Source organism: Streptococcus troglodytae (genome assembly GCF_002355215.1).
In the GTDB taxonomy this organism is placed as follows: Bacteria; Bacillota; Bacilli; order Lactobacillales; family Streptococcaceae; genus Streptococcus; species Streptococcus troglodytae.
The window spans coordinates 346,028-403,698 of sequence record NZ_AP014612.1 but is presented as its reverse complement, the minus strand read 5'-3'; the positions used below and the strand labels follow the sequence as shown (position 1 = coordinate 403,698).

Annotated in this window: 43 protein-coding genes, 18 tRNA genes, 6 rRNA genes and 13 pseudogenes (2 of these 80 running past the window's edge); 9 read left to right on the top strand and 71 right to left on the bottom strand. The window is 40.1% G+C overall.

Annotated features, from left to right (window positions below; all coding sequences use genetic code 11):
* From accC to SRT_RS02095, 12 genes and pseudogenes are all read right to left on the bottom strand, one after another.
* Nucleotides 1-806: the 5' portion of an acetyl-CoA carboxylase biotin carboxylase subunit gene (gene accC / locus SRT_RS02150; RefSeq protein ID WP_128832872.1), read on the bottom strand. The gene continues 565 nt to the left of window position 1, outside the view; only the first 806 of its 1,371 coding nucleotides appear in the window; the start codon lies at nucleotides 804-806; the stop codon falls past the left edge of the window.
* A 166-nt stretch (nucleotides 807-972) separates the two neighbouring features.
* Nucleotides 973-1,393, bottom strand: a pseudogene (gene fabZ / locus SRT_RS02145) (3-hydroxyacyl-ACP dehydratase FabZ).
* Nucleotides 1,390-1,878: an acetyl-CoA carboxylase biotin carboxyl carrier protein gene (gene accB / locus SRT_RS02140; protein WP_128832871.1), complete on the bottom strand. Its 489-nt coding sequence runs from the start codon at nucleotides 1,876-1,878 to the stop codon at nucleotides 1,390-1,392. The pseudogene fabZ and the gene accB overlap by 4 nt, the downstream one beginning before the upstream one ends.
* 2 nt (nucleotides 1,879-1,880) lie before the next feature.
* Nucleotides 1,881-3,113, bottom strand: a complete 1,233-nt coding sequence (fabF, locus tag SRT_RS02135) for a beta-ketoacyl-ACP synthase II (RefSeq protein ID WP_128832870.1) — start codon at nucleotides 3,111-3,113, stop codon at nucleotides 1,881-1,883.
* Nucleotides 3,114-3,161: 48 nt separating this feature from the next.
* Nucleotides 3,162-3,869 (bottom strand): 3-oxoacyl-[acyl-carrier-protein] reductase, encoded by a 708-nt coding sequence (gene fabG, locus SRT_RS02130; RefSeq protein WP_128832869.1) that lies wholly within the window; start codon nucleotides 3,867-3,869, stop codon nucleotides 3,162-3,164.
* Between the two features lie 39 nt (nucleotides 3,870-3,908).
* A complete protein-coding gene (gene fabD / locus SRT_RS02125; protein WP_128832868.1) occupies nucleotides 3,909-4,829 on the bottom strand; it encodes an ACP S-malonyltransferase in 921 nt (306 codons plus the stop codon).
* A gap of 2 nt (nucleotides 4,830-4,831) precedes the next feature.
* The gene (fabK, locus tag SRT_RS02120) at nucleotides 4,832-5,797 is read right to left on the bottom strand and encodes an enoyl-[acyl-carrier-protein] reductase FabK (RefSeq protein ID WP_128832867.1); all 966 of its coding nucleotides are present in this window, start codon (nucleotides 5,795-5,797) and stop codon (nucleotides 4,832-4,834) included.
* Nucleotides 5,798-5,899: 102 nt separating this feature from the next.
* Nucleotides 5,900-6,124, bottom strand: a complete 225-nt coding sequence (locus tag SRT_RS02115; RefSeq protein ID WP_002262533.1) for an acyl carrier protein — start codon at nucleotides 6,122-6,124, stop codon at nucleotides 5,900-5,902.
* Between the two features lie 59 nt (nucleotides 6,125-6,183).
* Nucleotides 6,184-7,160 (bottom strand): annotated as a pseudogene (locus tag SRT_RS02110) (beta-ketoacyl-ACP synthase III).
* Nucleotides 7,160-7,594 (bottom strand): fatty acid biosynthesis transcriptional regulator FabT, encoded by a 435-nt coding sequence (gene fabT, locus SRT_RS02105; protein WP_002262531.1) that lies wholly within the window; start codon nucleotides 7,592-7,594, stop codon nucleotides 7,160-7,162. The pseudogene SRT_RS02110 and the gene fabT overlap by 1 nt, the downstream one beginning before the upstream one ends.
* 329 nt (nucleotides 7,595-7,923) lie before the next feature.
* The gene (gene fabM, locus SRT_RS02100) at nucleotides 7,924-8,715 is read right to left on the bottom strand and encodes a trans-2-decenoyl-ACP isomerase (protein WP_128832866.1); all 792 of its coding nucleotides are present in this window, start codon (nucleotides 8,713-8,715) and stop codon (nucleotides 7,924-7,926) included.
* 158 nt (nucleotides 8,716-8,873) lie between these two features.
* Entirely contained in the window at nucleotides 8,874-9,518 is a 645-nt protein-coding gene (locus SRT_RS02095; protein WP_128832865.1) for an HAD family hydrolase, read from the bottom strand.
* Between the two features lie 98 nt (nucleotides 9,519-9,616).
* Here SRT_RS02095 and SRT_RS02090 point away from each other — a divergent pair.
* Nucleotides 9,617-10,974: pseudogene (locus tag SRT_RS02090) on the top strand (aspartate kinase).
* A gap of 386 nt (nucleotides 10,975-11,360) precedes the next feature.
* Here SRT_RS02090 and SRT_RS02085 read toward each other — a convergent pair.
* From SRT_RS02085 to SRT_RS01980, 24 genes and pseudogenes are all read right to left on the bottom strand, one after another.
* Nucleotides 11,361-11,434: transfer RNA gene (locus SRT_RS02085), tRNA-Pro, on the bottom strand.
* A gap of 53 nt (nucleotides 11,435-11,487) precedes the next feature.
* Nucleotides 11,488-11,561, bottom strand: a tRNA-Arg gene (locus tag SRT_RS02080).
* 13 nt (nucleotides 11,562-11,574) lie between these two features.
* A tRNA-Leu gene (locus tag SRT_RS02075) sits at nucleotides 11,575-11,660 on the bottom strand.
* A gap of 7 nt (nucleotides 11,661-11,667) precedes the next feature.
* Nucleotides 11,668-11,740: transfer RNA gene (locus SRT_RS02070), tRNA-Gly, on the bottom strand.
* A 2-nt stretch (nucleotides 11,741-11,742) separates the two neighbouring features.
* Nucleotides 11,743-11,815 (bottom strand) — tRNA-Thr (locus tag SRT_RS02065).
* 14 nt (nucleotides 11,816-11,829) lie between these two features.
* Nucleotides 11,830-11,911: transfer RNA gene (locus tag SRT_RS02060), tRNA-Leu, on the bottom strand.
* 9 nt (nucleotides 11,912-11,920) lie between these two features.
* Nucleotides 11,921-11,993 (bottom strand) — tRNA-Lys (locus SRT_RS02055).
* 26 nt (nucleotides 11,994-12,019) lie between these two features.
* A tRNA-Asp gene (locus tag SRT_RS02050) sits at nucleotides 12,020-12,092 on the bottom strand.
* Between the two features lie 9 nt (nucleotides 12,093-12,101).
* A tRNA-Val gene (locus SRT_RS02045) sits at nucleotides 12,102-12,174 on the bottom strand.
* 4 nt (nucleotides 12,175-12,178) lie between these two features.
* A 5S ribosomal RNA gene (gene rrf / locus SRT_RS02040) occupies nucleotides 12,179-12,294 on the bottom strand.
* A 186-nt stretch (nucleotides 12,295-12,480) separates the two neighbouring features.
* A 23S ribosomal RNA gene (locus tag SRT_RS02035) occupies nucleotides 12,481-15,381 on the bottom strand.
* Nucleotides 15,382-15,564: 183 nt separating this feature from the next.
* Nucleotides 15,565-15,637, bottom strand: a tRNA-Ala gene (locus SRT_RS02030).
* Between the two features lie 59 nt (nucleotides 15,638-15,696).
* A 16S ribosomal RNA gene (locus SRT_RS02025) occupies nucleotides 15,697-17,252 on the bottom strand.
* Together the 16S, 23S and 5S rRNA genes with 10 tRNA genes alongside form the textbook arrangement of a ribosomal RNA operon.
* Before the next feature lie 581 nt (nucleotides 17,253-17,833).
* A complete protein-coding gene (locus SRT_RS10315) occupies nucleotides 17,834-18,013 on the bottom strand; it encodes a PBECR3 domain-containing polyvalent protein (protein WP_256376018.1) in 180 nt (59 codons plus the stop codon).
* 424 nt (nucleotides 18,014-18,437) lie between these two features.
* Nucleotides 18,438-18,706, bottom strand: a pseudogene (locus SRT_RS11360) (hypothetical protein); the annotation flags it as partial.
* A gap of 60 nt (nucleotides 18,707-18,766) precedes the next feature.
* Complete coding sequence (locus SRT_RS10570; protein ID WP_223213967.1) at nucleotides 18,767-19,525, bottom strand: hypothetical protein; 759 nt, start codon at nucleotides 19,523-19,525, stop codon at nucleotides 18,767-18,769.
* A 27-nt stretch (nucleotides 19,526-19,552) separates the two neighbouring features.
* Nucleotides 19,553-22,210 (bottom strand): valine--tRNA ligase, encoded by a 2,658-nt coding sequence (locus tag SRT_RS02010; protein ID WP_128832864.1) that lies wholly within the window; start codon nucleotides 22,208-22,210, stop codon nucleotides 19,553-19,555.
* 23 nt (nucleotides 22,211-22,233) lie between these two features.
* On the bottom strand, nucleotides 22,234-22,404 hold the full coding sequence (locus tag SRT_RS10565; RefSeq protein ID WP_223213966.1) for a hypothetical protein: 171 nt from the start codon (nucleotides 22,402-22,404) through the stop codon (nucleotides 22,234-22,236).
* A gap of 208 nt (nucleotides 22,405-22,612) precedes the next feature.
* Nucleotides 22,613-22,969, bottom strand: coding sequence for a hypothetical protein (locus SRT_RS10560; RefSeq protein WP_223213965.1), 357 nt, complete (start codon nucleotides 22,967-22,969; stop codon nucleotides 22,613-22,615).
* A 41-nt stretch (nucleotides 22,970-23,010) separates the two neighbouring features.
* A complete protein-coding gene (locus SRT_RS10555) occupies nucleotides 23,011-23,895 on the bottom strand; it encodes a hypothetical protein (protein WP_223213964.1) in 885 nt (294 codons plus the stop codon).
* Nucleotides 23,888-24,268 (bottom strand): annotated as a pseudogene (gene rhuM / locus SRT_RS02000) (RhuM family protein); the annotation flags it as partial. The pseudogene rhuM and the gene SRT_RS10555, both read right to left, overlap by 8 nt.
* A 69-nt stretch (nucleotides 24,269-24,337) precedes the next feature.
* On the bottom strand, nucleotides 24,338-24,913 hold the full coding sequence (locus SRT_RS01995; RefSeq protein WP_128832863.1) for a GNAT family N-acetyltransferase: 576 nt from the start codon (nucleotides 24,911-24,913) through the stop codon (nucleotides 24,338-24,340).
* Nucleotides 24,906-25,478, bottom strand: a complete 573-nt coding sequence (locus SRT_RS01990) for a flavin reductase family protein (protein ID WP_128832862.1) — start codon at nucleotides 25,476-25,478, stop codon at nucleotides 24,906-24,908. The genes SRT_RS01995 and SRT_RS01990 overlap by 8 nt, the downstream gene beginning before the upstream one ends.
* A 250-nt stretch (nucleotides 25,479-25,728) precedes the next feature.
* Nucleotides 25,729-25,983, bottom strand: a complete 255-nt coding sequence (locus SRT_RS01980) for a DUF1912 family protein (RefSeq protein ID WP_128832861.1) — start codon at nucleotides 25,981-25,983, stop codon at nucleotides 25,729-25,731.
* 154 nt (nucleotides 25,984-26,137) lie between these two features.
* On the opposite strand from SRT_RS01980, the gene SRT_RS01975 reads away from it, so the two are divergent.
* Nucleotides 26,138-26,208, top strand: a tRNA-Thr gene (locus SRT_RS01975).
* A 284-nt stretch (nucleotides 26,209-26,492) separates the two neighbouring features.
* On the opposite strand, the pseudogene SRT_RS01970 reads toward SRT_RS01975, so the two are convergent.
* From SRT_RS01970 to rlmD, 4 genes and pseudogenes are all read right to left on the bottom strand, one after another.
* Nucleotides 26,493-26,680 (bottom strand): annotated as a pseudogene (locus SRT_RS01970) (hypothetical protein).
* 307 nt (nucleotides 26,681-26,987) lie between these two features.
* Nucleotides 26,988-27,293 carry a type II toxin-antitoxin system RelB/DinJ family antitoxin gene (locus SRT_RS01960; RefSeq protein ID WP_128832860.1) on the bottom strand — a complete coding sequence of 102 codons (306 nt, stop codon included), beginning with the start codon at nucleotides 27,291-27,293 and terminating at the stop codon, nucleotides 26,988-26,990.
* Between the two features lie 270 nt (nucleotides 27,294-27,563).
* The gene (gene nrdI / locus SRT_RS01955) at nucleotides 27,564-28,025 is read right to left on the bottom strand and encodes a class Ib ribonucleoside-diphosphate reductase assembly flavoprotein NrdI (protein ID WP_128832859.1); all 462 of its coding nucleotides are present in this window, start codon (nucleotides 28,023-28,025) and stop codon (nucleotides 27,564-27,566) included.
* Between the two features lies 1 nt (nucleotide 28,026).
* Nucleotides 28,027-29,415, bottom strand: a complete 1,389-nt coding sequence (rlmD, locus tag SRT_RS01950; RefSeq protein ID WP_128832858.1) for a 23S rRNA (uracil(1939)-C(5))-methyltransferase RlmD — start codon at nucleotides 29,413-29,415, stop codon at nucleotides 28,027-28,029.
* Between the two features lie 35 nt (nucleotides 29,416-29,450).
* On the opposite strand from rlmD, the pseudogene recX reads away from it, so the two are divergent.
* The 3 genes and pseudogenes from recX to SRT_RS01935 all read left to right on the top strand — a co-directional run bounded on the left by recX (nucleotide 29,451) and on the right by SRT_RS01935 (nucleotide 31,225).
* Nucleotides 29,451-30,226 (top strand): annotated as a pseudogene (recX, locus tag SRT_RS01945) (recombination regulator RecX).
* An 85-nt stretch (nucleotides 30,227-30,311) separates the two neighbouring features.
* A complete protein-coding gene (gene ntdP / locus SRT_RS01940) occupies nucleotides 30,312-30,845 on the top strand; it encodes a nucleoside tri-diphosphate phosphatase (RefSeq protein ID WP_002263684.1) in 534 nt (177 codons plus the stop codon).
* A 59-nt stretch (nucleotides 30,846-30,904) separates the two neighbouring features.
* Complete coding sequence (locus tag SRT_RS01935) at nucleotides 30,905-31,225, top strand: DUF960 domain-containing protein (protein WP_002277610.1); 321 nt, start codon at nucleotides 30,905-30,907, stop codon at nucleotides 31,223-31,225.
* A gap of 593 nt (nucleotides 31,226-31,818) precedes the next feature.
* Here SRT_RS01935 and SRT_RS10265 read toward each other — a convergent pair.
* From SRT_RS10265 to uppS, 14 genes and pseudogenes are all read right to left on the bottom strand, one after another.
* Nucleotides 31,819-31,883, bottom strand: a tRNA-Gly gene (locus tag SRT_RS10265).
* A 6-nt stretch (nucleotides 31,884-31,889) separates the two neighbouring features.
* Nucleotides 31,890-31,962 (bottom strand) — tRNA-Thr (locus SRT_RS01930).
* Nucleotides 31,963-31,976: 14 nt separating this feature from the next.
* Nucleotides 31,977-32,058, bottom strand: a tRNA-Leu gene (locus tag SRT_RS01925).
* A 9-nt stretch (nucleotides 32,059-32,067) separates the two neighbouring features.
* Nucleotides 32,068-32,140: transfer RNA gene (locus SRT_RS01920), tRNA-Lys, on the bottom strand.
* A 26-nt stretch (nucleotides 32,141-32,166) separates the two neighbouring features.
* Nucleotides 32,167-32,239: transfer RNA gene (locus SRT_RS01915), tRNA-Asp, on the bottom strand.
* A gap of 9 nt (nucleotides 32,240-32,248) precedes the next feature.
* A tRNA-Val gene (locus SRT_RS01910) sits at nucleotides 32,249-32,321 on the bottom strand.
* 4 nt (nucleotides 32,322-32,325) lie between these two features.
* Nucleotides 32,326-32,441 (bottom strand): 5S ribosomal RNA (gene rrf / locus SRT_RS01905).
* 186 nt (nucleotides 32,442-32,627) lie between these two features.
* A 23S ribosomal RNA gene (locus SRT_RS01900) occupies nucleotides 32,628-35,530 on the bottom strand.
* Nucleotides 35,531-35,713: 183 nt separating this feature from the next.
* Nucleotides 35,714-35,786 (bottom strand) — tRNA-Ala (locus SRT_RS01895).
* A 58-nt stretch (nucleotides 35,787-35,844) separates the two neighbouring features.
* A 16S ribosomal RNA gene (locus SRT_RS01890) occupies nucleotides 35,845-37,400 on the bottom strand.
* A 322-nt stretch (nucleotides 37,401-37,722) separates the two neighbouring features.
* Nucleotides 37,723-39,573, bottom strand: coding sequence for a proline--tRNA ligase (locus tag SRT_RS01885; protein ID WP_128832857.1), 1,851 nt, complete (start codon nucleotides 39,571-39,573; stop codon nucleotides 37,723-37,725).
* Nucleotides 39,574-39,599: 26 nt separating this feature from the next.
* Nucleotides 39,600-40,857: pseudogene (rseP, locus tag SRT_RS01880) on the bottom strand (RIP metalloprotease RseP).
* Nucleotides 40,858-40,873: 16 nt separating this feature from the next.
* Complete coding sequence (locus SRT_RS01875) at nucleotides 40,874-41,668, bottom strand: phosphatidate cytidylyltransferase (RefSeq protein WP_128832856.1); 795 nt, start codon at nucleotides 41,666-41,668, stop codon at nucleotides 40,874-40,876.
* A gap of 14 nt (nucleotides 41,669-41,682) precedes the next feature.
* Nucleotides 41,683-42,363: an undecaprenyl pyrophosphate synthase gene (gene uppS, locus SRT_RS01870; RefSeq protein ID WP_230401485.1), complete on the bottom strand. Its 681-nt coding sequence runs from the start codon at nucleotides 42,361-42,363 to the stop codon at nucleotides 41,683-41,685.
* Between the two features lie 253 nt (nucleotides 42,364-42,616).
* Here uppS and SRT_RS01865 point away from each other — a divergent pair.
* Nucleotides 42,617-43,569: pseudogene (locus tag SRT_RS01865) on the top strand (DDE-type integrase/transposase/recombinase).
* A gap of 109 nt (nucleotides 43,570-43,678) precedes the next feature.
* On the opposite strand, the gene yajC reads toward SRT_RS01865, so the two are convergent.
* From yajC to SRT_RS01845, 4 genes are all read right to left on the bottom strand, one after another.
* On the bottom strand, nucleotides 43,679-44,062 hold the full coding sequence (gene yajC, locus SRT_RS01860) for a preprotein translocase subunit YajC (protein WP_128832854.1): 384 nt from the start codon (nucleotides 44,060-44,062) through the stop codon (nucleotides 43,679-43,681).
* A gap of 176 nt (nucleotides 44,063-44,238) precedes the next feature.
* On the bottom strand, nucleotides 44,239-44,586 hold the full coding sequence (locus SRT_RS01855; protein ID WP_128832853.1) for a DUF6568 family protein: 348 nt from the start codon (nucleotides 44,584-44,586) through the stop codon (nucleotides 44,239-44,241).
* Nucleotides 44,587-44,967: 381 nt separating this feature from the next.
* On the bottom strand, nucleotides 44,968-45,684 hold the full coding sequence (locus tag SRT_RS01850; RefSeq protein WP_128832852.1) for a YebC/PmpR family DNA-binding transcriptional regulator: 717 nt from the start codon (nucleotides 45,682-45,684) through the stop codon (nucleotides 44,968-44,970).
* A gap of 140 nt (nucleotides 45,685-45,824) precedes the next feature.
* Nucleotides 45,825-46,541 carry a MerR family transcriptional regulator gene (locus SRT_RS01845; protein WP_161940009.1) on the bottom strand — a complete coding sequence of 239 codons (717 nt, stop codon included), beginning with the start codon at nucleotides 46,539-46,541 and terminating at the stop codon, nucleotides 45,825-45,827.
* A 388-nt stretch (nucleotides 46,542-46,929) separates the two neighbouring features.
* On the opposite strand from SRT_RS01845, the pseudogene SRT_RS01840 reads away from it, so the two are divergent.
* Nucleotides 46,930-47,788: pseudogene (locus tag SRT_RS01840) on the top strand (IS982 family transposase).
* Nucleotides 47,789-47,946: 158 nt separating this feature from the next.
* Here the strand turns inward: SRT_RS01840 and SRT_RS10550 are convergent.
* From SRT_RS10550 to SRT_RS01780, 13 genes and pseudogenes are all read right to left on the bottom strand, one after another.
* Nucleotides 47,947-48,444, bottom strand: coding sequence for a DUF8612 domain-containing protein (locus SRT_RS10550; RefSeq protein ID WP_223213985.1), 498 nt, complete (start codon nucleotides 48,442-48,444; stop codon nucleotides 47,947-47,949).
* Nucleotides 48,441-49,127: an ATP-binding protein gene (locus SRT_RS10545; protein ID WP_223213963.1), complete on the bottom strand. Its 687-nt coding sequence runs from the start codon at nucleotides 49,125-49,127 to the stop codon at nucleotides 48,441-48,443. Before SRT_RS10545 ends, SRT_RS10550 begins: the two co-directional genes overlap by 4 nt.
* 130 nt (nucleotides 49,128-49,257) lie before the next feature.
* Nucleotides 49,258-50,361 (bottom strand): nucleotidyltransferase, encoded by a 1,104-nt coding sequence (locus SRT_RS01830; RefSeq protein ID WP_128832850.1) that lies wholly within the window; start codon nucleotides 50,359-50,361, stop codon nucleotides 49,258-49,260.
* A gap of 42 nt (nucleotides 50,362-50,403) precedes the next feature.
* Nucleotides 50,404-50,760, bottom strand: a pseudogene (locus SRT_RS10310) (hypothetical protein).
* A gap of 21 nt (nucleotides 50,761-50,781) precedes the next feature.
* Nucleotides 50,782-50,991, bottom strand: a pseudogene (locus tag SRT_RS11355) (hypothetical protein); the annotation flags it as partial.
* A gap of 60 nt (nucleotides 50,992-51,051) precedes the next feature.
* Nucleotides 51,052-51,798, bottom strand: a complete 747-nt coding sequence (locus tag SRT_RS01815) for a class I SAM-dependent DNA methyltransferase (protein ID WP_128832849.1) — start codon at nucleotides 51,796-51,798, stop codon at nucleotides 51,052-51,054.
* Between the two features lie 273 nt (nucleotides 51,799-52,071).
* Nucleotides 52,072-52,407, bottom strand: a complete 336-nt coding sequence (gene rsfS / locus SRT_RS01810; RefSeq protein WP_128832848.1) for a ribosome silencing factor — start codon at nucleotides 52,405-52,407, stop codon at nucleotides 52,072-52,074.
* A gap of 17 nt (nucleotides 52,408-52,424) precedes the next feature.
* A complete protein-coding gene (gene yqeK / locus SRT_RS01805; protein ID WP_128832847.1) occupies nucleotides 52,425-53,018 on the bottom strand; it encodes a bis(5'-nucleosyl)-tetraphosphatase (symmetrical) YqeK in 594 nt (197 codons plus the stop codon).
* Nucleotides 53,015-53,647 carry a nicotinate-nucleotide adenylyltransferase gene (locus SRT_RS01800; protein WP_128832846.1) on the bottom strand — a complete coding sequence of 211 codons (633 nt, stop codon included), beginning with the start codon at nucleotides 53,645-53,647 and terminating at the stop codon, nucleotides 53,015-53,017. Before SRT_RS01800 ends, yqeK begins: the two co-directional genes overlap by 4 nt.
* A 26-nt stretch (nucleotides 53,648-53,673) precedes the next feature.
* The gene (gene yhbY, locus SRT_RS01795) at nucleotides 53,674-53,982 is read right to left on the bottom strand and encodes a ribosome assembly RNA-binding protein YhbY (protein WP_128832845.1); all 309 of its coding nucleotides are present in this window, start codon (nucleotides 53,980-53,982) and stop codon (nucleotides 53,674-53,676) included.
* A gap of 55 nt (nucleotides 53,983-54,037) precedes the next feature.
* Nucleotides 54,038-55,144, bottom strand: a complete 1,107-nt coding sequence (gene yqeH, locus SRT_RS01790; RefSeq protein ID WP_128832844.1) for a ribosome biogenesis GTPase YqeH — start codon at nucleotides 55,142-55,144, stop codon at nucleotides 54,038-54,040.
* Nucleotides 55,145-55,672: a YqeG family HAD IIIA-type phosphatase gene (locus SRT_RS01785; protein ID WP_128832843.1), complete on the bottom strand. Its 528-nt coding sequence runs from the start codon at nucleotides 55,670-55,672 to the stop codon at nucleotides 55,145-55,147. It abuts the gene before it with no gap.
* Between the two features lie 104 nt (nucleotides 55,673-55,776).
* A pseudogene (locus SRT_RS01780) lies at nucleotides 55,777-56,393 on the bottom strand (DUF4230 domain-containing protein).
* 354 nt (nucleotides 56,394-56,747) lie between these two features.
* On the opposite strand from SRT_RS01780, the gene SRT_RS01770 reads away from it, so the two are divergent.
* Both SRT_RS01770 and SRT_RS01765 read left to right on the top strand, forming a co-directional pair.
* A complete protein-coding gene (locus SRT_RS01770) occupies nucleotides 56,748-57,398 on the top strand; it encodes a TetR/AcrR family transcriptional regulator (RefSeq protein WP_161940008.1) in 651 nt (216 codons plus the stop codon).
* Nucleotides 57,376-57,671: the 5' end (the start) of a macrolide family glycosyltransferase gene (locus SRT_RS01765; protein ID WP_128832841.1), read on the top strand. 874 nt of this gene lie beyond the right edge of the window; 296 of the gene's 1,170 nt are visible here — the first part of the coding sequence; its start codon is at nucleotides 57,376-57,378; its stop codon lies beyond the right edge, outside the window. Before SRT_RS01770 ends, SRT_RS01765 begins: the two co-directional genes overlap by 23 nt.

The window sequence follows — 57,671 nt, the reverse complement described above, 5'->3', positions numbered from 1 at the left end:
TCATAAGCAACTGCTTTAGCGGCGCGAACTGCCGCATCACCCATTTTACCACGAAGTGTTTTTCCAATAGCTACAGAAGGGCTTTCTTCTAAGACCTTTTGATTATTACGTTGCAGTGAACAATCACGTTCACCAAGGTGAATAATATTGCCAAAAGAGTCCCCCAGTATTTGAACTTCTATGTGGCGAGCGGGATAAATGACTTTTTCCAAATACATAGCGCCATTGCCAAAAGCTGATAGGGCCTCTTGAGAGGCTGACTCAAATGCTGCTGTCAGATCTTCTTTTTTATCAACCTTACGGATGCCTTTTCCACCACCACCAGCAGAAGCTTTCAGCATAACGGGATAGCCAATATCTTGGGCGATTTTTAATGCTTCTTGGGCAGTAAAAACTTCCCCATCTGACCCAGGAATAACAGGAACCTTGGCTTTAAGCATTTCAGAACGTGCATTAATTTTATCACCCATTTTGTCCATAACAGATGCAGATGGGCCAATAAACTTAATACGCATCTCTTCACACATAGTTGCAAATTTAGAATTTTCACTTAAAAAACCAAAACCTGGATGAATAGCTTCAGCCCCAGTTACAATAGCTGCTGATAAAATAGCATTCATATCGAGATAAGAATCCGTTGACTTGGCAGGTCCAATGCACACGGCCTCATCCGCTAAGAGAGTATGAAGCGATTCTTTATCTGCTTCTGAATAAACTGCAACAGTCACAATTCCTAATTCTCTGGCTGCTCGAATAATACGCACAGCGATTTCACCACGATTGGCAATCAAAATTTTCTTAAACATAAAATAAGATACCAAAGGCTTTAAAAACAAACGAAAATAGAAAATCTGCAGAAATCTCTCTAATGATACAAGCAAATTAGCCTTTTCACACTGTCTTTAGCCCGGGTTCAATTCCTTTCCGTGTATTTGTGGGAACAAACTCTTAAAAACTAACAGTTATAGCATTTCAATTTCCAATGGCAAAAGTTAAGGTACCACTTGCAGCCAATTTCCCATCTACTTCTGCCTTAGCTTCAACTACTGCAATTGTTCCACGACGCTTAACAAACTTAGCCGTCATAACAAGTTGATCTCCAGGAACAACTTGTTTTTAAATTTCACTTTATCCATACCTGCATAAAAGACAAGTTTTCCTTTTTCTCTTCTTTTGATAATTCCAGAACACCTGCTGTTTGTGCCAATGCTTCCATAATCAGAACACCCGGCATAACAGGATATTTAGGAAAATGACCATTAAAAAAAGGTTCATTAATGGTTACATTCTTAATAGCAATAATTTCATCATCACTAACTTCAAGAACGCGATCAACCAATAACATTGGATAACGATGAGGAAGGGCCTCACGAATTTTATTAATGTCAATCATTTGATACGTACCAATCCCTTTCCAAATTCAACGACTTCTTCATTGTCCACTAAGATCTCAGTGACAACGCCATCTTTTGGTGCTGGGACTTCATTCATAACCTTCATAGCTTCAATGATAAGTAAGGTTTGTCCTTTTTTAACACTGTCGCCAACTGAAATAAAAGCTGGCTTATCAGGAGCTGAAGCTAAATAAGCTACACCAACAAGCGGACTTTCAACGATTTCCCCTTCAGCTGTTTCAGCTACTGGAGTTGCTGCTGTGCTTTCTTCATTTTTAGAGATAGCTGGTGCCGCTTCAGCGTCTACTGATACAACGTTCGGAACTGAATCGGAAGTAGAAACGGGGACTGTTTGGACTGAACTGACAGAGCTCTGCTTATTTTTTGAAAAAGACAATTCATCTGTCCCACTTTTATAAGAAAATTCTCTCAGACTTGACGTATCAAATTGTACCATCAAATCTTTAATTTCTGAAATATTCAAAATTAATCCTCCCAACGCTTAAAGGCAAGAACAGCATTATGTCCGCCAAATCCAAAAGTATTTGAAATAGCATACTTAATATCTGCTTCTTGACCTTGACCATACACAACATTCGCTTCAATATCTTCTGAAAGTTCTTTAGTACCAGCTGTCATAGGTACAAAATGATGACGGATTGCTTCAATAGTGGCAATAGCTTCAACACCACCGGCAGCACCAAGAAGATGACCTGTGAATGATTTTGTAGAAGAGACAGGTACATCCTTACCTAAAACAGCAACGATTGCCTTGCTTTCTCCTTTTTCATTGGCCTGCGTTGATGTACCGTGAGCATTGACATAATTGACTTCCTCTGGTGAGATACCTGCTTCATTAATCGCTAATTTTATAGCCTTGGCAGCACCCGAACCATCAGGAGTCGGTGTTGTCATATGGTAGGCATCACAATTACTTCCATAACCAACAACCTCTGCCAAAATCGTAGCCCCACGTTTTTGAGCATGTTCAAGACTCTCCAAAATAAGAACGGCAGCACCTTCACCCATGACAAAACCATTGCGTTCTTTATCAAATGGAATAGCTGAACGCGCTGGATCTTCTGTTGTAGAAAGAGCAGTCAAAGCGTTGAAACCACCAATACCAATCTTAGTAATGGATGCTTCTGAACCACCTGCAAGAATCACATCATGAAAACCGTATTTAATTTCACGGAAAGCTTCACCGATAGCATCATTAGCTGAGGCACAAGCTGTAGTGATAGATTTGCAGACTCCTTGTGCGCCAATCTTGAGGGCAATATTTCCAGCTCCCATGTTAGACAGAGCTTTAGGAATAAACATTGGTTTAATACGCTTCATGCCACGCTCATGCATACGAATGATTTGATCTTCTAATTCTTGTAAACCACCAATACCTGAGGATACAATAACACCAACACGATCACGAATTTCTTGCGCCATGTCAAGTGCAGCATTTTCAAGAGCTTCCATGGCTGCATAAATGGCATAAAGAGAGTAAGTATCCATACGATTTTTATCTTTTTTAACAAAGTATTTATCAAATGGAAAATCTTGAATTTCACCTGCATTGAAAACAGGAATTTCTGAAGCATCAAACTTAGTAATTGGTTTAATACCGATTTTACCATCATGAAGACTATTCCAAAAATCTTCTGGTGTATGTCCGATTGGCGATGTTACACCATAACCTGTCACTACAACTCTTTTTAATGTCATACCTTTTCTCCTTTTATTGGGGGAATATATTCTAAATTTAAAAATGTATTATTGCATGGTCATGCCGCCATCAATAGCAATAACTTGACCTGTCAGATAATCTTGTTGGGCTAAAAACATAGCAACTTCAGCAACATTTTCAGTCTTTCCAAATGCTTTCATTGGAATTTGATTTAACATAGCGTCTTTCATCTTATCTGGAATACGTTCAGTCATCTCAGATTCGATAAAACCTGGTGCAATAGCGTTAACACGTACATTTCTAGCCGCGACTTCACGAGCAACTGCCTTGGTAAAGCCAATCAAACCAGCCTTAGAAGCTGCGTAATTAGCCTGACCAACGTTTCCAGTAAGTCCGACAACGCTAGACATATTAATGATAGCACCTTGACGAGCTTTGGTCATTGGTTTCAAAACGGCTTTAGTCATGTTAAAACTACCTGTCAAATTGATCTTAAGAACCCTTTCAAAGTCCTCTTCTGTCATTTTCAACATCAGCTTATCATTAGTAATTCCAGCATTATTAACCAAGATATCAATACTCCCCAATGCTTCAGTAGCTTCATCAACCATACGTTTAGCATCTTCAAAATGAGAGACATCACCTGAAATTTTCGCGACTTTGACATCATAATCTTTAAATTCAGCTACTAGGTCCTGAGAAATTTCTGAGCGACCATTTAATACAATATTAGCTCCTGCCTGAGCAAATTTATGAGCAATAGCTAGACCAATACCACGAGTTGAACCTGTGATAAAAACATTTTCTTTTGATTTCCATCTAAAATACCTCTTCTAGTTATCTAAGAAAGCCTGCAGACTAGCTAAGTCTTCAACAGCTGAAATCTTAACAGATTTGTCGATCTTTTTCACAAAACCACTCAAGACCTTACCAGGTCCAATTTCAACATAGTTATTCACACCAAATTTTTGCATTACAGCAATAGATTCATAGAAGCGAACAGGTTCCTTAACTTGACGAGCAAGCAAAGGTTTAATCTCCTGTTCCTCCATAATTTCAGCCTCAGTGTTCCCCACTAGTGGAAGCGTGAAATCTGAAAACTTAATATTTTCCAAAGCTTGAGCCAATTTTTGACTAGCAGATTCTAAAAGGGCCGTATGAAAGGGACCAGAAACTTTAAGAGAAATCAAGCGTTTACTACCAGCTTCCCTTAAAAGTTCCACGGCATAATCAACAGCTGCCACTTCACCGCCTATAACAATTTGTGTAGGAGTATTATAATTAGCTGGACTAACAATGCCTTTAGAGCTGGCCTTCTGGCAAATCTCTTCAATGAGCCTAGAATCAGTATTCATAACAGCAACCATTTTCCCCACTCCAGCAGGTGCTGCTGTTTCCATAAATTCACCGCGTTTAACAACCAAGGCCAAGGCATCTTCAAACGAAATGGCTCCTGCTGCAATAAGAGCAGAATATTCTCCTAGTGAAAGTCCAGCCACAATATCGGGGTGATAACCTTTTTCTTTCAAAAGACGATAAATAGCTACTGAAGTTGTAAGAATTGCAGGCTGTGTATAGCGTGTTTGATTAAGCTTTTCGCTATCGTGATCAATTAAATCACGGATATCATATTTCAAAATTGACTGAGCGGTTTTAAAAGTTTCTTTAACAATTGGGTAAGTTTCATACAAATCACTTGCCATACCAAGTTTTTGAGCTCCTTGACCGGCAAATAAAAATGCTGTCTTTGCCATACCTATTTCTCCACATCTGCCCAGCGTGCTGCTTCAGCCTTAATAACTTCTGCTGCACCGTAATATAAATCTTTCAAGATTTCTTCACAAGTTTCTTCTTTAGTCACAAATCCTGCAATTTGACCCGCCATAACAGAACCATTCTCAACGTCACCATCAACAACAGCATTGCGAAGGGCTCCTGCTCCAAGAACCTCAATATCTTCTTGACTCTTTTCACCACGTAAGAATTCTTTTTCTGCAGTTGCATAGGTAGAAGACAATTTATTTTTGATTGCACGCACAGGATGGCCAACAATAGACGCAGAAATAACAGTATCAATATCTTTGGCTTTTAAAATTTTCTTTTTAAAATTCGCATGAGCATTCGATTCTTTGGCAACTGCGAAACGTGTTCCTACCTGAATGGCTTCAGCACCAAGCATAAATACTGCTGCTGCACCACGGCCATCGGCCACACCACCAGCTCCGATAACAGGAATATTGACAGCATCTACAACTTGACGCACTAAAGTCATTGTTGTTAATTTACCAATATGTCCACCGGCTTCCATTCCTTCAGCAATAACGGCATCAGCACCTAATTTTTCCATACGTCTAGCAAGAGCAACACTAGGAACAACAGGAATGACAGTAATACCTGCTTCATGGAAACGTTCCATATATTTACCTGGGTTACCTGCACCAGTTGTGACAACTTTGACGCCCTCTTCAATAACCAAGTCAACAATATCATCAGCAAAAGGAGATAAAAGCATAATATTGACTCCAAATGGTTTATTTGTCACAGCTTTGATCTTGTCAATATTCGCCTTAACAACTTCTTTGGGCGCATTTCCACCGCCGATAATTCCTAAACCACCAGCTTTTGATACAGCTCCCGCTAAATCACCATCAGCTACCCAAGCCATTCCTCCTTGAAAAATAGGATATTCAATATCTAATAATTCTGTAATACGCGTTTTCATTTTAAATTAAACCTTCTAAGTTTTGCAATCAATAATTTGACAGTCAAACTATTATAATAAAGAAGAAAGAATATTCTTACAAGAATACTCTCAAAATACTACTTATTTTGTTTTTTCTTCAACAAAAGCAACTAAATCACCAACTGTGTTAAGTCCATCTTCAGATTCGATTTGAATGTCAAACTCATCTTCAATTTCGGAAATAACTTGAAAGACATCAAGGGAATCTGCATCAAGTTCATCAAAAGTTGTTTCTAATTTAACTTCATCTGTATCTTTTCCGAGTTCCTCAACAATAATTTCTTGTACTTTTTCAAATACTGCCATTTTCTTTCTCCTTTATAAGAAATAATTTTTTATATACTGTGCCAAGCACAATTGTATAACTAAATTTTAACAATTAAACTGCCCCATGTCAAACCCCCACCGAACCCGTTCAGGAGAACAGTGTGTGAACCATTTAGCTCTATCGTTCCATTTTCGACACATTCGGCTAATAAAATAGGAATACTTGCTGCACTGGTATTACCATACTTCATCATATTAGCAGGAAATTTTTCTCTATCAGCGCCAATTTTTTAGCCATTTTATCCAAAATACGAATATTAGCCTGGTGTAATAAGAAATAATCAATCGCTTCTACAGGCATATCTGACTTCCTAATGAGCGTTGAAATACTTTTTGACACATCACGAATAGCAAAGTCAAATATAGCTCGACCATCCATTTTTAAAAAACAGTTATCTTTTTTATCAACCTGTGAAAAGGGTGACGAAACAGCGTGTTCACCTGATGTCAAACTTTCACCACGACTGCCATCTGAATGAATAGATTCAAATAAAAAATGTTCAGAAGAATCTGCTTCTAAAAGAACACCGCCAGCTCCATCTCCAAAAAGAACAGCTGTTGTTCGATCCGACCAATCGATGATTTTAGATAGAACTTCTGCACCGATAACTAAACCTTTCTGGTACTGACCAGACTTAATCATTTTTTCCGCAGCTGAAAGTGCAAAAATAAATCCACTGCAGGCGGCAGTTAAATCGAAAGCAAAAGCATTCACTGCACCAATTTTCGCTTGGACACAGGCAGCTGTTGACGGCATCATTGCATCCGGAGTAATTGTAGCAACAATAATAAAATCAATCTCTTTCGCCTTTAATGAAGCCTTTTTTAAAAGTTCTTTAGCTACCTGACTAGCTAAGTCACTGGTATCTTCGGATTGACTAATACGGCGCTCTCTTATTCCCGTACGACTTGTAATCCATTCATCACTGGTATCCATTATTTTGGATAAATCATCATTGGTGACAACCTGTGATGGTACATAATATGCTGCTTGACTAATCTTTGCAAAAGTCATTAAACTAACCCCTCAAGAAATTGATGAAGGTTTCTCAGCCCCTTCTCCAAAGCACCAAGCTCCGTCGCATCCATTGCTTCTGTGATTCGATTAACCACATTTTTATGAAACCTATTATGTAAACGATAAAGCAGTCTTCCTTTTTGTGTCAGGGTTAAATAAACAACGCGCCTATCAAGTTGTGAACGCGTCCGTTCAATATAACCCTTTTTTTCAAGCTTATTTAAACTGGTCGTAACTGTTCCCAAAGTTACTAATAACTCATGAGCAATATCACTCGGTGTCACATTGGCATTTTTTCCAATAATATCTACCGTATGCATCTCTTTTAAAGACACATCGTTAAATTGACTTGTTTTCAAGCTCATCTCTTCGATAATCATAATTTTATTGAAAATATCAACTAAATAGGTATTAATTTGTTTATAATCCAATATGTCACCTCCCACACATAAATAAACTTTGACTATCAAAGTTTATCAAAAGATAGCCCAAATTGCAAGTTTATTTAAAATTAAATTATAAAAACAGAAGACTGAGACAAATTTCTATGATTGCTATGCAATCACCCACAAAATAATGTAAATCTATAAGATTACATATAAAAAATTAGGAAATTGTCATTTCATTGCGACTTCAATTAGGTATAAGTTTGATCCTAAAAAACCAAGATGTGAAAATTTAATCAACCACTGCACAATAAAAAGGCGGAACACTTTTGTCCCAGCCTATACTTACACTTTTAACAGGGCAATCAAGAATATTACTTTCCTGTAAATTTAGAACGGCGTTTCTCTGTATAAGCACGCACTCCCTCTTTAAAATCATCTGTAAATGCTAATGACTTTTGCAATTCTAATTCTAGATCCTCATATTCCTGCCAACCTGCAAATGAACTTTGCCAAACCATTTCTTTAATGGCTTTATAAGAATTAACTGAGCCACGTTTCAAACGTGTAATGACACGATCTGTTGTTTTTTCTAGTTTCTCTGGCTCACAGACTTTGTAAACAATACCGTATTCCAAAGCTTTCTCTGCATTTAAAGCTTCACCGGTCATGGCAAGTTGTGTTGCACGAGTAATGCCAATGGCTCTCGTTAATAAGAAAAGTCCTCCGGCATCAGGGGCCAAACCGACATTCACAAAGGCTTGAATAAAACGTGTTTTGTCACTGGCAATACAAAAGTCTGCAGCTACCGCTATATTAGCTGCAGCACCTGCAACTGCACCATCTGTACTCATGACAACCGGCTTAGGCAAACGTTTTAAAGCAAAAGAAATTTTATTGACAAGTTCTGCAATGCGGACAAGAGATTGTACATCATCTGCATCAACAGCTCTTTGCATCTCAACCAGATCGCCACCAACTGAAAAGACTTTCCCATTGGCATTAATCAGTAAAATTTGTACTGTGTCATCCTTTTTAGCAGTATCAATGGCCTTCAAAATTTCCTCACAAATAGGGATATTAAATCCATTAGAAACCTCCGGACGATTCAGCGTTAAAGTCGCCACACCATTATCCACACTGTACAGAATTTCCTTAAAATCCATCTTCTTATTTCTCCATCTCTAACTCAAAATGATTAAATATTAAGATAATCAAATTGTCTGCTTACTTGACAAAAATAGTTTGAAAATCAAAGTTCTTAACTTCTACATTTTATCATAAAAATAAGGAGTTCTCAAAATAAAATAGTTTTTTACGCTTTTTATTTTAAAAGAAAATCAACCATTTCTGTCAAATTAGAAAACAAGCGACTAGCAGCTCTTTGATTAAGTCCAAATGTTCTGTCTTTGATAGCCCAAACTTCTATGCCAGCAGATACTCCAGCAGCAATCCCTTTCTCACTATCTTCAATAATCAGTAATTCTGATTTAGGGAAACCCAACTGATAGGCAGCTTCATTATAAATCGCAGGATGGGGCTTGCTCTCAGGAAATTCTTCTCCCGATAAAACAAGGTCAAAATAATTATAAATCCCTGTCTTATTGAGCGCCAGTAAGATATCTGATTTAGTTGAACTAGATGCTAAAGCTATTTTAAATTGATGCCGCCCGAGTTTTTCTAAAATGACTTTAACATCGGGAAAAATCAAATTTTGGTAAGGCAGAGGATGTTTATTTTTATAGTTAGTATAATCCTTTTGTAACTGTTCAACATCCCAGTTAGCATAATCGTCTCCCAATATCTTTTGCCAAACCTGCTTCATATTACCCCCAATAAAGAATGCTGGTGGTATATGCTTGATGGAAATTCCTTTATCATTTAAAAAAATTTCTCGCCTTCTATAATAAAAACCTTCTGTATCAAAAAGGACACCATCCATATCAAAAATGACTGCTTTAGTTGTCATCACTACCTCTTTCTTTTCTTTATTTTACCACAAAAAGTACTGACAAATTTTCTGAATTTTGCTATAATTTAACTAACTTTATTGATTTTGGAGAAAATATGAAAGTCGTAAAATTTGGTGGTAGTTCATTGGCCTCTGCAATACAATTAGAAAAAGTTCTGAATATCATAAAATCAGACGAAGAACGACGCTTTGTTGTTGTTTCTGCTCCGGGTAAGCGTAACGCCCAAGATACAAAAGTTACAGATGCTCTCATTAGATACTATAGATCTTATACTTCAGATAAAGACGTTACTGCTGACCAATCTTGGATTATCAACCGCTACCGTGCTATCATTGATGAACTTGGCCTTGGTCAAAATATCTTAGAAAAAATTACTAAAGCTATTGTTGATCTTGCAAATTTGCCTATTGAAGATAATGATTTCCTATATGATACTTTCCTAGCCGCAGGTGAGGACAATAATGCCAAATTAATTGCCGAATATTTCAGGAAAAATGGCCTCTCTGCTCGTTATATTCACCCTAAAAAAGCAGGTATCATTGTTACAAGTGAACCCGGTAATGCTCGGATTATTCCATCCAGTTATGACAAATTAGAAGAATTACGAGATAGTGACGAAGTTTTAGTTATCCCTGGTTTTTTTGGTGTTACAATTGATAATCAAATCTGTACTTTTTCGCGCGGTGGTTCTGATATTACTGGCTCAATTATCGCAGCAGGTGTTAAAGCTGAACTCTATGAAAACTTTACAGATGTGGATGGTATCTTTGCAGCTCACCCAGGTGTTGTCCACAAACCGCATTCTATTTCAGAATTAACCTACCGTGAAATGCGCGAATTAGCCTATGCAGGCTTTTCAGTACTCCACGACGAAGCCTTAATTCCTGCCTATCGCGGAAAAATTCCCCTTGTTATTAAAAATACAAATAATCCCGAACATCCAGGCACAAAAATTGTTCTTGCGCATACTGGTGCCACTATACCAGTTGTTGGTATTGCCGGAGATGATGATTTTGTTAGTATTAATCTTTCCAAATATCTGATGAATAGAGAAATTGGTTTTGGTCGTAAAGTTCTTCAAGTTTTAGAAGAATTGAACATTCGTTGGGAACATATTCCGACCGGTATTGATGATATGTCAATCATTTTAAGAGGCCGTGAATTGACCCCTATAAAAGAGCAAGAAATCATCTCACAATTAACGCGTAAATTAGAAGTTGACGAAGTTGAAATTGAACGCAATCTTTCTATTATCATGATTGTCGGAGAAAATATGAAAAATCATATTGGGGTGACTGCCAAAGCTGCTGAAGCATTTTCCAAAAAACATATTAACCTGGAAATGATTTCCCAAGGTTCCAGTGAAGTATCCGTCATGTTCGTTATCAAAACTGAACAAGAAAACAAGCAGTTAGAGCCTTATACCAAACATTTTTTATGGAAGGCGAGTAAATCGTCATTTAATAGGCCAATATTTTTAACTCTATAATTCTTTTAGTAAATAAATTGCTATAGAATTACGGAGTTTTTTATGCCGTAATAAACTGCACTTCCCATACTCATTCATAATCTAACCTAAATAAAACTAACTTCTACAGTTACAGAGCATTTCATACGAAACTTCAATTTTTATACAATTCATATAATGTTAAATATTTTTAACCAACGATTCTTCCTAATATTTAACATCATCTTTGAATAATTAATTAGGCCCTATCATTTTGAATACCAAAAAAAGAAGATTAAGCAATCCTCTTCAAATATCAGTATAAGTCAACCCACTATGTTGACAATAAGTCTATCTCTCTTCCTTCATTACAGTTGATAAAGGACAATAATCGGGAAGACAGGATTCGAACCTGCGACCCCTTGGTCCCAAACCAAGTACTCTACCAAGCTGAGCTACTTCCCGTAATACCGCTCCCTCATCTTCAAAGTGTGCTAGTCCTTTACTAACGCCACTCATGCACCCTGCAGGATTCGAACCTGCAACCGCCTGATTCGTAGTCAGGTACTCTATCCAGTTGAGCCAAGGGTGCTCCTTCTTATTTATGCCGAGGACCGGAATCGAACCGGTACGAAGGTTACCCTTCGCAGGATTTTAAGTCCTGTGCGTCTGCCAGTTCCGCCACCCCGGCCTCCTAAAGCGAACGACGGGATTCGAACCCGCGACCCCCACCTTGGCAAGGTGATGTTCTACACACTGAACTACGTTCGCAATGCCGGCTACATGACTTGAACACGCGACCCTCTGATTACAAATCAGATGCTCTACCAACTGAGCTAAGCCGGCCTATCTCCTCTATATGCGGGTGAAGGGACTTGAACCCCCACGCCCTTAAGCGCCAGATCCTAAATCTGGTGCGTCTGCCAATTCCGCCACACCCGCTTCTCTTGATGACCCGTACTGGGCTCGAACCAGTGACCCTTTGATTAAAAGTCAAATGCTCTACCAACTGAGCTAACGAGTCGTCCTCCCTCTCCTTTCAGAAAAAGACGGTCCCGACGGGAATCGAACCCGCGATCTTCGCCGTGACAGGGCGACGTGATAACCGCTACACCACGGGACCTTCTAAATATGGGAGTTAACGGGCTCGAACCGCTGACCCTCTGCTTGTAAGGCAGATGCTCTCCCAACTGAGCTAAACTCCCTCTTGCTAAGCGACGACCCTATCTCACAGGGGGCAACCCCCAACTACTTCAGGCGTGCTAGGGCTTAACTGCTGTGTTCGGCATGGATACAGGTGTCTCCCCTAGGCTATCATCACTTAACAAGCGTGATCGCTCACTCACGATTGAATAGCTAGCCACTAAAACCAACGCTGCGCCTGCTTCCTTTACTTAAGGAATTGTACTCGGGCTAAATCCTTGGAAAAAAGAGAAATGGTCTGGTGTTCATCGAACACTGCACCCATTTCCTATTTTTCAGGCGGATTTTACGCCTTTAGTAACTTATTTTTGGATAAGTCCTCGAGCGATTAGTATTGGTCCGCTTCACGTCTCACAACGCTTCCACTCCCAACCTATCTACCTGTTCTTCTCTCAGGGCTCTTACTAACTTGATGTTATGGGAAATCTCATCTTGAGGGGGGCTTCACACTTAGATGCTTTCAGCGTTTATCCCCTCCCTACTTAGCTACCCAGCCATGCTCTTGGCAGAACAACTGGTACACCAGCGGTAAGTCCACTCTGGTCCTCTCGTACTAGGAGCAGATCCTCTCAAATTTCCTTCGCCCGCGACGGATAGGGACCGAACTGTCTCACGACGTTCTGAACCCAGCTCGCGTGCCGCTTTAATGGGCGAACAGCCCAACCCTTGGGACCGACTACAGCCCCAGGATGCGACGAGCCGACATCGAGGTGCCAAACCTCCCCGTCGATGTGAACTCTTGGGGGAGATAAGCCTGTTATCCCCAGGGTAGCTTTTATCCGTTGAGCGATGCCCTTCCATGCGGTACCACCGGATCACTAAGCCCGACTTTCGTCCCTGCTCGACCTGTCCGTCTCGCAGTCAAGCTCCCTTATACCTTTACACTCTGCGACTGATTTCCAACCAGTCTGAGGGAACCTTTGGGCGCCTCCGTTACGCTTTAGGAGGCGACCGCCCCAGTCAAACTGCCCGTCAGACACTGTCTCCGTAGATGATCAACCTACCGGGTTAGAGTAGCCATCACACAAGGGTAGTATCCCAACAGCGCCTCCAAGTAAACTAGCGTTCACTCTTCCTTGGCTCCTACCTATCCTGTACATGTGTAACAGATACGCAATATCAAACTGCAGTAAAGCTCCATGGGGTCTTTCCGTCCTGTCGCGGGTAACCTGCATCTTCACAGGTACTAAAATTTCACCGAGTCTCTCGTTGAGACAGTGCCCAAATCATTACGCCTTTCGTGCGGGTCGGAACTTACCCGACAAGGAATTTCGCTACCTTAGGACCGTTATAGTTACGGCCGCCGTTTACTGGGGCTTCAATTCACACCTTCGACAAATGTCTAAGCGCTCCTCTTAACCTTCCAGCACCGGGCAGGCGTCACCCCCTATACTTCATCTTGCGATTTCGCAGAGAGCTGTGTTTTTGATAAACAGTTGCTTGGGCCTTTTCACTGCGGCTGACCTTATAGCCAGCGCCCCTTCTCCCGAAGTTACGGGGCCATTTTGCCGAGTTCCTTAACGAGAGTTCGCTCGCTCACCTGAGGCTACTCGCCTCGACTACCTGTGTCGGTTTGCGGTACGGGTAGAGTATTCATTAACGCTAGAAGCTTTTCTTGGCAGTGTGACATCACTAACTTCGCTACTAAACTTCGCTCCCCATCACAGCTCAATGTTATAGATATAAGCATTTGACTCATATCACACCTCACTGCTTGACCAGACATTTCCAATCGTCTGGTTTAGTTAGCCTCCTGCGTCCCTCCTTCACTCAATACTCTAGTACAGGAATATCAACCTGTTGCCCATCGGATACACCTTTCGGTCTCTCCTTAGGTCCCGACTAACCCAGGGCGGACGAGCCTTCCCCTGGAATCCTTAGTCTTACGGTGGACAGGATTCTCACCTGTCTTGCGCTACTCATACCGGCATTCTCACTTCTATGCACTCCAGCGCTCCTTGCGGTACACCTTCTGCGCACATAGAACGCTCTCCTACCATCCCCTAAGGGATCCACAGCTTCGGTAAATTGTTTCAGCCCCGGTACATTTTCGGCGCAGGGTCACTCGACTAGTGAGCTATTACGCACTCTTTGAATGAATAGCTGCTTCTAAGCTAACATCCTAGTTGTCTGTGCAACCCCACATCCTTTTCCACTTAACAATTATTTGGGGACCTTAGCTGGTGGTCTGGGCTGTTTCCCTTTCGACTACGGATCTTAGCACTCGCAGTCTGACTGCCGGTCTTAACTCGTTGGCATTCGGAGTTTATCTGAGATTGGTAATCCGGGATGGACCCCTCAATCAAACAGTGCTCTACCTCCAAGAGTCTCACGACCGACGCTAGCCCTAAAGCTATTTCGGAGAGAACCAGCTATCTCCAAGTTCGTTTGGAATTTCTCCGCTACCCACAAGTCATCCAAACACTTTTCAACGTGTCCTGGTTCGGTCCTCCAGTGCGTTTTACCGCACCTTCAACCTGCTCATGGGTAGGTCACTTGGTTTCGGGTCTACATCTACGTACTCTGCCGCCCTTTTCAGACTCGGTTTCCCTACGGCTCCGTCTCTTCAACTTAACCTCGCACGTAAACATAACTCGCCGGTTCATTCTACAAAAGGCACGCTCTCACCCATTAACGGGCTCGAACTTCTTGTAAGCACACGGTTTCAGGTTCTCTTTCACTCCCCTTCCGGGGTACTTTTCACCTTTCCCTCACGGTACTGGTTCACTATCGGTCACTAGGGAGTATTTAGGGTTGGGAGATGGACCTCCCAGATTCCGACGGGATTCCTCGTGTCCCGCCGTACTCAGGATCCTGCTTGGCATCAAGTGAATTTCAAATACGAGGCTCTTACTCTCTCTGGCGACTCTTCCCAGAGTCTTCTTCTATTCCCTTGGCTGCTTTTGTGCAGTCCTACAACCCCAGAGTGTAAACACTCTGGTTTGCCCTCTTGCCTCTTCGCTCGCCGCTACTGGGGCAATCGCTCTTGCTTTCTCTTCCTGCAGCTACTGAGATGTTTCAGTTCACTGCGTCTTCCTCTGCATTACCTTAACAGTAATGAGTGACAGGCTTAACCTGCCGGGTTCCCCCATTCGGATATCTCTGGATCAAGGCTTACTTACAGCTCCCCAAAGCATGTCGTCGTTCGTCACGTCCTTCTTCGGCTCCTAGTGCCTAGGCATCCACCGTGCGCCCTTATTAACTTAACCTTATTTTCTCGTTTCTTTGGCTTTGCAGCGTCTCGGTTTCTTTCGTGTTGTCCCTATAGCTGCGCTATAGGGCTCTTTCTAGCTATTCAATTGTCAATGAACCATCGTATTTTATAGACTTCCTTGTCTTAAACAAGATATTAAGTTGAACTCTAGACTTACTTCTTTAGTATCCTGTTTTAATGGAGCCTAGCGGGATCGAACCGCTGACCTCCTGCGTGCAAAGCAGGCGCTCTCCCAGCTGAGCTAAGGCCCCACTTACCCTCTCAAAACTAAACAAGAAGCTCCCCTATCGTGCTTTCCTTTTTTCCTTAGAAAGGAGGTGATCCAGCCGCACCTTCCGATACGGCTACCTTGTTACGACTTCACCCCAATCATCCATCCCACCTTAGGCGGCTGGCCCCTTAACGGTTACCTCACCGACTTCGGGTGTTACAAACTCTCGTGGTGTGACGGGCGGTGTGTACAAGGCCCGGGAACGTATTCACCGCGGCGTGCTGATCCGCGATTACTAGCGATTCCGACTTCATGGAGGCGAGTTGCAGCCTCCAATCCGAACTGAGATCGGCTTTCAGAGATTAGCTTGCCGTCACCGGCTCGCAACTCGTTGTACCGACCATTGTAGCACGTGTGTAGCCCAGGTCATAAGGGGCATGATGATTTGACGTCATCCCCACCTTCCTCCGGTTTATTACCGGCAGTCTCGCTAGAGTGCCCAACTTAATGATGGCAACTAACAATAAGGGTTGCGCTCGTTGCGGGACTTAACCCAACATCTCACGACACGAGCTGACGACAACCATGCACCACCTGTCTCCGATGTACCGAAGTAACTTCTTATCTCTAAGAATAACATCGGGATGTCAAGACCTGGTAAGGTTCTTCGCGTTGCTTCGAATTAAACCACATGCTCCACCGCTTGTGCGGGCCCCCGTCAATTCCTTTGAGTTTCAACCTTGCGGTCGTACTCCCCAGGCGGAGTGCTTATTGCGTTAGCTCCGGCACTAAGCCCCGGAAAGGGCCTAACACCTAGCACTCAGCGTTTACGGCGTGGACTACCAGGGTATCTAATCCTGTTCGCTACCCACGCTTTCGAGCCTCAGCGTCAGTGACAGACCAGAGAGCCGCTTTCGCCACTGGTGTTCCTCCATATATCTACGCATTTCACCGCTACACATGGAATTCCACTCTCCCCTTCTGCACTCAAGTCAGACAGTTTCCAGAGCACACTATGGTTGAGCCATAGCCTTTTACTCCAGACTTTCCTAACCGCCTGCGCTCCCTTTACGCCCAATAAATCCGGGCAACGCTCGGGACCTACGTATTACCGCGGCTGCTGGCACGTAGTTAGCCGTCCCTTTCTGGTAAGCTACCGTCACAGTCTAAGCTTTCCACTCTTACACCCGTTCTTCGCTTACAACAGAGCTTTACGATCCGAAAACCTTCTTCACTCACGCGGCGTTGCTCGGTCAGACTTTCGTCCATTGCCGAAGATTCCCTACTGCTGCCTCCCGTAGGAGTCTGGGCCGTGTCTCAGTCCCAGTGTGGCCGTTCACCCTCTCAGGTCGGCTATGTATCGTCGCCTTGGTAAGCTCTTACCTTACCAACTAGCTAATACAACGCAGGTCCATCTACTAGTGATGCAGTTGCATCTTTTAAGCTCCTAGCATGCGCTAAAAGCTAGCATGCGGTATTAGCTATCGTTTCCAATAGTTATCCCCCGCTAGTAGGCAGGTTACCTACGCGTTACTCACCCGTTCGCGACTCACTGACCTCGTGGAGCAAGCTCCCGTGAAATCAGTGCGTCCCACTTGCATGTATTAGGCACGCCGCCAGCGTTCGTCCTGAGCCAGGATCAAACTCTCATTTAATCTTGTTCTCATTCTGTCACTGACAGATTTATCGTTTTTCTTTAACAGGTCGATTTCTCAACCCGCACGTTTGGTTCGTCTTCTTGTTCAGTTTTCAAAGGGCTCTGCCTCTTTCTGAGACAACTTCTTTATTCTATCAGCTCTTCGCCCCTTTGTCAATAGCTTTTTCCTTTTTTTCTATTTTAATTTTTGGGTGGAAAAATAAATCCTAATATTAATGCCAGACAAAGATTGCTGAACTATCCCTACATAAAACCCAAGGACGGACTGAGATTAATACAATTATGAAATCAGACAAATTCCTCATCATCGGCCTTGGCAGTAATGCGATAGGAGCCCATACGAAAGTGAACATATATTAAGATAGGTCAACCTACTACAGTTGACAAGAATCCTAAAAAATCGCCACAAAGGTGATGGTTTCTCGTAATAACATCTGGACGGTCAGTAACTACGTCATCTCAGGTACCCCAGACTTAGGGTCCGGCAGAAACCTTCCTGTCCTCAGATATTAGATTGCTTAAAGAATAGCAAGATAATTAGAGTTTATCAACTTTTTTCAGCAGACCATTCTTCAAACGCTACCCCAATTTTAAGTTAGAAATTTCATGCATAGTAGCCAGATAAAAATAATAGTTCTTGCGATCTAGCTTGATACCGAGTAAGAGATTTTCATCAAAAATGCTGACATATTCCATACTAATATTTTTCTCACGAGGATTTATTCCAACATAATTTGGATGCACTAAAATAGAATCAATCGAATCCAGATATTAAAGTATGTTTTCTTGATGGTGTTTTTTGAAATGCTTTTCAAAGCCCTCAAACTTGGCAATACTATCCGTTAATATCTTTATACCTAACAACTCTTTAATTTTAAGATCAATTTTTCCTAGACTTTATATTAACTCCTCACAATTTTGAGATTTCTAACTTATTTATTTCGGAGAAAGTTGGAGAAAATATTTTTTATAATCAAAACAAATTCACTTTTGTAATTAGACATTGTATTTTCTTTATACATAATTTTTGTTTAATCTCTGTTCGTATATTATCATATACAAATTCTATCTCATTTTCAAAACCAATTCGTTCAGATGCGATCTCAACATATTCATTCAAATATACTTCTAAATTTCTAAACAGAAAATCACTGAAATAAGCCTTTTTAGCAAGTAAAATTAGATCATCAACATAGTTCGTCATAACCTTATCATTCCTTCTTTGCTCATCCTCAAAACGTAGCTTTTTTTCTTTCTCATTTTGACTGTTGAAAATCAAGAAAGTCACAAGAATTGCCAAAGCTGACAGAACAACTCCATAGTAGTCCTTGTTTGCTACGGATATAAAGTTATATATTTGTGGTAAGAGGATTCTGATTTCTAAATAATGGTAAAAATAGCTACTAGAATAACTAATAAATACAATAAAACTTTGAAAGTTTTTTTAAACAATGTCTACCCACCTTTATTAATTTATTTTCATTATAGCCAGATTAATCTAATTGAAAAATACTATTTCAGAATATAATAGATAAAAAAGCTAATCGTAAAAATCAATAAGCAAGTGAAATAAAATTTAATTCCAACGCTATTTGATGACTTATTATAGAGGTATATATAATTCTGTTCTAAAACATGCCTACCTATAATAGATAAATTTAAGGAACTAGCCACGGTTAAATAAATATTGAAAATATTATTTCTCATTGTTAGAAAGAAATCAGTCTTTGTATTAGCAATAACCCATGGCTTGAATTTTTGCCACCATTCTATTTGTCCCAAATAGTTATCTATCTCATGTTCCCAATTATTTTTTAGAATAAAAATTAATGTCCAAAAAGTAAAGAAAATTATGATTATTATTCCAAGTTTCCAATATGGATGGTAATTGTTAGTAGCAATCTTCATTTTGCGAGAAAGGTCATACGAAGTATAACCTATAACTAGAAATAATAATGCAGCCATAAAAATAATAGTCGTAGTGAAATAATCTTTATTCCATATAAACACAATCGTTAATACTATGATATTGATTAACCAACCCCAATTAACAATTCCAATTATTAGTCCTTTTACAGGATTGTGTACAAGCTCTTTTTCATCATCTTTATTTCCATATACATGAGTAGAATTATCAATCACTGTAGTACTATTATCAACTTCTTGATTAGAAATATTATTATTATCACCCGTGTTATTCTGTTTCCCAACTTGGAACTTACTGTCTTCACCAGAGAAAATATTTTTTAATAGTTCTAAAATCTTCTTCATTTTTCAAATTCTCTCCTAAATTAATTTTTAATCTTCCTTCACCAACTTTTCCATCTCTTTAATCCGCTCAACAGTAGCATCATATTTAGCTTGGTAGTCAGCTTGTTTGTCGCGTTCTTTTTGGACAATTTCAGGTTTGGCGTTTTGGACGAAGCGTTCGTTCCCGAGTTTTTTGGCAACCATGGCTAGTTCTTTTTGCCATTTGGCTAGTTCTTTATTGAGGCGGGCTAGTTCTTCTTCGACGTTGAGCAAGTCGGCTAGCGGCAGGAAGATTTCGGCACCTGTGATGACGCTTGACATGGCTAGTTCTGGGGCGGCAATGGCAGAGCTGATTTCAAGCGTTTCTGGATTGGTGAAGCGTTTGATGTAGTTGACATTGGCCTTGAAAAAGTCTTCCAAGTTGCTGTCGCTTGTTTTGACAAGGATGGTAATAGGTTTGCTTGGGGCTACATTGACTTCTGCCCTGCTATTTCGAACCGCACGAATCAGGTCTTTGAGACTTTCCACGCCAGAATGCGCTGCTTGATTTTCAAAAGCAGGGTTAACAGTTGGATAAGCTGCTGTCACGATCGAACCATCTGCGTATTGACCGAAGATTTCTTCTGTAACAAATGGCATGATTGGGTGAAGAAGGCGCAGGATTTTGTCCAAAGTGTAAAGAAGAACAGAACGTGTGATGACTTTCTCTTCTTCATTGTCGCTGTAGAGTACTTCCTTGGTCAACTCGACATACCAGTCCGCAAACTCATCCCAGATGAAGTTGTAAAGGATGTGACCAGCCACACCGAATTCGAACTTGTCGAAGTTTTCGGTGACTTTGGCAATGGTTTCATTGAGATTGTGAAGAATCCAGCGGTCCGTCACGTTACCAGCTTTGCTACCCGCTACCAAAGCAACATTTGCACTAGCTTGGTCAAGGCTAAGACCTTCATTGTTCATGAGGATATAGCGGGAAATATTCCAAATCTTGTTAATGAAATTCCAAGCAGCGTCCATCTTTTCATAAGAGAAACGCACGTCTTGACCCGGTGCAGAACCGTTTGATAAGAACCAACGCAGAGCATCTGCACCATATTTATCAACAACATCCATGGGGTCAATGCCGTTACCGAGCGATTTAGACATCTTACGCCCTTGTTCGTCACGAATAAGTCCGTGAATGAGAACATTCTGGAAAGGACGGCGGCTAGTGAATTCCAAAGATTGGAAAATCATACGAGACACCCAGAAGAAAATGATATCATAACCCGTTACCAGCGTTGATGTTGGGAAATAACGTTTGAAATCTTCTGAGTTCGTGTCAGGCCAGCCCATGGTCGAGAAAGGCCATAGTGCTGAACTAAACCAAGTGTCAAGCACGTCTTCATCCTGCTTCCATCCGTCACCCTCTGGAGCCTCTTCACCGACATACATGTCGCCTTTGTCGTTGTACCAAGCAGGGATTTGGTGGCCCCACCAGAGTTGACGAGAAATCACCCAGTCATGCACATTTTCCATCCATTGAAGGAAAGTATCATTGAAACGCGGTGGGTAAAAGTCCACTTTGTCATCAGTGTCTTGGTTGGCAATGGCATTCTTAGCCAGTTGATCCATCTTAACGAACCATTGGGTAGACAGACGTGGCTCAACCGGCACACCTGTCCGTTCTGAGTGACCAACCGAGTGGGTCATCTTTTCGATTTCCACAAGAGCGCCGATTTCTTCCAGTTTCTTAACAGTTGCCTTGCGGGCTTCAAAGCGATCCATGCCAGCAAATTCGCCAGCCAGTTCGTTCATGGTTCCGTCATCGTTCATAACATTGACTTGTGGCAGATTGTGGCGCTGACCAACGAGGAAGTCGTTAGGGTCATGGGCAGGTGTGATCTTAACAACACCTGTTCCAAATTCTGGATCAGCATGTTCATCTGCCACAATTGGGATTGGCTTATTAACGATTGGTAAGATTACATTTTGTCCAATCAGATCTTTGTAACGATCATCATTTGGATTGACAGCGACAGCCGTATCCCCAAACATGGTCTCTGGACGTGTGGTCGCAACTTCTAAGCTGCGCGAGCCATCTTCCAACAGATAATTCATGTGGTAGAAGGCACCTTCCACGTCCTTGTGGATGACTTCAATGTCGGACAAAGCTGTGCGGGCCTTAGGGTCCCAGTTGATAATGAATTCGCCGCGGTAAATCCAGCCTTTTTTATAGAGTTCTACGAAAACCTTGCGGACCGCTTTAGACAAGCCTTCATCAAGGGTGAAACGTTCCCGCGAATAATCAACGGAAATTCCCATCTTGCCCCACTGTTCTTTGATGGTTGCCGCATATTCGTCCTTCCATTCCCAGACCTTATCCAGAAATTTCTCACGACCAAGATCATAACGGGAAACGCCGTCTTCAGCCAAGCGAGCTTCTACCTTAGCCTGCGTAGCAATTCCGGCATGGTCCATCCCCGGCAGCCAGAGGGTATCAAAGCCCTGCATACGCTTCTGGCGGATAATAATATCCTGTAAGGTCGTGTCCCAAGCGTGTCCAAGGTGCAATTTCCCCGTCACATTTGGCGGTGGAATCACGATAGAGTAAGGGTGTGCTTTTTTGTCTCCTGATGGCTTAAAAACATCCTCATCAAGCCATTTTGCATAACGCCCAGCTTCGACCTCAGCTGGATTGTATTTTGGTGAAAGTTGTTTAGACATTTTGGTTCTCCTTTGCTTTACGTTTAAATTAAAAGATCTGGGTTTTCTTTTAATTCTGGCATAGATATGACTCTACCTTCTTTAAAATATTTATAGGGGGTGGTATTTACTGTGACTATTCCAATTTCAATATTTGTAAATTCACCAAATTCCCTTTTGAATAAATCCTTTTTATTTTCAATTTCATTTTTCAAATTCCGTAACTTCGAAAACTCCTTATATATTGAGGTGTTTATAGTACTTTTACATTGCCTCCAATTTCTTGCCAAGCCATAATTTTTCAAATCGTAAATATACAATTTAGAATTGTATATGAATAATAAATCAATTTCTTCCTTTAAACTTTTGGATTTTATTAATTCTTTTATTTCTGCAATCTTAGATTAATTTTGACATTTTTATCTATATTTGAAGCAATCGCTCATCGAAGTTTTCTTTAATCAATTCTGTCCATTTTTTCCCATTTCGTTTGTTTAGTATATCTGTTCTTAGAATTCTATATGAAAAATATTTGGAAGATTCAAAAAACGAAAACACTGGTATTAAATCATAATTTGAAAATGTTATTAATGGCGATCTAAATAATCTTTTATTTGGTTCACTCATTAAATTAGTAGATTTATTTTTATAAAATTCTTCATTATTTAAAGTCAAATTATTAATAATTAAATCAGCCTGTTCTTCAAGAATACTTTGATTTAAAGACAAGTCTTTAATAAGTAGTCCTTTTTCACAAATACTAATATAATTATTCTCCAATTTTAGAGCCCTCTGGTCATCAGATTTACTTAAATAATCACTTAATAGGGACGGTGATATTTTTTAACCTTTTTAAGATACTCCATTATAATATCAATTTTTTTATCACCAATAACTACTATTTCATCACGTGTATCAACTAAATATTTAGTAAACTGTTCAAATACTCTACTAGGAAATTTAATCCCAAACTCTTCAGTAAAACTAATATCTTCTCTCTCTGCAGTATTCATAAATGGGAGAATATCAGAATAAGACTCTAACTGAAAGATCGAAAAGCATAAACCAAACAACTCAAACAGTTCCCTAAAGTCCATGAAATTCTTAGTTTGAGAATGATTCTCCTTCGCCTTTTCAATAGTTAAAAGTTCATTTACAACAAATTCTAAACAAGATTTTAATTCTCCCAAATACACTCTGGGATCGAAAAAAATATGAGATTTTAGCCTGTTAAAATGGATAATCAGTGAATCAATAACATCATTTTCCGTTTGGATAAAATCTGTATCCATACAAACTGTAATTTTACTTAACACACTCGCTAATAGAATCATCTGAATAACAAGAGAATCTCGATTATATAGTGAAAGTCTACTCCTTATCTTTTGAATAATATCTTGTTTGACATAATCAATAATCTGCCTAATTCCTGAGTTCGTTAAAGTAAAAGTACCGGGTATATCTAATTCTAAGAAATGTTGGCTAGCCAAACTTTGGCCAATATTTCTATTTCCTTTAGTTTGAAGAGACGGGCGTTTAAACTTAGCAAATAAATCTGGTAATTCAATCTGCATGTTTTCACGAACAGTTCCAGAAAAAACTGTTACTAAGAACTTAAAAATTTCACTATTACTATCAATAATACCTCCTGTTCTTAATGCATAATCAACAGTTTCTATATCTAGTTCAGAACTTTTATTATCCATTTAGTTTCTCCCACTCACTCACCTTAGTTATAAACTTATCAAAATCCGACACAATTTTCTGGGTGCGGTTGAATTTCTCATATTCTTGACTGGCTTTTTCATCTGCCTGTTTTTTGGAAATTTTTCCTTTTCCTTCTAGAATTTCGTATTCATTGAAAGACAGGAAACGATCTATACTGTCTGCCAAGCCTTGCATGGTGAAAGTATTTCGCCGTTCAATTAGACCTTCAATATAGTCAAAATAGGAAGTGACCGTCCGCTCTAGCTGGCGGATTTCTTTTTCCTGCAGATAGTTCTTAGCCACTGTGACATCGGACTTGAGCACGCGTCCGTCAGGTGCATTCTTCCAGGTGGTCAGACCCATTTTATCCTTGTCAGCTCCCTGCTTCTTTCAAGAGTTCATGAACCCATAAATCAGTATTTATTTCTTTCTTAGCCATCATTAATTCCTTTTAACTATTAAATTTTCCCACTCCCTCTTCAGCAAGCCATAAACCAATTCTGCGCAGCGATTGCCTTGGGCGTCTTTGCGATCACGTATATGAGCTTCAAGAGTGAAGCCCAGCTTTTCTGCAACTCGCCTACTTTGGAGATTGTAATCATAGCAAGTCAGTTCAATCTTGTGAAGATCCAGTTCTTTAAAAGCTAGGTCAATCAAAGTACGCGCTGCTTCTGGCACATAACCCTTGCCCCAATAATCTGGATGCAAGGTATAGCCTATTTCAAGGACATCATCTGCATGACGGTGACTAAAATCAACAGAGCCAACAATTTTATCCGTTCCTTTGATGACAATTCCGTAACCTGCTGGGAGGTTATCCTTTTGATTACGTTCGGGTAGAATATGTTCTAGGTAGTAAATCTCATCTTCCAAAATCTTGACGGGCGGAAATCCTGCCGGATAGGAAACCTCTGGGCGATTGGCATAGTCAAAGATGTCCTCGGCATCCGCTACTGTTCGCACTCGTAAAATCAGACGTTTGGTCTCTACACGTTCAGGTAATGCTTTGTTACTCATCTTTCTTCCTCACTTTCTTCATAAAGCTTCCTATAGGGTCTACCTGCTCATTCAGATAACGATAGACACGCTCATGTCCATCACCCATAAAATAGATAGGAGATAGCTTTTGATTATCAAGATTCCCCTTATCATCTAGCAAGTCCTGCTCAATCAGTCTCCCGACAATAGTAGCAAAAATATGGCAAATACCATCATCCTCCACTACTCGGTTCACTTTACACTCTAAAATGAGCGGACAGCAGTCCAAAACAGGCGCATCTACTTTCTCAGAAAGACTATACTCAAAATGGAAGCGAGCCAACTTTTCGCGATGTGTCACAAAGCCAGCCCGCTCAGCCTGTACCATTCCATCTTTATGAGGGATATTAACAGTAAATTCACCAAACTTAGGGATCTGCTCCGCCGCATTTTCATTCGCCACAATACCAATAACAATCTGGTCTCCTAGGCTGTAAGACGAACTGCAAGTAGTGACATTGTAGCCGAAATTTTCATCCTTGTAACCAAGAATAAAAACAGGAAAACCATAGTAAAGTTTACTTGTTTGAAACGATTGTTTCATACCAACCTCCTTTGAGCAATAAAGCAAAAGATAAAAAATCGCCCCTGCCATCTACATGACAGGGACGAATGCAATTATCCGCGGTACCACCCAGTTTCGGGCTAAACCCGCAACTCATTTTATTTCAAAAAATCACATCAGCAACCAGTTTCGACATTTGTGCGGATTTTCCAGTAACGCCGCTTCCTATAACAAATGGAATTCAAAACACCTCTGAATGACCTTATTTTATCAGATTAACCTTTAGAAATCAATAATTTCTCTCACCGAAAAGACCATCTGGCAGGTCGTGAAATCTTTTGCCAGCCTTATAATTTTCAAATTTTCCTTGGATAAATTTATAGGCATCCAGCTTGCTCTCATAACGAATATAAGCATCTGCTACACGGCCATCTTTATCTTCTTCAATGATTTTACGACTGGCATTCATGGCCATTTCATTAATGGTCACTTGTGAATTGACCCAAGCTTCAAATTCTTGTAAAAATTCCTGTTCGTATGACATGGTATTTCCTCTCTTAGAAATGTTATAAGTACTATTATAGCATTTTAATCAACAAAGAGATATCCATTTCCTTTTCTAATTGATATTAATGAACAAATGATATTAAGTTTTCCTCCTTGCATTCTTCATTATTTTATAGTATGATAGATGAGTCGCCGCTATAGTTAAATGGTATAATAGAGCAATGGTAATGCTCCGTTCCGAGTTCGATTCTCGGTGGCGGCATGAAACTGGACCGATCTAATTCCTATTAGGTCGGCTTTTTTGGATCCTTTTTAACAATATCACTCCAATTTAACCCCACTTTAAAATTTGAATCTTATCTTCATCACTTAGTTTCATAATAAAAACACCCCAATCGTTAGATTTTTGTCTAACTTATAGGGTGCAATTCATTCACACTAGTCGTTTTCTTTTCTTATTAATAGAATATTGATTTTTATGCTTTATTACCACATTAATGTATCATCTAATTATTTCTATAGCCCTTTGCTTAGAAATTAGAGAAATTATCCAATTACTTTCTTAAGCTTATAAAACTCATAATATGTTCCATCCATATTAGAAACAGAAGTTTTATGTTCAGTATTGCTGCCAGACAGACGAACAAGCTACCAATATCATTGCCATCCAAAAACCGATAGGTAACAAAGTCAAAACCTTTTTCATTCTTCCTATCCTTTCCTACGATCCACATAAAATTTCACAAATCTTATTTTATCCCTTTGAGTAAGTTTTCCAATAACTCGAAAATGACTAAGGGCAGATGGACTAAATCGTAAAATATTGATAGTATCAACCCAAAACGGTTTTCTTAATCCTACCTCATACCAATCCATAATTCTAAAATATTTTTGCTTAATACTTTCTGATTTTGAAGAATATTGACTCGTTATACTTAAAGCTAGCACCATCTCACTGTCAAATCTAATAAGCAAAACAGGTCTAATCTTTGAACCGCTTTTATCATGAAAACAACTCTTGCTAAAGCTATTGTATATTTCTCAAGCTTCACCATATAGAGCCTCATACTCAGAAAAATCTTCATCAAATAAATAAGCTATATCATCTGAATTATCTAAATCAATTGTTTTCATTGTTTCAGCATTTTCCATAATCAAATCAGTTAAACGCTTATTAAGCAAATCATCTGCAGAAGAATCTTTAATCTCAAAAGGAATACTTCTTGTTTTTACACTTTGTGTCAAAAAAAGCTTAACAGCTGTTGACATATCAAGACCCAATTCCTTATAAAGCTCTGTTGCTTTTTCCTTTAATTCGTCATCAACACGAATAGCTATAGTTGACATATTAATACCCCACCTTTTTCTTTATAGTCTCATTGTATAACATTAACTATACAATGTCGAACAACTTATAGGTTTATTTTTAATAATAAACCTATTTTAATAACCAACACAACTTAAATGTTTTAAAATCAAGAAAATAATTCTAATCAAAATTTCACAATGTCCGGTGGGCGGTAGCAATAACGATAATTGAAAAAGGATCTGAAAAATTATCTCAGTTCCTTTTTTTCTATTGTTGCTTGTTGATCTATTTGTTTTTAAATAAAGACATTAGTTAGCTGCGTACAAGGCTAAAATCTTATCACCAATACGTTCAACATCATCGGCTAGACCGCGCAGTTCAAAATTATCAAGCACAGGAAAACCGAATTGCTCTGCATACTGCTTAGCTGTCAGACAATATTGATTATTAAAATTTTTATTGCCGGATCCAACAATGCCATAGCAATAACGATAATTATCTGCAAAAGCTATGAACTCTCGTAAAGGGGTTGTCAAAATTTCAACATCCCCACTGTCAAGACCGTTTCCACCTTCAAGATAGGTTGGCAAGAAGGCAACAAAATAATCAGATAAGGCAAAATAATCTGCCTGATCTTTAACTAAATCTTTGACATTAACAGAATTAATTGCTAAGTCTGTTTTTGACTGTAGATAGTTTATCAAGCGAGTTACAAAACTTTTGGTATTTCCGCTTAAACTAATATAAATTAAAGTGATTGTTTTTGTCATTTTACTTCCTTACTTTTTTAGAACGATTATTTTGTTTTCGTTTTACTAATTTAACAACAGCCTCAGTTCTTGCTGTATGAGGGAACATATCAACCGATTGGATATAATTGACTTCATAGACTTTAACCAATTGAACCAAATCTCTGGCAAGAGTTGAAACATTACAAGAGACATAAACCATTTTTTCTGGCTGATAGGTTAGCAGAGTTTTTAAAAGTTTCTCATCAAGTCCTGTTCTAGGTGGATCAACAATAAGCGCCGATGCTCGATAACCCTCTTTGTACCATTTTGGAATACTATTTTCGGCTTTCCCCACTTCGTAATAGGTGTTTGTATATCCCATACGCTCAGCATTTCTTTTAGCATCTGCAATAGCTTCAGGAATAATATCCATCCCTCTAACTGATTTCACTTTATTAGCAAAAACAAGACCAATACTACCAACACCACAATAAGCATCAATGACATGATCTCCTGCAGTCACATCGAGAGCTTGAAGGACTTGACGATAAAGAATTTGCGTCTGCTGAGGATTAAGTTGATAAAAGGCTCTGGGGGATAACAAAAAGGAATAATCTAAAACTTCCTCTGAAATGCTATCAATACCCCAGAGAATCTCTGTTTTTTGTCCATAAATATCACTGGATTTGCTGAAATTAAAATTAACGGCAACCGTCTTAATTTCTGGAAAACATCCTGTCAAATCACGAATAATTCCGAGGAGATTAACTTCCTTACTGGTTACAAAAATCAACTGAACTTGATTGGTAGCTTGTGACTTTCTGACCATGATAGTTCTAACACCAGCAAAATGACGCCGTTCGTCATAAATAGGGATCTTGTGGTCGTCCAAAAGCTGACAGACTCGATTGACGATTTTTTGGGTCAGCTCATCCTGTACCAAACAATCTTTAATATCTACCAAATGATGACTCTGCTCTTTGAAAAGTCCCGCTTTAACAGAACCGCCAAATTTTCTCGTCTGAAATTGTAATTTAGCGCGATAATACTGAGGATGTTCCATTCCAATTGTCGCTCGAACGTCATAGGTCTCATAACCTTGTGGCTTAAATTTTTTCAAAGCTTGCTTTAGCAAATCTTTTTTGAAATCCAATTGTTTATCATAACGTAAATGCATAATTTGACAGCCGCCACATTCCTCATAAATAGGACAAGCAGGCTGCACCCGAAATTTAGATTTTTTATTGATGGTCAACAGTCTAGCTTGCACAAAATTGTGTTTAACACTGGTTATTTGACAAAAAATCTCTTCACCTTTCAGAGCACCGGGTACAAAAACTAAGGTTTTCTTATAAAAGCCAATTCCTTCACCGTTAATTCCCATTCTTTTAATTTTCAAGGGAATCTTTTGCTTTACTCGTAAATTCATACTACTATTCTATCATTTTCTGCTATAATAAAGGCATGAAAATTACTAAAATTGAAAAGAAAAAAGACTTTACCTGATTGAAATTGATGAAGATGAACATTTCTATATCACTGAAGACACCATTGTCCACTTTATGCTCAGCAAGAATAAGGAAATTCTCCCTGAAAAATTGAAAGAAATCAAGACTTTTGCTCAATTTTCTTATGGTAAAAACCTTGCTCTTTATTACCTTTCTTTTAAACAGCGCACGGAAAAAGAAGTCAAAGATTATCTGATAAAATATGATATTACCACTGCTGTTATTCCTCAGATTCTCACCCAGTTAAAAGAAGAAAGGTGGCTTGATGACAGCAAATATATCGAAAATATATTGCAGCAAAATCTTCATTCTGGCGATAAAGGAGCTTACATCCTTAAACAGAAATTGCTTCAAAAAGGAATCGAATCTCAGTTAATTGAAGACGTATTAAAAGATTTTGATTTCAGCAGTGTTTGCATTAAAACTGCTCAAAAACTCCTTAAAAAATATCAAAGCAAACTCCCAAAAAGAGCTCTCGAAAATAAACTCAAACATGCCTTAATGACCAAAGGATTTTCCTATCAAGAAATCAAAACAGCTCTTGAAGATTTAGATATTGAAAACAATTTTGAAAATGAAGAAGAGCTTATTTATAAAGAACTAGATAAACAATATCGGAAATATAGTAAAAAATATGAAAATTATGAACTCAGACAACACCTGACACAAAGTTTAGCCAGAAAAGGCTTTGCCTTTGATGCTATTAAAAATGCCTTACGTGAGTATTTGTAACCTTTCTGACAGAAAAAAATGCTTTTTTCTTGAAATTATGTTAAACTGTAAAGGACAAACTTAATTGTAGAAAGTTGGTAAGGCAATGAAATTACCTAAGGAAGGCGACTTTATTACAATTCAAAGTTATAAGCATGATGGTAGTTTGCACCGAACTTGGCGCGACACTATGGTACTAAAAACAACAGAAAATGCCGTTATTGGTGTTAATGATCATACTCTAGTCACTGAAAGTGATGGGAGACGATGGGTAACCCGCGAACCAGCTATTGTTTACTTTCATAAAAAATTCTGGTTTAATATCATCGCAATGATTCGAGATAATGGCGTTTCTTACTATTGCAACTTAGCTAGTCCTTATATAATGGATCAAGAAGCATTAAAGTATATCGATTATGATTTAGATGTTAAAGTTTTTGCAGATGGTGAAAAAAAACTTCTAGATGTTGATGAATATGAGTTACATAAACAAAAAATGGGATATTCTTCTGATATTGACTACATTTTGAAAGAAAACGTCAAAATTTTAGTAGACTGGATTAATAATGGTAAAGGACCCTTTTCACAATCCTATATCAATATTTGGTACAAACGTTATCTTGAACTTAAGAATCGTTAAAGTTGTCAAAAAGCACTTCAGTGGTGCTTTCTTTTTTATAGAAAGGAGTCTCTTATATCATGGCCTTTACAAATACAAAGGGACGGTATGCAAGTTTTGGTGTGGTGACAAGTTTACCTCCCGAATTGATTGATGTTTTTTGGGAAATTCTTGATAATAACTTAAAAGGCGTTTTTACACTTGACACTCTTTTAACCTTTCAATTAGTGAATAATCAAGGGCAACTGAGTTTTAAGTACTACGATAAATACAGTAAAACCGTTATTGTATCTGACTATGCAACCAAATTTGATCCTTTCTATCCAGAAATCGTTCAAATTATTGATAATAATGGCAGAGAAACTATTATTCTTCCTTATGAATTGGACATAGATTTGTAACTTTTCAAATAATGGTAATTTAAAAGCAATCACTTGTAAGCACTTCTAAAATTGGGTACAAAAGTCCAACTTAGGAGTGCTTTTAGTTATATTAGCTACTAAAATAAGAAAATTTTAATCATGGTAACTTTTTAACAATTACCTAACTTTGATAATAACTAAGAACTTACTACAATCAAACCGAGTAGGAGCTAATATATAGCCCCTCTCACACCACCGTGTGTGCCGTTCGATACGGCGGTTCAACTAAATTTTAACGAGAGCCTCAAACTTCCTCACCTTCTCATTTCACAAATTCATTCTATTGGTGCCGCCCTATATTGCGAACAGCTCCCATCATTTACGTTTTCAGGTCGCCGTCTTTTCAGATCAGGAATTAGGATAGACAAATTTGGTTTGAGAGATATTCATTTAATTGTTCACCCTTTCACTCCATTTCCATTACAAAAATTTCATCACTACTATGGGTTCGGCTAACTTCTTGTCGTTCGTTGTTACTAGGCGTTAGCCTCGAAGACCTCACGGGATAAGTCGTACTAGATAAAAGAGAAGGCTAAGGGTAGCCTTCTCTTTAGATATGTTATAAGTCAACCTACGTATAGGATTCGAACCCGCGACCCCCACCTTGGCAAGGTGATGTTCTACCACTGAACTACGTTCGCAATGCCGGCTACATGACTTGAACACGCGACCCTCTGATTACAAATCAGATGCTCTACCAACTGAGCTAAGCCGGCCTATCTCCTCTATATGCGGGTGAAGGGACTTGAACCCCCACGCCCTTAAGCGCCAGATCCTAAATCTGGTGCGTCTGCCAATTCCGCCACACCCGCTTCTCTTGATGACCCGTACTGGGCTCGAACCAGTGACCCTTTGATTAAAAGTCAAATGCTCTACCAACTGAGCTAACGAGTCGTCCTCCCTCTCCTTTCAGAAAAAGACGGTCCCGACGGGAATCGAACCCGCGATCTTCGCCGTGACAGGGCGACGTGATAACCGCTACACCACGGGACCTTCTAAATATGGGAGTTAACGGGCTCGAACCGCTGACCCTCTGCTTGTAAGGCAGATGCTCTCCCAACTGAGCTAAACTCCCTCTTGCTAAGCGACGACCCTATCTCACAGGGGGCAACCCCCAACTACTTCAGGCGTGCTAGGGCTTAACTGCTGTGTTCGGCATGGATACAGGTGTCTCCCCTAGGCTATCATCACTTAACAAGCGTGATCGCTCACTCACGATTGAATAGCTAGCCACTAAAACCAACGCTGCGCCTGCTTCCTTTACTTAAGGAATTGTACTCGGGCTAAATCCTTGGAAAAAAGAGAAATGGTCTGGTGTTCATCGAACACTGCACCCATTTCCTATTTTTCAGGCGGATTTTACGCCTTTAGTAACTTATTTTTGGATAAGTCCTCGAGCGATTAGTATTGGTCCGCTTCACGTCTCACAACGCTTCCACTCCCAACCTATCTACCTGTTCTTCTCTCAGGGCTCTTACTAACTTGATGTTATGGGAAATCTCATCTTGAGGGGGGCTTCACACTTAGATGCTTTCAGCGTTTATCCCCTCCCTACTTAGCTACCCAGCCATGCTCTTGGCAGAACAACTGGTACACCAGCGGTAAGTCCACTCTGGTCCTCTCGTACTAGGAGCAGATCCTCTCAAATTTCCTTCGCCCGCGACGGATAGGGACCGAACTGTCTCACGACGTTCTGAACCCAGCTCGCGTGCCGCTTTAATGGGCGAACAGCCCAACCCTTGGGACCGACTACAGCCCCAGGATGCGACGAGCCGACATCGAGGTGCCAAACCTCCCCGTCGATGTGAACTCTTGGGGGAGATAAGCCTGTTATCCCCAGGGTAGCTTTTATCCGTTGAGCGATGGCCCTTCCATGCGGTACCACCGGATCACTAAGCCCGACTTTCGTCCCTGCTCGACCTGTCCGTCTCGCAGTCAAGCTCCCTTATACCTTTACACTCTGCGACTGATTTCCAACCAGTCTGAGGGAACCTTTGGGCGCCTCCGTTACGCTTTAGGAGGCGACCGCCCCAGTCAAACTGCCCGTCAGACACTGTCTCCGTAGATGATCAACCTACCGGGTTAGAGTAGCCATCACACAAGGGTAGTATCCCAACAGCGCCTCCAAGTAAACTAGCGTTCACTCTTCCTTGGCTCCTACCTATCCTGTACATGTGTAACAGATACGCAATATCAAACTGCAGTAAAGCTCCATGGGGTCTTTCCGTCCTGTCGCGGGTAACCTGCATCTTCACAGGTACTAAAATTTCACCGAGTCTCTCGTTGAGACAGTGCCCAAATCATTACGCCTTTCGTGCGGGTCGGAACTTACCCGACAAGGAATTTCGCTACCTTAGGACCGTTATAGTTACGGCCGCCGTTTACTGGGGCTTCAATTCACACCTTCGACAAATGTCTAAGCGCTCCTCTTAGCCTTCCAGCACCGGGCAGGCGTCACCCCCTATACTTCATCTTGCGATTTCGCAGAGAGCTGTGTTTTTGATAAACAGTTGCTTGGGCCTTTTCACTGCGGCTGACCTTATAGCCAGCGCCCCTTCTCCCGAAGTTACGGGGCCATTTTGCCGAGTTCCTTAACGAGAGTTCGCTCGCTCACCTGAGGCTACTCGCCTCGACTACCTGTGTCGGTTTGCGGTACGGGTAGAGTATTCATTAACGCTAGAAGCTTTTCTTGGCAGTGTGACATCACTAACTTCGCTACTAAACTTCGCTCCCCATCACAGCTCAATGTTATAGATATAAGCATTTGACTCATATCACACCTCACTGCTTGACCAGACATTTCCAATCGTCTGGTTTAGTTAGCCTCCTGCGTCCCTCCTTCACTCAATACTCTAGTACAGGAATATCAACCTGTTGCCCATCGGATACACCTTTCGGTCTCTCCTTAGGTCCCGACTAACCCAGGGCGGACGAGCCTTCCCCTGGAATCCTTAGTCTTACGGTGGACAGGATTCTCACCTGTCTTGCGCTACTCATACCGGCATTCTCACTTCTATGCACTCCAGCGCTCCTTGCGGTACACCTTCTGCGCACATAGAACGCTCTCCTACCATCCCCTAAGGGATCCACAGCTTCGGTAAATTGTTTCAGCCCCGGTACATTTTCGGCGCAGGGTCACTCGACTAGTGAGCTATTACGCACTCTTTGAATGAATAGCTGCTTCTAAGCTAACATCATAGTTGTCTGTGCAAACCCCACATCCTTTTCCACTTAACAATTATTTGGGGACCTTAGCTGGTGGTCTGGGCTGTTTCCCTTTCGACTACGGATCTTAGCACTCGCAGTCTGACTGCCGGTCTTAACTCGTTGGCATTCGGAGTTTATCTGAGATTGGTAATCCGGGATGGACCCCTCAATCAAACAGTGCTCTACCTCCAAGAGTCTCACGACCGACGCTAGCCCTAAAGCTATTTCGGAGAGAACCAGCTATCTCCAAGTTCGTTTGGAATTTCTCCGCTACCCACAAGTCATCCAAACACTTTTCAACGTGTCCTGGTTCGGTCCTCCAGTGCGTTTTACCGCACCTTCAACCTGCTCATGGGTAGGTCACTTGGTTTCGGGTCTACATCTACGTACTCTGCCGCCCTTTTCAGACTCGGTTTCCCTACGGCTCCGTCTCTTCAACTTAACCTCGCACGTAAACATAACTCGCCGGTTCATTCTACAAAAGGCACGCTCTCACCCATTAACGGGCTCGAACTTCTTGTAAGCACACGGTTTCAGGTTCTCTTTCACTCCCCTTCCGGGGTACTTTTCACCTTTCCCTCACGGTACTGGTTCACTATCGGTCACTAGGGAGTATTTAGGGTTGGGAGATGGACCTCCCAGATTCCGACGGGATTCCTCGTGTCCCGCCGTACTCAGGATCCTGCTTGGCATCAAGTGAATTTCAAATACGAGGCTCTTACTCTCTCTGGCGACTCTTCCCAGAGTCTTCTTCTATTCCCTTGGCTGCTTTTGTGCAGTCCTACAACCCCAGAGTGTAAACACTCTGGTTTGCCCTCTTGCCTCTTCGCTCGCCGCTACTGGGGCAATCGCTCTTGCTTTCTCTTCCTGCAGCTACCGAGATGTTTCAGTTCACTGCGTCTTCCTCTGCATTACCTTAACAGTAATGAGTGACAGGCTTAACCTGCCGGGTTCCCCCATTCGGATATCTCTGGATCAAGGCTTACTTACAGCTCCCCAAAGCATGTCGTCGTTCGTCACGTCCTTCTTCGGCTCCTAGTGCCTAGGCATCCACCGTGCGCCCTTATTAACTTAACCTTATTTTCTCGTTTCTTTGGCTTTGCAGCGTCTCGGTTTCTTTCGTGTTGTCCCTATAGCTGCGCTATAGGGCTCTTTCTAGCTATTCAATTGTCAATGAACCATCGTATTTTATAGACTTCCTTGTCTTAAACAAGATATTAAGTTGAACTCTAGACTTACTTCTTTAGTATCCTGTTTTAATGGAGCCTAGCGGGATCGAACCGCTGACCTCCTGCGTGCAAAGCAGGCGCTCTCCCAGCTGAGCTAAGGCCCCACTTACCCTCTCAAACTAAACAAGAAGCTCCCCTATCGTGCTTTCCTTTTTTCCTTAGAAAGGAGGTGATCCAGCCGCACCTTCCGATACGGCTACCTTGTTACGACTTCACCCCAATCATCCATCCCACCTTAGGCGGCTGGCCCCTTAACGGTTACCTCACCGACTTCGGGTGTTACAAACTCTCGTGGTGTGACGGGCGGTGTGTACAAGGCCCGGGAACGTATTCACCGCGGCGTGCTGATCCGCGATTACTAGCGATTCCGACTTCATGGAGGCGAGTTGCAGCCTCCAATCCGAACTGAGATCGGCTTTCAGAGATTAGCTTGCCGTCACCGGCTCGCAACTCGTTGTACCGACCATTGTAGCACGTGTGTAGCCCAGGTCATAAGGGGCATGATGATTTGACGTCATCCCCACCTTCCTCCGGTTTATTACCGGCAGTCTCGCTAGAGTGCCCAACTTAATGATGGCAACTAACAATAAGGGTTGCGCTCGTTGCGGGACTTAACCCAACATCTCACGACACGAGCTGACGACAACCATGCACCACCTGTCTCCGATGTACCGAAGTAACTTCTTATCTCTAAGAATAACATCGGGATGTCAAGACCTGGTAAGGTTCTTCGCGTTGCTTCGAATTAAACCACATGCTCCACCGCTTGTGCGGGCCCCCGTCAATTCCTTTGAGTTTCAACCTTGCGGTCGTACTCCCCAGGCGGAGTGCTTATTGCGTTAGCTCCGGCACTAAGCCCCGGAAAGGGCCTAACACCTAGCACTCAGCGTTTACGGCGTGGACTACCAGGGTATCTAATCCTGTTCGCTACCCACGCTTTCGAGCCTCAGCGTCAGTGACAGACCAGAGAGCCGCTTTCGCCACTGGTGTTCCTCCATATATCTACGCATTTCACCGCTACACATGGAATTCCACTCTCCCCTTCTGCACTCAAGTCAGACAGTTTCCAGAGCACACTATGGTTGAGCCATAGCCTTTTACTCCAGACTTTCCTAACCGCCTGCGCTCCCTTTACGCCCAATAAATCCGGACAACGCTCGGGACCTACGTATTACCGCGGCTGCTGGCACGTAGTTAGCCGTCCCTTTCTGGTAAGCTACCGTCACAGTCTAAGCTTTCCACTCTTACACCCGTTCTTCGCTTACAACAGAGCTTTACGATCCGAAAACCTTCTTCACTCACGCGGCGTTGCTCGGTCAGACTTTCGTCCATTGCCGAAGATTCCCTACTGCTGCCTCCCGTAGGAGTCTGGGCCGTGTCTCAGTCCCAGTGTGGCCGTTCACCCTCTCAGGTCGGCTATGTATCGTCGCCTTGGTAAGCTCTTACCTTACCAACTAGCTAATACAACGCAGGTCCATCTACTAGTGATGCAGTTGCATCTTTTAAGCTCCTAGCATGCGCTAAAAGCTAGCATGCGGTATTAGCTATCGTTTCCAATAGTTATCCCCCGCTAGTAGGCAGGTTACCTACGCGTTACTCACCCGTTCGCGACTCACTGACCTCGTGGAGCAAGCTCCCGTGAAATCAGTGCGTCCCACTTGCATGTATTAGGCACGCCGCCAGCGTTCGTCCTGAGCCAGGATCAAACTCTCATTATTAGTTCGTCTCTTCACTCATCTCTGCACTCTGACAGTTTTTTTCTTATTGACAGGTTACTTTCGTAACCCTGCACTTGTTTGGTTCGTCTTCTTGTTCAGTTTTCAAAGGGCTTCGTGCTATTTCAAACAGCAACTTTCATAGTATATCAAAGCATCTATAATTTTGTCAAGACTTTTTCAAAAGAATTTCAAAAAGTTTTGACAAGCACACTATTAATCATTAAAAATCAACTGCTGATCGCTTATTTTTTTCTGAATCTGACTCTATGATATTTTAAATATCAAAAGGCTGGGCATAAGTAGCTCAGCCTTCAAAAAAATTCTAGTCTATCAAAATAGATAAAGTTTCTAGTAGGTTCTCCGCATTGACTTCAATAGTATCTCCAGTCGATTTTATTTTAACTTCTACGATACCATCTGAAGCTTTTTTACCAACTGTTACACGAATCGGCAGCCCTATAAGGTCACTATCAGAAAATTTTGAACCAATACGTTCATTCCGATCATCTGTTAAAACAGAATAGTGAGCATCCACCAAACTTTCTTCTACTTTTGCTGTCAATTGTTGGGAGGCTTCATCCTTTACATTAACCGTAATGAGATGGACATCAAATGGTGCCAATGTTTTAGGAAAATTAACTCCCCAAGCAAATCGGTAAGTTCCTTTAGGTGTCTTGTTAACAAAGATACGTGCATTTTGCTCAATGACTGCTGATAGAATTCTGCTTACACCGATGCCATAACTTCCCATAATAATAGGGATTGAACGCCCATTTTCATCAAGAATGTTAGCTCCCATACTTTCTGAATAACGTGTTCCCAATTTGAAAATGTGTCCAATTTCAATACCACGCGCAAATTTAAGAACACCTTTACCATCTGGCGATGCCTCTCCTTCATAGACTTCACGAATATCAACATAAGCAGCTTCAAAGTCACGTTCTGGATTAACACCTGCCAAATGATAACCATCTTCATTGGCACCAACAACAGCATTCCCAATATTTTTCACCTTACGATCCGCCACAATTTTGATATTTTCTGGTAGATTAACTGGACCTAGAGAACCAAAGGAAGCACCAAAAATTTCTTTTGCTTCTTCTTCATTAGCTGGTTCCAAGAAGTCAGCACCCAGATAGTTTTTTAGTTTAACTTCATTAACCTGATCATTTCCTACAAGTAAAGCAACAACCGGTTCATCATCTGCAATAAATAACAAGGTTTTGATGGTTTGTGCTGGATCTATTTCTAAAAAGGCAGCAACTTCATCAATCGTTTTACAATTTGGTGTTTCAATACGCTGTATATCTTCATGAGAAACAACCTTATTGTTAGGCTTATATTCGCTCGTCGCCATTTCCAGATTAGCCGCATAATCAGACTCACTTGAATAAGCGATAGTATCCTCACCTGATATTAACCAAGAGGAGAGTTCTTGTTTGATCTCTTCCAAAACATCAGCAGGAATCTCTTCAATAGAAGCAATAGCTTTATCAAGAACCAGCCAATGTTCCAAATCTGTACGATCTGGCGTTACTGCCATAAATTCCTGACTATCTTTACCACCCATAGCACCGCCGTCACCAATAATCGCTTTAAAATCTAAACCAACTCTAGTAAAAATAGCTTCATAGGCCTTACGATAATCTTCATAAGTAACATCTAAACTGTCATAATCAGTATGAAAACTATAACCATCTTTCATGATAAATTCACGAGTACGAAGCAAGCCATTGCGAGGGCGTTTTTCGTCACGATATTTTGCTTGAATTTGATAAAGATTTAAAGGAAGCTGCTTGTAAGATTTCACTGCATCACGGATAAGATTTGTAAAAGTTTCTTCATGAGTGGGCCCTAAAATAAAATCTGATTGATCGCGATTTTTTAACTTATAAAGATCTTCGCCATAAGTTTCATATCGGCCAGATTCACGCCATAAGTCAGCTGTTAAAAGGGCAGGTGCCAGCATTTCAACAGCACCAATTTTATCAAATTCTTCACGCATGATTTCTTTAATTTTTTCAATAACGCGATGAGCTAAAGGTAAATAAGAGTAAATCCCTGCTGATACTTGGCGGACATAACCAGCACGCACCATAAGAGCATGACTGATGACTTGTGCATCACTTGGCATTTCACGCAAGGTTGGGATTAACATATTACTTTGTTTCATTAAAAATTATACTCCGTCTCATTAATTTAGAAAAATGCTCGCATGATATCATTCCAAGTTACTGCAATCATAAGCGCAACCATAATAAGAACACCAGCGAGGGTGATATAGGTTTCCGTCTCTTGTTTGAGCGGTTTTTTTCGAATAACTTCTATAAAATTGATTAAAATTTTACCACCATCAAGAACAGGAATAGGCATCAAATTAAAAATACCCAGATTAATAGAAAGCATAGCCATTAACTCAAGGACTCTTGCAAAGCCTTCTCTAGCAGCTGTATTGCTCAGTTGATAAATCGCCACAGGACCTCCTAATTTATTGAGACTTGGCTGTAGGATCAGCCCTTTAAGACCATTCAAGATAACAAAAGCGCCGTCCCAAGACATCTTAAAGGCACCAACAATTTTATCCCCAAATCCTGCTTTCATACTTGGCATGACACCAATAACGTAATTCCCATTAACTTTTTTAGGGATGACTTTTAAAGTTTTTACGTTTCCTTGAGTCTTAGCCTTAACTGGAATAGCTTCTTTCTTTTTCAAATTACTAGTTGACTTAGCAACTGCATTAGTGAGATCATTCCAATTATGAACTTTGCTTTTCCCGATTTGTAAAATTTGATCATTGTTTCTAAGTCCGAGCTTAGCTACAGCACCGTTAGGAGTCACACGTACATGATTGCTTGAAAAATCCTGAACACCGCCTCGCACAAAAATCAAGAGACCAAAACAAAATACCTAAGATAAAGTTATTCATGGGACCCGCAAAATTAGTGATCAAACGTCCCCAAATACTAGCGTTTTGATATTGCACATCCAGCGGTGCAATGCGAACTTCTGTCCCATCCTCTTCAACAATTGTTGCATCATGATCCACTGGATAAGTCTTAGTTTCTTCAAGAATGCGTCCTGTAATCTCTAATTTGTCTTCTAAATCATAAGCTGTCACATTTATTGGCAAGGCCGTCTTGTCTACCTGCCTGTCAGAAAGATCAATACGAGTGACTACACCTGCTTTGTTAAGCGTCAAAGCGGCAGGTGTTCCAGTTTTAATTTCGCTAGTATCCTCTCCCCAGCCAGCCATACGAACATAGCCACCTAAGGGCAGAATTCGAATGGTATAAGCCGTACCGTCTTTTCCTTGATGTGCAAAAATTTTCGGTCCCATACCAATGGCAAATTCCCGAACTAAAATTCCTGATTTTCTAGCAAAATAGAAATGACCAAATTCATGAACAAGAACTATTATTCCAAAGATAATAATAAAAGCTATTAGTCCTGACATTTTTTTCCTCCTCCTTTTAGAACAAACCAAAGAAGTGCATGATTGGAAAAACAAAAATCATACTGTCAAAACGGTCTAAAATACCACCATGTCCCGGTATGAGTTTGCCAGAATCCTTAACACCAAAATGACGTTTAATCGAACTTTCAACTAGGTCACCAAATTGAGCAAAGATACTAAAGAGAGCAACCAAAATCAGCATGACTAAGAAGTGATGCGGTGCGTAAACATTCTTATCAAACAGCATAAAGATAAAAGCAATAACAACTGCTGACAAGATGCCTCCTAAGCTGCCTTCAACAGTCTTGTTAGGAGAAACTGCCGGCATCAATTTACGCTGACCAAACTGCCGGCCAATCATATAAGCTCCAATATCAGTCGCCCAAACGATAAAAAGGGCTAGAAAAACTTTATCAAGTCCAGAAATACGAGCATTAACGAGATTTTGAAAACCAATTCCAACATAAAGGCTGGAAGCAATAGGAAAAGCAGCATCTTCGAAAGAATAGCGGTTAGTATTTAAGACCGTTCCCGCTAAAATCAAAAAGATAACGAGACCAAAAGCACTAAAACTGCCATCAATCGGTAAAAAAGTCAGGTAGTTTTCTAAAGGAATAGTCAGCACAAAAGCCGCAAGCATAGCTAAAATACCTTCAAATGAAAAAATTTCTAACGCTCTCATTCTCAACAGTTCAGATACGCCAATCATGGCTAAAACACCAACAAAAAGCTGAAAAAAGAGACCTCCCAAAAATAGGAAAGGGAGAAAAATGGCCAGAGCCACTCCCCCAAAAAGAACACGTTTTTGCATGATAAATCCTCTTTCTAAACACCACCAAAGCGACGATGGCGATGGTTAAATTCTTCAATAGCTAAATACAAAGCTTTTTTATCAAAATCTGGCCAAAGTGTATCTGTAAAATAAAGCTCACTATAAGCAGCCTGCCACGGTAAAAAGTTACTAAGACGCAGCTCACCACTCGTTCTAATAATCAAATCGGGATCACGGTAAAGGTAAGGAAGATTGCTTGTCATCAAGTAATCAGCAATGAGCCCTTCTGTAATATCACCAGGGTTAAACCGAGCATCTAAAACATCTTGAGCAATCAACTTTACAGCATCAACAATTTCAGCACGACCGCCATAATTCAAAGCAAAATTTAAAATAAGTCCAGAATTATGTTTAGTCAGTTCTCTAGCGCGTTCCAGAGCATCTAAAGTTGCTGCTGGCAGTCCTTCCTTATCACCAATCACTAAAATACGAACATTATTTTTATGCAGCTTAGGAACATACTTATCAAAGAACTCTACAGGTAAATTCATGATAAATTTAACCTCTTCTTGAGGACGAGCCCAATTTTCCGTTGAAAAGGCATAAACTGTTAAAATTTTGACTCCAAGTTCCGATGCCGCTATCGTCACATCTTGAAGAGCATCCATACCAGCCTTATGTCCAAATACCCTTGGTTTCATTCGTTTCTTAGCCCAGCGTCCATTGCCATCCATAATGATACCGATATGAGCTGGAATTTTAGATAATTTGATATCTTGTTTTTTCGTCTTAATGTAAACATTACTTTTTCCTTAAAAAATACTATCAGATCTATTTTACCATAATTTAAGATTTATGAACGAATTTTATTCCAGTTAAAAAAAGCCCCAATTGTAGCCTTACAATAGATGTGAGACCTAGCTCCCAAAAAAGAAGAAACCTTGATATGATAAGAGTACCACCCACTCATCAAAAAGGAATCTTCTCATGACTAGTATACCACAAACCCTTCGTTATTTGCCACACACCCTTGATACTCGCTACCATGCTGTCAAAACCTATCGTGGTGGCGCTTCTGTTGCCTTCATCTGCCGACGCTATAAGGTCTCCAAAGCTTCCCTTATGAGGTGGAACAAACGATTTGACGGAACCAAAGCCTCTCTTCAAGACAAATCTCACAGACCTCTGACACCCCATCCCAAGGCTCATACAGAACAAGAAATAGCCTGGATAAAAAACTGTATCCGAAGAAACCCCCATGCCACTCTCATCGAAATCTTCTACAAGCTCAAATTAAATAAGGGCTATGACAGGCATCCCTGCTCACTCTTTCGGGTCTTGAGAAAACTAGACTTCTTCAAACCTGCTAAAACAAAACCAAACCCTATATTCCAAAGCCTTACGATACACCAACAAAACTCGGTATCAAGTGGCAGATGGCTGTCAAATACGTGCCAAAAGACTGCTATACTGGGGCAATGCCTGATAAATTCTACCAATACACCATCATTGACGAGGCCAGTCGAGAACGCTTCATCTTCCCTTTCAAGGAACAATCTTCTCATTCCACCATCCAATTTGTCAAAATGGCCATCCGACACTTTGGCTACAAGCCGAAAATCATACAAACGGACAATGGCTTCGAGTTTACCCATTTCAAGGAAAATAAACACGTTCACCCTCTGGATATTCTCTGTCGTGAACTAAGCATTGAACACAAACTCATCCGACCTAGAACTCCCAGACACAACGGTAAGGTTGAACGAAGCCACAGAAACGACAATAGACGATTCTACCAGCACTTACAATTTTATTCTTATGACGACCTCATCAAACAGATGAAACGCTACCTCTACACTTCAAACAGACTACCCATGCAGACTCTGGGCTGGAAATCTCCTATCGACATGCGAAAAGTCCTATCAGGAGCTAGCTCCTGATAGGCTAGCAAAAAGCTAGTCAGGTTTTATCTTTTTTGGTCTCACATCATTGACAAATGTTCATATTCCAGTTAAAAAAAGCCCCAATCACAACGATTGAGGTTTATAATTATTCTTCAATAGCAGATTCAGTATTTGCTGTTTCCTTAGAATCTGAGCCTTTTTCTTCTGCTTTTGAAGTTTCAATAATTTCAGCTGCTTCCTCCGGCGTTTGATCAGTTTCTACAGTCTGACTTTCTTTTGTTACAACGCGCTTAATTGCCGTTAGTTCAAAAGGCAAGAAGACACCGTCAACGTCAAGAACAATCTTTTTATTATCATTGTCCACTTCATCAACAACTGCGTACATACCACCAATGGTGACAACTTCATCTCCTTTAGCAATAGCATTTAATTGATTTTGCCGTTCTTGAGCTTGTTTCTTTTGGGAACGCTGCATCAAAAAAATGGCTCCAATCAGAACAACAAACATGATAATTGTAGTATAAGACATAGTATATTCTCCTCATCTCTTTAATAAATAAAGCCATCACATACTATAACAAAATTAAACGCTAAGAGCAAGTGCAAAGTCAGTTTCTGCCCAAAACGCAGCCTTATAAAAACTCAAAAATTTAAAAGGATGATAATATTGAGAAACCAGAGTAGCCAATCTAGTCTAAACCCTACCTATTGAGCGATAAAATCAGCAATAGCCTCTTGTGAAAGCGATGAATCACAAACAACTTTGACTTGTCCTGCTTGAGCCACTAAAAGCCCCGGTACTGTCTGAACATGGTATTTCTCACGGAAAGTTTGAACAGCTGTTAAATCATCTTGATTTTCACTATTTAAAAAAGCGATTGTCTGGCCTGTATCTGCAGCAACCTGACTCAATTCAGGAGCAAAACGCTGACAGTAAGGACAAGATGAACGCCCAATGAAAAGAACCAATTTTTCTCCACTATCAATTTTTTCCTGTGCTTCTTGTGCTGTTAGAGCGTTAAAATGTCTAACCGCTTCTGCAAAATGTGACATAAGTTTTCCTCATTTCTTTTAATAACCTTATGATAGCCTTTTTCATATGAATTTTCAATTAGCTTGCTTGAAAAATCTAAACCTCTTGCATATGTCACTAATATCTTTTAAGAAAATATCAGCAATAATGAAACTATAAAAAACCTCGCAAAAGCAAGGTTTTAGATTGAAGAAAAGTCTTCTTTTGAGATTTTCCTTTTAACCACAAACAGTCTGGGAACTGTTTGAACCGCCGGCAGATGACATTATCCATATCCAGTGGATAATTTTACCCGAGCCTTAAAACAGGAGAGCGAGAAAAATCAATATCTACGAAATCCCGATTTTGTTCCACCCCCACCTTTATCGCGGCAGAAAACCTCATTTAAGGATTCTCTTTTCTTATAAGCCATCAACATTGTGATAAACTTTTTGCACATCATCATCGTCTTCAAGAGCGTCAATCAACTGTTCAAAGGTTTCTAAGTCCTCACCTTCCAGTACTACCTCTGATTGAGGAATCATTTCGAGTTCAGTCACCTGAAATTCTGCAACACCGCCTGCACGAAGCGCTTCAATACCCCTGTGAAGGTCTGTTGGAGCAGTATAGACTGTTACAGAACCGTCTTCCGCTTCAACATCTTCAACATCAACATCAGCCTCAAGCAATTGTTCAAAGATACTGTCTGCATCATCACCTGCAAAGACAATAACACCTTTTTTATCAAACATATAAGAAACAGATCCAGCTGCTCCCATATTCCCGCCATTCTTACCAAAGGCAGTCCGAAGATTGGCTGCCGTACGGTTAACATTTGAAGTCAAGGTATCCACAATAATCATGGAGCCATTTGGTCCAAAACCTTCGTAACGACCTTCTACGAAAGTTTCATCCGTGTTTCCTTTAGCCTTATCAATAGCCTTATCAATGACATGTTTTGGAACCTGTGCTTGTTTAGCACGTTCCAAAACAAATTTCAAGGCTGAATTTGATTCTGGATCTGGCCCACCTTGCTTGGCAGCCACATAGATTTCAACACCAAACTTAGCATAAACTTTAGAGTTTGCACCGTCTTTAGCAGTTTTTTTAGCGACAATATTAGCCCATTTGCGTCCCATGGGAGTTCTCCTCTTAAATTAGTTTTTAGTTTCTTGAACATAGCAGAACTAAATTCATAATCCCTAATATTATAGCACTTTGACAGAAGTGTGTAAAATAGAAGAAAGGCAAATGATTTTAAATAAGCCCCTAACATCTTTTAACGACAGTAAACTGTGATAGCTTGTGCTACAAAGGCAGCCGTTCCCTGACCGCCGGCAGTATCAATCATTTGGCTAAAACGATTGTCCGCAGTATACATTTGACCTAATCCAACCAAGATATCTTTGTTACAATCATAAAAATTCTGACTAATATAATTTCTCAAGTTCTCTACCTGCTGCTGTACTTCAGCATGGTCGGAGGGTAATTGTTTTAACCGACCAAAAGCAGACATAATAGCAGACATTTCTGAGCTGATGTGAGCAAAATCTTTATCTGATATTTTTGCTGCAAATTTCTGATAAGCCGCAGTTTCTCCCCATCTTTGCTTAGCTTCTTCCTGTAAAGCTTTCAGTTCCGTTTTGTCATAAGCATCAAATTTCATATAACTATCTCCTTCTTCTTGCAGGGATTTAGCATGCTTGATGACTTTTTCCAGATGTACTTTCTTCATTTCTAAAAGCTTTATCTGTTCCTGTAAAGCAAAATTCCTGTCATAAGCCGTATTCCCTACAATCTCTTTGATTGTTTTGAGAGGAAATTCCAGTTCACGAAAAAGCAAGATTTCCTGCAAGCGCTCAAAGGCTTTATCATCATAATAACGATAGCCATTATTGGCAATAAAACTGGGTGTCAGCAAATTGATTTCATCATAATAATGAAGTGTGCGCACACTGACACCTGACGGCCTGCTCATTTCTTTAACTGTTTTCATGATTGAATCTCCTCTCATACTGTCAGTATAGTCTATAACGCTGCGTGAGAGTCAAGGGGGATATTATTTTTTAAGATAATTTTTCTGTATTTTAATCTCGTCTTACACTAGACTGTGTTATCTATTCTAATTGGCACGCGTCCCCATGTTTGTTCGGCTATTTGTGAATTTCCGAGTTGGTAGACTTGGTCGGCCTACTTTATCACGTACGTAGATAGACCTCATTACCTATTACACCAACGTTTAGAACAATAGATGAATTAACGGAAAGATAGGGGGATATAATATCATATGATTAAGTAACCCGTGGTGCTAGTTAATCTTTTATTTCATAAAAAAGTCCATTTGGACTATGCTGTTAGTGATCAAACGAACAGGAGACATCCAAATGAACGACTTAAATGATACCGCTAAACGTCATCACTTGCAATACAGTGTGGAACAATTAAAAACCATATGTTCCTCCTATTATCGGCGTTATGCGCCTAAAGAACTAACAAATGTCAACTATTGTAAAGTTAATGACAATGCCATTCTTGTTCTTCTAGTACTTCAGGCTGAATTCGGCAGCAGATATCAACGTCGCTTCTATCAGCTATGCCAGCTATTTCTTGTAAAAACTGGCTTAGAGAGAACCCGATTTTACCGAAGAACTCGGTATTTGATTCCCTTATTGAAGCTTATTCATCAAGGCATGACCGAGCCATTCCATCAGGATGATATGGTGATAATGGATAGCTTTCCATACCTGTTTGTTTACCAGCTCGCAACGACAAGGTTCGTAGTTTTAGGGATCAAGAAACTGTGGCCTACAATCCTTCAAAAAAGATGTGGTGTTACGGCTTTAAAGCCCATATACTGGTGACCTTGTCAGGATTTATTGTCAATTATGTTGTGACGCCAGCCTCTGTACATGACGTCAGGTAGCCGAAGACCTGCTTGAGAACACGACTTCCCCTGTTGTTTTAGCGGACTTAGGTTATCTTAGTAAGGTTTTGAAACAGCATTTAGCCCGGAAAGGCTACTGTTTTTGGACACCTTTGAGGTGCAATATGGTAAAGGCTAACCAACATAATCATTGGAAGCTCAAGGCTGAAAGGAGAACCATTGAAACGCGATTTTCAGTTTTATGTTCTGAATTTGACATCGAAAGGCCATTAGCGAGAAGTTTAAAGGGGTTGGAGCTTTGGTTAGAGCAGACTATCTTTGCCTATAACATAGGATTTTTTTCTAGCACCACGAGTTAATATATTATCAGAATAATTTGCATTAGTATATTTTTTAATACCTTACTTTGCTGTTTCTTTATACTCTTCAGGAATTAAAAACTGCGTATTCAGCAAATTCAATATTTGTGCTCTTCTTTCAACATTAATTTCTATCATAATTCTACTTTATTATTCCCTCACCCCAACAAAAAGTCAATAACATTCTCGTGTTTGATGCCGTCTTCATTTATAGTGAGGTCATCCAGTGTGAGGAGATATTTTGGATGGTTATCTTTGATTTTTTGGAGTGGCGCTATTTCTCTGGCATGGGTTGTTGGATCCAAAACCGTCGCTGAAATTTGATAATAAGCAACTTCATCGCCTTTTTGAGCAATGAAATCAACTTCAAGAGTTCCTATTTTACCAATGGTAACTTGATAACCTCTACGAATGAGTTCTAGATAAATAATGTTTTCTAAAATATGACCTAAGTCTTGATTTTTTTCTGGAATAAGTAAATGGCGGAGTCCTATATCAACAATATAGTATTTTTCCAGTGTCTTGAGATGCTGCTTTCCTTTGATATCATAACGTCTAGCTTCATATAATATAAAGGCATCTAGTAAAGCCTGAATATAGTTTTCAACCGTTCTTGAATTGACTTTCCTACCATAAGATGTTAAGGTATCAGCTATTTTTTTAGGAGAAGCAATGCTGCCGATATTAGAAAAAGAAAACGAATGAGACTTTCCAAAATACTGACATTTTGAATGGTGTTACGAGCTACAACATCTTTCAATAGTACGGTATTGTAAATACCCTGCAAATAATCGCGTCTTATTTCTGGATTATCAATCTGGGTAAGATAAGGAAAACCTCCTTGACTAAAATAAGCTCTCCATGCTTCTCGCTTATCCCCGCCAGCCAAACTATAGTATTCTTTAAAAGATAGCGGTAAAATTTGCAAGTCAACATAACGACCAGACAAAAGCGTAGCCAATTCTCCAGATAGCATATGAGCGTTGGAGCCAGTCAAATAGAGATCCACATTATCATTAATATAAAGTGAATCCACAACTCTCTGGAAATTTGGAACTTCTTGGACTTCATCCAGAAAAATATAGGTCATCTTTTGATGATTTAATCGCTCGATAATGTAATGGTATAGCTTATGGTAGTCTTTCAAGTCTTCAATAGCCAGATCTTCAAAATTGAGATTGATGATTTGTTTCTGTTCTACACCATTTTTTTGTAAATAATCCCTAAATTGCTGAAAAAGCGTTGATTTCCCAGAACGACGAACCCCCGTTACTACTTTAATAAATTTTTTATCTCTGAATTCTTTTAACTTATTTAAATAATCAGTTCTTTCAATCATAATTTTTACCTCTTTAATAATATTATAACAAAACGATAATTTTATTCAATCTTTTGTATTCCGATACAAAAAAGTTTCGTTTTTTTGTGCTTTTTGTTCTCCAATACAAAAAAATGAAGTTCCTACTGTTTTACTGGACTTCATTTTCAATATTTAAGGGCACGCGTCCCCATGTTTGTTCGGCTATTTGTGGATTTCCGAGTTGGTAGACTTGGTCAACTTGTTGGGTCAATGGATCCCATGGACTAGAGCCGATTCGGGAGATGATCTGGGTTTTGTCCTTGATCTTAGCCAAGTGCTTACGACCAGCGGCTGTGAAACCAAGGATGTGAATGCCCTGCGGTAGGCTAGTTTCACGCGCACCAATTAAGATATAAATTAAGATGCGGCGCACGCGCGCTTTTGTATAGCGTTTGGTTGCGACTGCTTCTACTAATTGGTCAATGGTTTTTGCCTGACGAATGGCTTTTTTGATGCGGATAGTCAATTCTTCATTGACCTGAAAGATTTGTGTTAGATCTGGCTGGGTTGCAATCTGGTATTTCAGAAGCTGAAAATAGTCTTCCCAAGTCACTTGTGGGCTCGTTTGAAAAAGGTTTGCATTGGGCATGCTTTTAGCCACAAAGGCTGGATCCTGCCGGTGATAACGTAAACTGGTCGCGGAAGCGTAGGCCACAGTTTTTTCCGTAGAATGATAATCTGCTCCTCGTCGTTGGATAGGCCGTAATCGTATATTTCTTCCTGCGCAAGCCTTGGCATAGGCCAAAGCAAGAATATGATTTGGAGTGTCTCCTGTGAACTGAACACCCGCAAATTTTTCCCACATTTTTTGGGTTTTCTGGGGATAGCTGAGCTCCTCAGGTAACGTTGTGAGGAATTCACTCATCTGCTCTGCCATTTTTCCATAAATAGTAGACAAGCCATTATAGTTCAGAGCAGTTTCTGTACCGAAAGCAAGGGTATCAATGCCGAGTTTAGCTAAGATATCCACTGATCCGCTGGCAAAATAATCGGCCGACTGAACAGCAACCAAAAAAGGGAGTTCAACCACAAGGTCAGCGCCATTTTCCAGCGCCATTTGTGCTCGTGTCCACTTATCAATGATGGCAGGCTCACCCCGCTGGACGAAATTACCGGACATAGCAACAATCTTCAGCCCCTGCGCCTGCTCCAGTAGGTACTTATGCCCATTATGAAAGGGATTAAATTCAGCGATAATGCCTGTTGTGGTCATGAGATTTCCTCCATTTTATCCTAAAAACCAGTTATCTGAAAGTCAATAAAAAGATAAGTCTATCAGCAATACAAGCGCAGATAAAAAGATGAGGCCCGTTATCCCACACTTGATAGGCTGTCTGCATCTGTCGTAGAAAGCATTAAATTTATCAATAAATAGGTGGTGTTTGTTAGACATAACAGCCAAAATCAACAAGAAGAGCGGGCTTTGGCTGATAAGTACCCAGATGAGATTACATAGTAGCGATAAGAGGGCATTGTTTACTTGACCAGACAAGGCTAGCACAGCTAAAAACGTGGGATCCACAATGGCTGTGTAAATCATGAAAATCGCTGCTGCATAGATGCCCTTGTTGCTCTTTTGACTGCTTTGACTGTTCAATTCTTCTACTGTCAGCAGACGTTTGACGCCCCAAGCAATCAAGGCAGCAATAAGCACCACATAAATCCAAACCCAGGCTATATTAGGGAGTTGACCAAGGGCTTGTGCTATATTCGATATGCCATTTCCTAATATGATTGATAAAACAAAACCTAGTAAGACCGTTCCAAAAAGAACCAAGCTGCCAAAAAGATAGACTCTTTTCTTAGATAAGCCCGCCGCCTGCATGGCAATCAGCAGGATCATACCAACAGGGTCAATGCCTGCTAAGCCCAGTCCTAACACAAATAACAAATTATTCATAGGTCATTCTTCTCTTTTCTCTGCTACAAAAAACCAACGTTTACTATCTTCTTTAGGGGTATCATCTGTAAAATCTGCGTAAACCTTGACAGTTTTGAAACCTGCCTGTTCCAGCAAAATATCATAGGTCAACAGGTCATAGGTGCGCTCTTCGTGAACCTCATCATAGCGGGTAAAACGACCATCATCATCTTGAATGAAGAAAGTTAATTCATGCACAACCGAATGCGGTGCCTCATCTCTATAAGTGTCCCAGAGCATGGCAAAGTCTTCCGCGTTTTCATGATAAGCGTAACCCGGAAAAACCTCATCCATCTGGTAGGTCGAATGCACATCAAAGATAAAAATCCCGCCGCTATTTAGATGAGCGTAGACCTGCTCAAAAACATCGCCTAGGGCCACTTCATCTTCCATATAACAAAGGGAATCCGAATAGCAAGTCACCAAATCAAACTGATCCAGATGCGACAACTCTAGCATATTGCCTTGAATAAACGGAATATCCAAATCTGCTGCCTCAGCACGTTTGCGAGCCAAATTCAGCATATCTTGGCTCAAATCCAGCCCTGTCACATCAAAACCAGCCTGCTTGAAACGAATAGACTGAATACCCGTTCCACAAGCTAATTCTAAAAGCTTAGCACTTTTCTTTTTGGGAAAATGGCGGAGTGAAAAGTCGGTCCATTGATCGTAAAGTGAATCATCCATGATGCTGTCGTAGACGGCAGCGAATTTTTGATAATTTGTCATCTTTTGTTTTTGATAGTTGCTTTAGATGGTGAGGTCGGAAGCGACCCACTACGTGCTTCCATTCCTAAAGAAAGCCTAAATCTTTCGGTTTTCCTTGATAGTAACACAAGTAAACTGTTACTATCTTTTCACCACAACAGCACTTATCGTGTAAGGCTCGTTTTGCTCGCCTTCTGTCCTTTCTTACAAATTTCCTGCCACAAAGCATACTGTTAGGGGCTCACTAGATTTTCTCTTGTTTTCAAAAACCTTGCCGTCTGGCAAGGTTGTCATTTATGCTAAGTATTCTGACATGTCCACTATTGGCGCTTCATGCCAAAGTTTTTCGAGATTGTAATGGTAACGTTCATCTTCTGAAAAGATATGAACAACAACATCACTGAGGTCAAGCAGCACCCAGCCACCTTTAGAATCACCTTCAATATGGCTAGCATTGCCTCCAGCTTTAAGCACCTTCTCACGAATATTTTCAGCAATAGCTTCCAGTTGACGGCTATTAGTCGCATGCATAATAACAAAGTAATCTGTCAAGGTTGTCAGACCCTGCAAATCCATCACAACAATATCTTCAGCCCGCTTTTCATCAGCGGCCTTAACGATTAATTCCAGTAATTTTTTTCCTTCATTTAATCCTCTCTTAAATAGTCCACATAAGCATTATAAGTTTCCAGAGTTTGCGGATAAATTTTCAAACCTTTACTAGCCAAAAATGCAACTGTCCTAGCTGTCTCATAAGCAACAGCCTTATTCAATGACGTTTCTGCAATGGCACGTGCCTTGTCCACCCCCGAAAAATCACGATTGCATTCGATATAATCAGCAACATAAACAATTTTATCCAAAGTTGACATGTGACTAGAACCTACAGTATGAATTTCAATGGCACGCAGGACTTCCTGTTCCTTCAGGCCTAAATCTTCTTGAATTTTATAAATCCCAACCATTCCATGCCAGACATTATTGCCCCAATTTTTTAATTGCGAATCAAGATGGTACTTATCAATGAGTTGTAAAAATTCCTGATCAGATAATTTCTTGGCATAATCATGCAAAAGCCCTGCTAAGCCAGCTTTTTCAGTGTCATAACCATTGATTTCAGCCAAATAAATACTAGCCTTTTCGACACCTATCATGTGTCTTAAACGCTTTTTAGGAACTACCGATTTAAGTCTTTTCAGTAACTCATCTCGGTTTATGCCAATATAAGCTTCATAAGTCATTGATAAAGTCCTTCTTTCTTAATATAATCAAGAACCGGTTTTGGCAAAAGAAAATTCGGCTTTCTATTCTTACGGATGAAATCTCGAATCATACTAGAGGAAATATCCATAAGCGGTACATCCACCCAAATGACAGGATAGGAAGTTCCAGCCTTATATTTAGGACGCTGTACGCCAACAAATTGTACCATCTGAATCAGCTCGTCAATCTTATGCCACTTAGGCAAATAGTCTACCATATCGGCACCAATAATAAAATAATAATCAACATCAGGATTTTGTTCAATCAAATCTTTCATGGTGTCGTAGGTATAAGAGACTCCTTTACGTTTGAGTTCAATGGTCTCAATAGCCAAGCCTTCAATACCTTTAATAGCCAATTCCAGCATCTTTAGCCGATGTTTTTCATCAATGGTTTCCTTCTTATCAACATGTGGTGGTTTATATTCTGGCATCAGCAAGACCTCATCCAATCCCAGTTGCTGACGAACTTGATCCGCTACCAACAGATGAGCATTGTGAACCGGATTAAAATTCCCGCCTAAAATACCGACTTGTTTCCGGCTTTTATCTTTTCTTTCTTCTTCCAACTCCACCTTAGTAAAAGGTGTTAACAGTTCTAAAGCCATCTTGCCTCCATTATCACAATCATTCTTTAGATTGCTTTAACCTTGACCGAAAGTTTCCGATTTTCCTTACGACTGGACTCCTTATAAAGAATTAAAGTGCGCCCAATTTTAAGGACAGTATCCAAACCAATCTCATCTTCCAGAATTTCAGCCACTTCGTGAATATCCTCATCAGTGTTCTGCAAAAGAGTTACTTTAATCAATTCACGTGCATCAAGAGCGTTTCTAACGCTAGTTTTGATTTGGTCGTTGAGACCATTTTTCCCAATCTGCACAATGGGTTTCAGAGAATGTGCCTCCGATTTTAAAAAGGCACGCTGTTTACTTGTAAGCATATTTATTTTTCCTTTTATTAAAATGGTAGGGTTATAAGCCTAACATCTAGATAAGTCAAATCAAGGCTTTTCTCGTCATAACAGCAACCCCTTCAGGTGCCCAAGCAGCAATTTTGGCTCTGCCATTGATGCGAATCCAACCTAAACCTGAAAAAACAAGATCTGTCTTTTCTTGTATCATAAGTTCATGCCTTACCAATTTGGGAAAGGCTGCCATTTCTTTCTTATCTGGCGGCGTCAAAAGGCTGCCAATATGTTTGTCATAGAAAGCATCCGCTCCAGCCAACTTAGTTCTATGTAATTTGAGATTATTATCAAAATAAGCTGTAAAACCTTGCTTATCACCCATTACATAATCAAAACGAGCCAAACCGCCTAAAAAGAGCGTCTGTTCAGGATTGAGCTGATAAGTTTTAGGCTTGATTTCTTTTTTAGGACTGATATACTTGAGAGCCTTGTCTGATAAGTAATGAGCCATCTGATGACGGTGGATAATCCCTGGCGTATCAAAAATATAGGAACCGTCATCCAGAGGAATTTTAATCTTATCTAGGGTCGTTCCCGGAAAACGCGATGTTGTTATAATATTTTTATCACCAGTGATTTCCTGAATAATGGCATTGATAAGAGTGGATTTCCCAACATTAGTGACACCGACAACATAGACATCACGTCCTTGGCGGAGTTTTTCTATCTTGTCAATGAGCTCTTTAATAGCCCATTTGTTTTGAGCGCTCGTTAAAACAACATCCAGTGGTCGCAAGCCCTCTTCATGAGCACGTTCCATCAGCCACTGTGTTATTTTTACGGACTTAACTGACTTAGGGAGAATATCCGCTTTATTGCCCACTAAAAGCAAATCATTGCCAGAGATAAAACGCTGCAAACCCGGTATGACGGAGCCATTAAAATCAAAAACATCAATCACATTAACAACAAGAGCCCTGCTGTCCCCCACTTCATGGAGAAGCTTTAAGAATTCATCGTCTGAAATATGCACATCTGTGATTTCGTTATAATGACGCAGTCTAAAACAGCGTTGACAGTATATTTCCCCATTTTCAAGTCCCTTTTCCAAGGCTGATTTTGGTGTATAGCCAGCTTGCTCTTTGGTTGTCGTTTGAATTTGCGCACCACAGCCGATACAAAATAATTCTTCCACTTAAATTTCCTTTTTATAGACAAAAGCGCCATATTTGTTTTCTATTTTCTTCCAAACACGACGCTCACGCGCACGATTAAATTTGGTATTCCAAGCATCTGACTTAACTAAAGGTTTAACCAAAATACTTTTAACACCAGCACGGTGAGCCGCACGAATATCCGTCATCAGCTGATCGCCCACCATAACAACTTCATCTTTAGAAAAGCCATAGCGATTCACTGCTATATTAATACCGCGAGAAAAAGGTTTCAGGGCTCGACTGACAAAATCTACATGAAACCCTTTGACAGCCCGTTTAACACGTGTATAACTATTGTTAGATACCACAACTACCGGCATATCCGCTTCAGTCATACTATCCAGCCAATCCCGCAACTGAGGTGTGCCATCAGGATGATCCCAAGCAATCAGGGTATTGTCCAAATCGACAAGAACGGCTTTAATACCGTGCTTGCGCAGACTATCAGGGGTTAAATCATAAACGGCTTCTACCACGAAATCGGGTCGATAATTTTCGATACTCACTTACTTCTCCAACTAAAATATTACCTTTTATTTTAACATAAAATAAAGAATAAGGCGAGGCAGAAAAAGCCCTGCTGTCTGGTTGATAGCAAGGGCTTAAATCGTTAATTTTCGTAAACAAAGGTCAACTTAACATCAGGATAAATAGATTTAATTAAAACTTTATAATGATCTTCAGCAGACTTTTTAATCATATCAGAATACTGTTTCAAATATTTTTTCTGTTCTTTATTAGTTAGCGACGATGTGGCAGCTTTACCCGTATCTACTTCTTCTGTAGAACCGCTTAATAATTCACCACTTCTATTATACAATTTATATGGATGCTTATCATCCAATTTTACACTAACAACTTCAAATTTAGGAATTTTAATTTCAAAATTATTCTCTCTCGTTTTATTTATTGAAACAGCCCTTTTAATCCCTAATTTTGCTTCATAATTCAAAATGATAATTGCTTTCTTTTGCGAGTAAGGAATCGTTATCCCAAGTACTTTAGTCGCATTAGAAAGTGCATCTACTTTTTCAATCCCTACATTCAAGAAAACCGTTTCATTTGTCGCTTCAATATATTTCACCATTGAATAAGATTGAGAACTATCAGCAGATTTATTATTGTTTTGATTAATACCATACCAATAAAAAACAATCCCACCAAAGCTATCAGTACAACAAACCAAATATAGATTTTACAACCCAAAATTTTCTTTAACATCTTCATTCTATTTCTATTCTCCTAATCCTTTAAAAACCAAACACCAGCAATACCAATAATCCCAGCTAAATAAGGATTTAAAAAAACTAAAAGAAACACTACTACTGCCAATATAAGTCCTAAAGACAACTTTTTCATACTTATTCTCCAAATCTTTTTTATTTCTATTTCACTCGTCTATTATATAATATTTTTAGAATTTTTACTATATATTTAAATTGTTTCATATATATTTCGTTCCAAGGATTATAGAAAAGTTTATTTCTTAGATTATTAAGTTTGACATTTCCAATCTAAAGCGTTACTATAATCTAAAAAACAGACTGTTGGTCTGTTTTGTGAAAAAGAAAGGGCTATACTTTGAAACAAGAAGAAAAAACGCTATTATCTAAAAAGGCAATTGCCCAAACAGCAATGGCATTATTCATGCAAAAGGGTTATGATGCAACAACAATGCAGGAAATTGTCCACAAGAGCGGACGTTCAAAAGGCGCTATCTATCATCATTTTTCCAGTAAGCAAGAGATTCTAAATTTTCAAATCAGTCTGGAAATGGACAATCTTAGGCAATGTCTAGATGATCTCATCAGCAATAATCAGTTAAATGCCCAACAAAAATTTAAGGGGATTCTAACTTATTTTTTTGAAAATCTTTCATTAGCAGAATTAACCAGACTTCATTGGGCTGAGAAAATCCCTTTTGCCTTTTTAGAAACGTTAAAAAATTCTCTAACAGTGGTTGCTCAATACATTGAAGCTATCATCCAGCAGGAAATAAAAGAAAAAAAGCTTAACTGTCAGTACTCTAAAGAACTTTCAGAAATTCTTGTTTTGCTGTTTGATATTTGGCTAGATCCTGCTATTGTTGACTTTGATTATCAGACAGCTTGCCAAAGGATTGATTTTATCGCACTTTTACTGGCAAAATTCGACCTTCCTCTTTTAGATGAAAACGATAAAAACAAACTTAAAAATGGATTAAAACACTATGATGAAAAAAACACACTATAACATTTTAATGGTTAATCTTCCTTTTTCCGGCCACACCAATCCGACTTTGGGACTTGCTCAAATTTTAGTCCAGCTAGGTCATAATGTCACCTATATTAATGCCCCTGATTGGCAAAGTAAAATTGAAAGAACAGGTGCACATTTCGTTCCTTATGACCATTACCCAGATTCGTTATCAGAAAAGCAAAAGAAAGTTAAAAGCTGGTCAGCTGCCTATCAGACGGTCTTACGTATGGGTAAAGATTACGATTGCTTGATTTATGAAATGCTGTT

Bases quoted from the DNA above. Each gene is read 5' to 3' on its own strand.
- fabF (WP_128832870.1), bottom strand. From the start codon at position 3,113: ATGACATTAAAAAGAGTTGTAGTGACAGGTTATGGTGTAACATCGCCA.
- fabD (WP_128832868.1), bottom strand. From the start codon at position 4,829: ATGGCAAAGACAGCATTTTTATTTGCCGGTCAAGGAGCTCAAAAACTT.
- fabK (WP_128832867.1), bottom strand. From the start codon at position 5,797: ATGAAAACGCGTATTACAGAATTATTAGATATTGAATATCCTATTTTT.
- SRT_RS02115 (WP_002262533.1), bottom strand. From the start codon at position 6,124: ATGGCAGTATTTGAAAAAGTACAAGAAATTATTGTTGAGGAACTCGGA.
- fabM (WP_128832866.1), bottom strand. From the start codon at position 8,715: ATGGATTTTAAGGAAATTCTGTACAGTGTGGATAATGGTGTGGCGACT.
- SRT_RS02095 (WP_128832865.1), bottom strand. From the start codon at position 9,518: ATGACAACTAAAGCAGTCATTTTTGATATGGATGGTGTCCTTTTTGAT.
- SRT_RS10570 (WP_223213967.1), bottom strand. From the start codon at position 19,525: ATGAAGAAGATTTTAGAACTATTAAAAAATATTTTCTCTGGTGAAGAC.
- SRT_RS02010 (WP_128832864.1), bottom strand. From the start codon at position 22,210: ATGTCTAAACAACTTTCACCAAAATACAATCCAGCTGAGGTCGAAGCT.
- SRT_RS10555 (WP_223213964.1), bottom strand. From the start codon at position 23,895: ATGGATAATAAAAGTTCTGAACTAGATATAGAAACTGTTGATTATGCA.
- SRT_RS01995 (WP_128832863.1), bottom strand. From the start codon at position 24,913: ATGAGTAACAAAGCATTACCTGAACGTGTAGAGACCAAACGTCTGATT.
- SRT_RS01990 (WP_128832862.1), bottom strand. From the start codon at position 25,478: ATGAAACAATCGTTTCAAACAAGTAAACTTTACTATGGTTTTCCTGTT.
- SRT_RS01980 (WP_128832861.1), bottom strand. From the start codon at position 25,983: ATGTCATACGAACAGGAATTTTTACAAGAATTTGAAGCTTGGGTCAAT.
- SRT_RS01960 (WP_128832860.1), bottom strand. From the start codon at position 27,293: ATGTCAACTATAGCTATTCGTGTTGATGACGAATTAAAGGAAAAAGCA.
- nrdI (WP_128832859.1), bottom strand. From the start codon at position 28,025: ATGACAAAAACAATCACTTTAATTTATATTAGTTTAAGCGGAAATACC.
- rlmD (WP_128832858.1), bottom strand. From the start codon at position 29,415: ATGAATTTACGAGTAAAGCAAAAGATTCCCTTGAAAATTAAAAGAATG.
- ntdP (WP_002263684.1), top strand. From the start codon at position 30,312: ATGAAATTACCTAAGGAAGGCGACTTTATTACAATTCAAAGTTATAAG.
- SRT_RS01935 (WP_002277610.1), top strand. From the start codon at position 30,905: ATGGCCTTTACAAATACAAAGGGACGGTATGCAAGTTTTGGTGTGGTG.
- SRT_RS01885 (WP_128832857.1), bottom strand. From the start codon at position 39,573: ATGAAACAAAGTAATATGTTAATCCCAACCTTGCGTGAAATGCCAAGT.
- SRT_RS01875 (WP_128832856.1), bottom strand. From the start codon at position 41,668: ATGCAAAAACGTGTTCTTTTTGGGGGAGTGGCTCTGGCCATTTTTCTC.
- uppS (WP_230401485.1), bottom strand. From the start codon at position 42,363: ATGGATGGCAATGGACGCTGGGCTAAGAAACGAATGAAACCAAGGGTA.
- yajC (WP_128832854.1), bottom strand. From the start codon at position 44,062: ATGTCTTATACTACAATTATCATGTTTGTTGTTCTGATTGGAGCCATT.
- SRT_RS01855 (WP_128832853.1), bottom strand. From the start codon at position 44,586: ATGTCACATTTTGCAGAAGCGGTTAGACATTTTAACGCTCTAACAGCA.
- SRT_RS01850 (WP_128832852.1), bottom strand. From the start codon at position 45,684: ATGGGACGCAAATGGGCTAATATTGTCGCTAAAAAAACTGCTAAAGAC.
- SRT_RS01845 (WP_161940009.1), bottom strand. From the start codon at position 46,541: ATGAAAACAGTTAAAGAAATGAGCAGGCCGTCAGGTGTCAGTGTGCGC.
- SRT_RS10545 (WP_223213963.1), bottom strand. From the start codon at position 49,127: ATGATTGAAAGAACTGATTATTTAAATAAGTTAAAAGAATTCAGAGAT.
- SRT_RS01830 (WP_128832850.1), bottom strand. From the start codon at position 50,361: ATGACCACAACAGGCATTATCGCTGAATTTAATCCCTTTCATAATGGG.
- SRT_RS01815 (WP_128832849.1), bottom strand. From the start codon at position 51,798: ATGACAAATTATCAAAAATTCGCTGCCGTCTACGACAGCATCATGGAT.
- yqeK (WP_128832847.1), bottom strand. From the start codon at position 53,018: ATGACTTATGAAGCTTATATTGGCATAAACCGAGATGAGTTACTGAAA.
- SRT_RS01800 (WP_128832846.1), bottom strand. From the start codon at position 53,647: ATGGCTTTAGAACTGTTAACACCTTTTACTAAGGTGGAGTTGGAAGAA.
- yhbY (WP_128832845.1), bottom strand. From the start codon at position 53,982: ATGCTTACAAGTAAACAGCGTGCCTTTTTAAAATCGGAGGCACATTCT.